The 46,117-nt window shown below is 55.6% G+C and carries 39 protein-coding genes and 2 tRNA genes; 29 read left to right on the plus strand and 12 right to left on the minus strand.

Annotated features, from left to right (window positions below; genetic code table 11):
* Positions 1-250 precede the first annotated feature (250 nt).
* From M1136_10805 to prfA, 3 genes are read right to left on the minus strand one after another with little or no spacing between them, the layout of a single operon-like run.
* A complete protein-coding gene (locus M1136_10805; protein MCL5076116.1) occupies positions 251-901 on the minus strand; it encodes an L-threonylcarbamoyladenylate synthase in 651 nt (216 codons plus the stop codon).
* Positions 898-1,797, minus strand: coding sequence for a peptide chain release factor N(5)-glutamine methyltransferase (gene prmC / locus M1136_10810; protein ID MCL5076117.1), 900 nt, complete (start codon positions 1,795-1,797; stop codon positions 898-900). The genes M1136_10805 and prmC overlap by 4 nt, the downstream gene beginning before the upstream one ends.
* Entirely contained in the window at positions 1,798-2,880 is a 1,083-nt protein-coding gene (prfA, locus tag M1136_10815) for a peptide chain release factor 1 (GenBank protein ID MCL5076118.1), read from the minus strand.
* A gap of 103 nt (positions 2,881-2,983) precedes the next feature.
* Between prfA and M1136_10820 the strand changes: the two genes are divergently transcribed.
* The 4 genes from M1136_10820 to M1136_10835 all read left to right on the plus strand — a co-directional run bounded on the left by M1136_10820 (position 2,984) and on the right by M1136_10835 (position 7,036).
* Positions 2,984-4,051 carry an MBL fold metallo-hydrolase gene (locus M1136_10820; protein ID MCL5076119.1) on the plus strand — a complete coding sequence of 356 codons (1,068 nt, stop codon included), beginning with the start codon at positions 2,984-2,986 and terminating at the stop codon, positions 4,049-4,051.
* Positions 4,014-4,247 (plus strand): DUF3006 domain-containing protein, encoded by a 234-nt coding sequence (locus M1136_10825; GenBank protein MCL5076120.1) that lies wholly within the window; start codon positions 4,014-4,016, stop codon positions 4,245-4,247. Before M1136_10820 ends, M1136_10825 begins: the two co-directional genes overlap by 38 nt.
* A 17-nt stretch (positions 4,248-4,264) precedes the next feature.
* Complete coding sequence (locus M1136_10830; GenBank protein MCL5076121.1) at positions 4,265-5,077, plus strand: BtpA/SgcQ family protein; 813 nt, start codon at positions 4,265-4,267, stop codon at positions 5,075-5,077.
* Between the two features lie 96 nt (positions 5,078-5,173).
* On the plus strand, positions 5,174-7,036 hold the full coding sequence (locus M1136_10835; GenBank protein MCL5076122.1) for a peptidoglycan binding domain-containing protein: 1,863 nt from the start codon (positions 5,174-5,176) through the stop codon (positions 7,034-7,036).
* Between the two features lie 21 nt (positions 7,037-7,057).
* On the opposite strand, the gene M1136_10840 is transcribed toward M1136_10835, so the two are convergent.
* Positions 7,058-7,453 carry a hypothetical protein gene (locus M1136_10840; protein ID MCL5076123.1) on the minus strand — a complete coding sequence of 132 codons (396 nt, stop codon included), beginning with the start codon at positions 7,451-7,453 and terminating at the stop codon, positions 7,058-7,060.
* Positions 7,454-7,519: 66 nt separating this feature from the next.
* A tRNA-Arg gene (locus M1136_10845) sits at positions 7,520-7,595 on the minus strand.
* Positions 7,596-7,787: 192 nt separating this feature from the next.
* On the opposite strand from M1136_10845, the gene M1136_10850 reads away from it, so the two are divergent.
* The 24 genes from M1136_10850 (at position 7,788) to M1136_10965 (ending at position 35,373) form a co-directional block, all read left to right on the plus strand.
* A complete protein-coding gene (locus tag M1136_10850; protein MCL5076124.1) occupies positions 7,788-9,026 on the plus strand; it encodes a GAF domain-containing sensor histidine kinase in 1,239 nt (412 codons plus the stop codon).
* Positions 9,027-9,132: 106 nt separating this feature from the next.
* A complete protein-coding gene (locus M1136_10855; GenBank protein MCL5076125.1) occupies positions 9,133-9,774 on the plus strand; it encodes a response regulator transcription factor in 642 nt (213 codons plus the stop codon).
* Positions 9,775-9,925: 151 nt separating this feature from the next.
* Positions 9,926-10,090, plus strand: coding sequence for a hypothetical protein (locus M1136_10860; protein ID MCL5076126.1), 165 nt, complete (start codon positions 9,926-9,928; stop codon positions 10,088-10,090).
* A gap of 60 nt (positions 10,091-10,150) precedes the next feature.
* Complete coding sequence (locus tag M1136_10865) at positions 10,151-10,819, plus strand: corrinoid protein (GenBank protein ID MCL5076127.1); 669 nt, start codon at positions 10,151-10,153, stop codon at positions 10,817-10,819.
* 9 nt (positions 10,820-10,828) lie between these two features.
* On the plus strand, positions 10,829-12,208 hold the full coding sequence (locus tag M1136_10870; protein MCL5076128.1) for a monomethylamine:corrinoid methyltransferase: 1,380 nt from the start codon (positions 10,829-10,831) through the stop codon (positions 12,206-12,208).
* Between the two features lie 131 nt (positions 12,209-12,339).
* Positions 12,340-13,413 (plus strand): ABC transporter substrate-binding protein, encoded by a 1,074-nt coding sequence (locus tag M1136_10875; GenBank protein MCL5076129.1) that lies wholly within the window; start codon positions 12,340-12,342, stop codon positions 13,411-13,413.
* A gap of 130 nt (positions 13,414-13,543) precedes the next feature.
* Positions 13,544-14,617: a BMP family protein gene (locus tag M1136_10880; GenBank protein MCL5076130.1), complete on the plus strand. Its 1,074-nt coding sequence runs from the start codon at positions 13,544-13,546 to the stop codon at positions 14,615-14,617.
* 166 nt (positions 14,618-14,783) lie between these two features.
* Positions 14,784-16,328 carry an ABC transporter ATP-binding protein gene (locus M1136_10885; GenBank protein MCL5076131.1) on the plus strand — a complete coding sequence of 515 codons (1,545 nt, stop codon included), beginning with the start codon at positions 14,784-14,786 and terminating at the stop codon, positions 16,326-16,328.
* Positions 16,322-17,377, plus strand: coding sequence for an ABC transporter permease (locus M1136_10890; GenBank protein ID MCL5076132.1), 1,056 nt, complete (start codon positions 16,322-16,324; stop codon positions 17,375-17,377). The genes M1136_10885 and M1136_10890 overlap by 7 nt, the downstream gene beginning before the upstream one ends.
* Positions 17,378-17,379: 2 nt before the next feature.
* Positions 17,380-18,330, plus strand: a complete 951-nt coding sequence (locus M1136_10895; GenBank protein MCL5076133.1) for an ABC transporter permease — start codon at positions 17,380-17,382, stop codon at positions 18,328-18,330.
* Positions 18,331-18,464: 134 nt separating this feature from the next.
* Positions 18,465-19,841, plus strand: coding sequence for a monomethylamine:corrinoid methyltransferase (locus M1136_10900; GenBank protein ID MCL5076134.1), 1,377 nt, complete (start codon positions 18,465-18,467; stop codon positions 19,839-19,841).
* 65 nt (positions 19,842-19,906) lie between these two features.
* Positions 19,907-20,773 carry a xanthine dehydrogenase family protein subunit M gene (locus tag M1136_10905; protein ID MCL5076135.1) on the plus strand — a complete coding sequence of 289 codons (867 nt, stop codon included), beginning with the start codon at positions 19,907-19,909 and terminating at the stop codon, positions 20,771-20,773.
* Between the two features lie 52 nt (positions 20,774-20,825).
* Complete coding sequence (locus tag M1136_10910) at positions 20,826-21,311, plus strand: (2Fe-2S)-binding protein (protein ID MCL5076136.1); 486 nt, start codon at positions 20,826-20,828, stop codon at positions 21,309-21,311.
* 1 nt (position 21,312) lies between these two features.
* Complete coding sequence (locus M1136_10915; protein ID MCL5076137.1) at positions 21,313-23,598, plus strand: xanthine dehydrogenase family protein molybdopterin-binding subunit; 2,286 nt, start codon at positions 21,313-21,315, stop codon at positions 23,596-23,598.
* A gap of 236 nt (positions 23,599-23,834) precedes the next feature.
* Entirely contained in the window at positions 23,835-24,392 is a 558-nt protein-coding gene (locus M1136_10920; protein ID MCL5076138.1) for an MASE1 domain-containing protein, read from the plus strand.
* Between the two features lie 95 nt (positions 24,393-24,487).
* Positions 24,488-25,294: an energy-coupling factor transporter transmembrane protein EcfT gene (locus M1136_10925; protein ID MCL5076139.1), complete on the plus strand. Its 807-nt coding sequence runs from the start codon at positions 24,488-24,490 to the stop codon at positions 25,292-25,294.
* A gap of 3 nt (positions 25,295-25,297) precedes the next feature.
* Positions 25,298-26,956: an energy-coupling factor ABC transporter ATP-binding protein gene (locus tag M1136_10930; protein MCL5076140.1), complete on the plus strand. Its 1,659-nt coding sequence runs from the start codon at positions 25,298-25,300 to the stop codon at positions 26,954-26,956.
* Between the two features lie 25 nt (positions 26,957-26,981).
* Positions 26,982-28,403 (plus strand): amidohydrolase, encoded by a 1,422-nt coding sequence (locus M1136_10935; protein ID MCL5076141.1) that lies wholly within the window; start codon positions 26,982-26,984, stop codon positions 28,401-28,403.
* A 117-nt stretch (positions 28,404-28,520) separates the two neighbouring features.
* A complete protein-coding gene (locus M1136_10940) occupies positions 28,521-29,330 on the plus strand; it encodes a xanthine dehydrogenase family protein subunit M (protein MCL5076142.1) in 810 nt (269 codons plus the stop codon).
* 57 nt (positions 29,331-29,387) lie between these two features.
* Positions 29,388-29,801, plus strand: coding sequence for a (2Fe-2S)-binding protein (locus M1136_10945; GenBank protein MCL5076143.1), 414 nt, complete (start codon positions 29,388-29,390; stop codon positions 29,799-29,801).
* Positions 29,798-32,152, plus strand: coding sequence for a molybdopterin-dependent oxidoreductase (locus M1136_10950; protein MCL5076144.1), 2,355 nt, complete (start codon positions 29,798-29,800; stop codon positions 32,150-32,152). The genes M1136_10945 and M1136_10950 overlap by 4 nt, the downstream gene beginning before the upstream one ends.
* Before the next feature lie 278 nt (positions 32,153-32,430).
* Positions 32,431-33,846 (plus strand): hypothetical protein, encoded by a 1,416-nt coding sequence (locus M1136_10955; protein MCL5076145.1) that lies wholly within the window; start codon positions 32,431-32,433, stop codon positions 33,844-33,846.
* Positions 33,847-34,146: 300 nt separating this feature from the next.
* A tRNA-Thr gene (locus M1136_10960) sits at positions 34,147-34,218 on the plus strand.
* A 180-nt stretch (positions 34,219-34,398) separates the two neighbouring features.
* A complete protein-coding gene (locus M1136_10965; protein ID MCL5076146.1) occupies positions 34,399-35,373 on the plus strand; it encodes a GGDEF domain-containing protein in 975 nt (324 codons plus the stop codon).
* Positions 35,374-35,470: 97 nt separating this feature from the next.
* Here the strand turns inward: M1136_10965 and M1136_10970 are convergent, their stop codons facing one another.
* From M1136_10970 to uvrB, 4 genes are all read right to left on the minus strand, one after another.
* Positions 35,471-36,241, minus strand: coding sequence for a bifunctional metallophosphatase/5'-nucleotidase (locus M1136_10970; GenBank protein ID MCL5076147.1), 771 nt, complete (start codon positions 36,239-36,241; stop codon positions 35,471-35,473).
* Positions 36,242-36,391, minus strand: coding sequence for a hypothetical protein (locus M1136_10975; protein MCL5076148.1), 150 nt, complete (start codon positions 36,389-36,391; stop codon positions 36,242-36,244).
* Positions 36,392-36,585: 194 nt separating this feature from the next.
* Positions 36,586-39,477, minus strand: coding sequence for an excinuclease ABC subunit UvrA (gene uvrA / locus M1136_10980; GenBank protein ID MCL5076149.1), 2,892 nt, complete (start codon positions 39,475-39,477; stop codon positions 36,586-36,588).
* A 6-nt stretch (positions 39,478-39,483) separates the two neighbouring features.
* Positions 39,484-41,454 (minus strand): excinuclease ABC subunit UvrB, encoded by a 1,971-nt coding sequence (gene uvrB, locus M1136_10985; GenBank protein ID MCL5076150.1) that lies wholly within the window; start codon positions 41,452-41,454, stop codon positions 39,484-39,486.
* 104 nt (positions 41,455-41,558) lie between these two features.
* On the opposite strand from uvrB, the gene ltaE reads away from it, so the two are divergent.
* On the plus strand, positions 41,559-42,584 hold the full coding sequence (ltaE, locus tag M1136_10990; GenBank protein MCL5076151.1) for a low-specificity L-threonine aldolase: 1,026 nt from the start codon (positions 41,559-41,561) through the stop codon (positions 42,582-42,584).
* A 160-nt stretch (positions 42,585-42,744) separates the two neighbouring features.
* Here the strand turns inward: ltaE and M1136_10995 are convergent, their stop codons facing one another.
* From M1136_10995 to M1136_11005, 3 genes are all read right to left on the minus strand, one after another.
* Positions 42,745-44,343: an exonuclease gene (locus M1136_10995; protein ID MCL5076152.1), complete on the minus strand. Its 1,599-nt coding sequence runs from the start codon at positions 44,341-44,343 to the stop codon at positions 42,745-42,747.
* 155 nt (positions 44,344-44,498) lie between these two features.
* Complete coding sequence (locus tag M1136_11000) at positions 44,499-45,206, minus strand: hypothetical protein (GenBank protein ID MCL5076153.1); 708 nt, start codon at positions 45,204-45,206, stop codon at positions 44,499-44,501.
* A gap of 52 nt (positions 45,207-45,258) precedes the next feature.
* The coding region (locus M1136_11005) for an RHS repeat-associated core domain-containing protein (GenBank protein MCL5076154.1) at positions 45,259-46,117 on the minus strand (859 nt) is incomplete at its 5' end.

Genomic DNA, 46,117 nt, shown 5'->3' on the forward strand with positions numbered 1-46,117 from the left:
CACTCAAAAAGGATGAGAAGCCAGTTTCGCTGCCGAAGGCAACTAAGGCCAGTCCTTGGCGGCCTGCAGCTAATCATCCTTGGCGTAGGCAGGTAATGGTGACAAAATCACTGAACAATTAGGGTGAAATTTTCACTGGACAACAACAGGGTTTTCGAACGAAATGAAAAAAGGTCTACGATTTCGCGTTCTGTGAGGCTATGGTAGTGAAGAACAGGGATTGAGTCTTGTGGGCCACTCTTTATATGCCCTACAGAAGCCTGATCTTTCGTCCGACAGCCTCCTCGAGGGCAGCGATAGGTATAGTACCCTGACGGAGAACAATGGGTGGTTCCCGGGTTAGATCCAGGATAGTTGAGGGTGTCCCTTGGGGGCAAGTGCCACCATCCAGGATGAGGGGAATCCTTCTGACCAGTTGGCTGTAAGTCTGGGCTGCTGTAGTCGGGCTGGCCATACCGGAGCGATTGGCGCTGGTCGCGGCTAGTGGTGCCTGGAGGGCGGTGATGAGACGCAAAGCGACCTGGTGGTCTGGAACGCGCACTGCTACCGTTGGTCCTGGTGAAACGGCAGTTGGTACGTTTGGTCTTTTGAGCAGGATAAGAGTCAGACCACCCGGCCAGAAACGCCCGGCTAAGCGCCAGGCGGATTGCGGTACATCTTGAGCCACCAAAGTTATCTCTTCAGCCTTGGCCAGGAGTAGTGGGATAGGTTTGCTCTTCTCCCTCCCCTTAACCCTGTAAATCTGTTCGATGGCCTTGTCCTGATAGCCGTGTGCCCCTAGTCCGTAGACGGTATCCGTGGGGAAGGCGACCAGTCCCCCTGCCTGCAAGATCTCCACTGCCTCCCTTAAGGCTATGGGGTCGTCAACCTTTAGAACCTTTGTGGTTATGTTTCTGCTCATGTCCGCACGCTAACGATCCGCTCTATGCCGGAGTAGTCCTTGCTTACGGCGATGGTTGCCTTAGGGAAATGACTTTCAGCTAGGCGGATAGTAGCTGAGGCTTGCCCTGCCCCAATCTCCACGAAGACCATGCCTCCCGCCTTCAGGTAGAGCGGGGCGACGGCAAAAAGGCGACGGTAATGCTCAAGTCCATCTGGTCCACCGTTCAGGGTGGTGGGTGGTTCAAACGCCCGAATTTCTGTGGGCAGGTTGGACAATTCATCACTTCTGATATAGGGGAGGTTGGCCACGATGATGTTCACTGGCTCTGGCAAAGGGGCAAGGAGATCGCCGATTAGGAGAGTTACCCGATCAGCCACGTCGTGCTGGTAGCAATTGCGCCTGGCCACGGCGATAGCTTCTGCGGAATGGTCGATGGCGTAGATGCGGGACGAGGATAAACGGACGGCCAGGCTGACGGCTATCGCCCCGCTACCTGTCCCAACGTCAGCGATGAGGAGAGGCGTATGGGCGTATTCCTCCCCTGCCACGGTTTCCAACACCTGTTCCACGAGGTGCTCTGTTTCGGGACGGGGGATAAGGACGGAGCGATCAACGTAGAAGGTCAGTCCATAGAACTCCTTTTCCCCGGTGATGTAGGCGATGGGCTCGTGTCTCAGGCGACGGTCTATCAGCTGGACAGATGCCTGCTGCTCAAGGGGAGTCAACAGCCGATTCGGCTGACAATATAATTGGGTTCGGCTCAGATGTAAGGCGTGTCTCAACAGGACCTCAGCCTCCAGATAATTATCTGAGGAGACGCCGGCCAGTAAATGGGCGGCCCAGCGCACCATCTGCCCGATCGTAGGTGGGGGCTGGGCCCCTTCGGGGAGGATATTGTGGACTGTTGAGGGCATTCAGTCGGTCAACCCCTTCTCTTTCAGCTGTTCGGCTCGATCTGTAGCGATCAGGGTGTCGATCAAATCATCGAGCTCGCCCTCAAGAATGTTCGGCAGACGGTGTAATGTCAGACCGATGCGATGATCGGTCAAGCGATCCTGAGGGAAATTATAGGTGCGGATCTTCTCGGCGCGATCTCCGCTACCCACTTGCAAACGCCGCGCCTGGCTCACCTGCTCCATCTTTTTGCGTTGCTCTAAGTCGTAGAGACGTGCCCGCAGCACGGCTAGAGCCTTCAGTTTATTCTTTAACTGAGAACGTTCATCCTGGCAGGTGACGACCATCCCTGTAGGCAGGTGAGTGATACGGACAGCCGTATTCACCTTGTTGACATTTTGCCCCCCAGCACCCCCAGAACAGAACGTATCGATGTGGAGCTCATCCGGATCGATCTGGACATCGACCTCCTCTGCCTCAGGCAGCACGGCTATGGTGGCAGTAGAGGTATGGATACGGCCGCCAGCCTCGGTAACCGGGATGCGCTGTACCCGATGCACGCCGCTCTCGTATTTGAGGCGTGAGTAGGCCCCCTTGCCCTTGATCTCGCAGATAATCTCTTTGAAGCCGCCCAGACCGGTGGGATTAGCACTGACTATTTCTACATCCCAGCCCTGCCGTTCAGCATAGCGGCTGTACATCCGGAAGAGATCGGCCGCGAAGAGGGCGGCCTCCTCTCCTCCGGCCCCAGCCCGAATCTCCATAATGATGTCCTTCTCGTCGTTAGGGTCCTTTGGCAGCAGGAGGGTCTTGAGCTCTTCAAGCAGTTGCATCTGGCGGTTTTTGAGGGTAGACAGCTCCTCCTTGGCCAACTCGATCAATTCCTCATCCAAACCATCATCCAGCATCCCCCTTGTTTCCTCGAGGCTCTTCGTTGTCACCTTATACTCGCGGTACTTGCTGACCAGTTCCTCGAGGGCTGCCTTCTCCCGACCATGCTTTTGCAGCTGGATGGGTTGGGAGATGACCTCAGGCTGGCTCATTAACGTGGTCAATTCGTCGTATTTCTTTTCCAATTCGGCCAGTTGTTCGATTACTGCCATCTTCCTACTCGCTTCAAAGGTGAATGGTAATCTATTAACATTATAACAAAAATTTGGGTTTCGCACCTTCCCTAAACAGCTGCGCATGGTGTAAACTAGCCTTATGCAGAGACGAAGTGGGCCATTGGCCAAGATCCAGACGGCGATAATCCTTCTTGTTCTCCTGTTCGTTATCCTTCTTCTGCCCCTTGGTTGTGGCTCGGGATGGTCTCCGACATCGCCCCCGCCCGCCGGGACGGGCCTACCGCAGGGACAGCTCAGCATAACTGTCCTCGATGTGGGACAGGGTGATGCTATCTTTGTAAAGTCCCCTTCTGGTCGGACGATGCTGGTCGACGCCGGTGATAGTCGCGCCATCGCCGAGCGCGTGATTCTGCCCTACCTGGCTCAACATGGTATCGGGAGGTTGGACTACGTCGTCTTGACCCATCCTCATCAGGACCATGTGGGAGGCATGCCTACTGTTCTTGAACGAATGATGGTGGGAACGGCGGTCTTCACAGGGCAGGTGAGCATCAACCAGGCCTATCAAGAATTTCTGAGGCTCGTTCGCGATAAGAAGATCACGGCCCTACGGGCGCGTCAGGGGAAAACACTGGAGCTGGGCCCGGAAGTAAAGGCTGTCATTCTCAATCCACCTGAAAAGCTATTTGAGGGGGAGAATAACAATTCGGTTGTCTTGCATTTGACTTATGAAGGGATCAGTATCCTCTTGATGGGCGATGCGGAGAAAGAGGCAGAGGAGAAAATGCTCGCCGAGGGCCTGCTTTCGCCTTGCACTATCTTGAAAGTGGCCCATCACGGTAGTTATAATGCCTCCAGCGAATCGTTCCTGGCTGCCACGCGGCCGCGTTATGCCCTCATCTCGGTGGGGAAGGATAATAAATACGGGCATCCTCACCGTCAAGCGATAGCTAGACTACAGCGCTATGGGGCGTCAATCTACCGCACCGACCAACAGGGCACGCTTACGGTCATTACTGATGGCGCACATGTTACCATTGAGCCAGGGAAAGGGGGGTCGCGGATGATCAAGGATACCTCGGCCCACTTCCCAGGACAGGCAGGCCGTAAGGAACGGCCAAAATCGGCCTCAAATGAGGGTGAGAGAGAGAAAGGGTCTGGGACGGCGCATGAGCAAATCTATTGGCGGACTGCGGGGGGTAATTGACCGCTTTGAGGAGGGGAAATGGGCTGTCATCGTTCTTGACGATGAGCAGCAATTGATTTGGCCAGTCAGCCAGCTGCCGCCGGGGGCCAAGGAGGGCTCAGCTATCGTTCTCCGGATAACCGTTGATGATGAGGATACGAAGCGTCGTCGAGGCAGGACGGAAGAGCTTCTGAAGGATATCTTTACTGAGTCTTGAGAGAGGAGGCCGATCTTATGGACTACATAGCCAGTTTCCGAGAGATGTTTGGTGCGGAAAAGCCTATCATCGGCATGGTACATTTAGAGCCTCTGCCCGGTTCACCCAGATATGCTGGAAGCCTGGATAAGGTGTTGGAGAGAGCACTAGAGGAGGCCAGAACCTTGGAAGAGGGTGGGGTGAACAGTGTGCTTATTGAAAACTTCAATGACAATCCCTTCTATCCCGAGACGACGGAGCCAGAGACAGTCGCCTCCATGACCCTCATCGCTCACGAGATCAGAAAGACTATCTCTCTCCCGATAGGGATAAACGTGCTCAGGAATTCCTGGAAATCGGCCATGGCTATCGCTTCGGTGATTGGGGGAGGGTTCGTCCGCTTGAATGTCTTTACCGATGCCCTGGTTACTGATCAAGGCGTCATCAGCGGGGCAGCCCACCTGGCGACCAGATATAGAAACTTCTTGGGTGCCCAGGGAGTCAAGATATTTGCTGACCTCTACTCCAAGCACGGTGCTCCTCTTGCCCCCAGGCCCCTCGATGTTGTAGCCAGGGATATGGCTTATCGCGGGATGGCCGAGGCCATCATCGTGTCTGGACAGGAGACCCCAGATCCCCCACGTCGGGAAGATATCCAGATGGTCAGGAGAGCAGTCCCTGATCGGCCAATCATCCTTGGCAGTGGGATGACCATCGCCAATGTTGATTTAATGCGTTATGCCGATGGGGCTATCTTCGGCTATGGAGCGAAAAGAGGGGGAGATATGAGTAATCTGGTGGATTTGGAGCTCACCAGGCAATTTGTGCGTGCCGTGAAAGAGCTGACCTAGTTCCTGTCCAAAAAGTGTGGACAATCGTGGCTTTTGGGAACTCTTTAGATTATAATTGCGACACATCTTTGTCATCTCTGCTGAGAGTCAGTGCCAATGAATGAGACGAACCACTCCTCCTCTGGGAAGAACCTTGTTTCAGGTCTAAGTTACGGACCGTTCTCCGTGGTTAGACTGGTGGTGGCCACCATTGCCATCTTTGCCATGGCCACTATCCTTATGTATCAATGGACTTATGCTAATCATATTTTCCTGGGGGTTAAGGCCGCTGGACTTGACCTTGGCGGTTACACACGGGAGGAGGCACAAGCTGCCCTCATCGCCCATTTTGACCGCTACGCCCGCATTCCCATCACCCTTTCCTACGGAGCAAAGCGATGGGAGACGACTCCTGCCGAGCTGGGCTTTCGCTTCGATGTGGAGCGCACCGTGCAGGATGCTTATAGCGTAGGACGCAGTGGTGATCCACTCAGCCGGCTACTCGCTCAGTTGGATGCTCTGCGCTTCGGGCGCACAGTTATTCAACCGGCTATTTCCTTCAACAAGATGGCCCAGAAGGCTTATTTAGCCAGCCTGGCCGAACAAATCGATCAGCCGACCATCAACGCTTCACTCACTATCCAGCCGGACCTCTCTGTAAAGGTGACGCCGGCGCAGGCTGGACGGAAGCTGAACATCGATAAGATGGCCAAGATTATAGAGGAATCACTCCTGTCACTTTCCCCGCAGAACATAGAACTGGTGGTGGAGGAGAACCCCCCCAGCCTAGTTGAAAGCGACCTCGCAGAGGCGAAAGGTCTGGCTGAGAAGATCCTGTCCACCCCTCTTCAGCTGCGCTTCCGTAACCAGACCTGGACCATCGAGCGAAAAGAGGTGGCTTCGTGGCTCCTTTTCAGGGAGAGGAAAGAGGACGGCCAAGTGAAAGGGTTAACGGTAGAGTTGGATGAGATTCGACTTCGGAAACTGGCCGAGAACCTGGCTAAGGAGATCAATCGGGAGCCAGTGGATGCCCGCCTGGCCTTCAACAAAGGCCGCCTAAGCGTCATCCGCGAGGGGGCTGATGGATTGAGGCTCGATGTGGCGGCGACGGTGAAGGAGATAAAAGCTCAGGCCCCCAGCGACAATCATACGCTCGAGTTGCCCGTAACGGTCATCAGGCCCAAGATCGCTTCGGAGGATAAGGATAGGCTGGGGATTAAAGAATTGATCCTGGAGACGAGTACCGAGTATGGCTTTCCGGGTGCTCTCGCGGAGCGCAACTACAACATCGAGTTGGCCGCCTCGAGGTTAAATGGCATCGTCCTCGCCCCTGGCGATGTCTTCTCATTTAACAAAGAGGTCGGTGAGGTAAGCAAGAGGACGGGTTATAAAGTTGGCTACGCCATTACCCAGCAGGATGGCAATGCCATAACGGTTCCCTCCGAGGGTGGGGGCATATGCCAGGTGGCGACGACGCTCTTTCATACTGTCTTTTGGGCGGGTTACCCGGTCGTCGAGCGCAGTTGGCACTTCTACTGGATACCGCGTTATGGGTGGCCACCCCATGGCTTGAAGGGACTCGATGCCACCATTGATCAGACCTATGATAAGAATGGCAATCTCGTCTATGCCCTGGATTTTAAGTTTAAGAACAATACGGGGAATTACGTCCTGGTCCAGTCTTGGACTGATGGCAAGAACTTGGCCTTTGCCTTGTATGGTGTTAAGCCCAACTGGGAGGTTAGAGTAGAGGAACCGAAGATCGAGAATGTGGTGAAGGCCGACACCAATCTAATCGAACAGCCAGACCCAACGCTGCCGGAAGGCAAGAAAATCTATGTCGAACATGCGGAGGACGGCTTCAAGGCGACTATCGTGCGTACTGTGTTGCAGGGTGGCCGGGTCGTTGATAAACACACCTTTGTCAGCGAGTACAGACCTTCGCGGAATGTGGTGCTGGTGGGAACAAAGAAGCCGTGAAGGATCACTTCTTAGCCAGCGCTAATCCCCCTTTTGGCAGAGGATGACCCGCTTACTGCGGTCGGTGTGATAGGTATAGAGCTTGCTGGCTGTAGTGAGGGTAATTTTGTATCCTGGTGTGATCACCTGGGCATACACCTTCCCCGGCTCAGGGCAGCCGAGGGCTGTGCTTGGCCAATCGATCTCCTCCACAGTAGCCACCATTACCTGACTGACTGAGAGCCCCAATCTTTTGGATAGATCCTCCTTAGCCAGTTGCACCAGGGCTTCTGCTCCCGGGGGGATGCTGGCATCTTTGGGTGTTGGCTCTTCAGATTGACCCGCTCCTTGTCCTCCGGATGCGGGGGTTGCGCTGCAACCAAGGAGCAGTAAGGTTAGACCAAGCAGGGCTATCATTAAGCCACGCACCTCCATCATCACCTTTCCTGGATAGATTCACTTTATAGACGCTTGCTGCCCTTGAAATGTTCCTTGAAAATAAAATGGTACCCCCTGGGCGACTCGAACGCCCGCACCTGGCTCCGGAGGCCAGCGCTCTATCCACCTGAGCTAAGGGGGCCCCTGCCCACTAAAAATATAACATAAGATAGAACAGAACGCAAACGTGCGGGTGGCAGTTACGTTAGCCCATCGCCTTGCCAGGGTGGATAGGGCCTGCTATATTATATTACAGATTCAGCACACGTTCAGCCTGGTGTGCAGTACGGAAGTTGGATAGTCTTTAACCTATGTGTTAAGGTGGGAGAGGGCAATGATCGTAGACTCGCAAGAGAGTGCTGAGCAGCACAAGAGGCTGAGAGAGATCGATTCCCTCCTTCAAGCAACGCAGGCCGTTACCTCCTCTCTTAATCTGCAGGAGATCCTTCCTGTAATCGCTGAGAAGGCGGCCGAGGCGGTAGGCGCCGGGACGAGCCGTGTCTATCTCCTGAATGAAAGTGCTGGTCGGCTCGAAGCCGCTGCGGCCTGGGGTGCGGAGACGCACTGGCCTCATTATGAATTCTCCCTCGGCGAGGGAACCATCGGCTGGGTAGCCCAGCACGCCGAACCGTTGCTCATCTCCAACACCACACATGATCCCCATTTCGAGGTCAAGTCCTCTCTCTCCCATCTCATCGTCAACACCCTGACCGTCCCTATGCAAACGAGGGGAAAGGTGGTCGGTGTGCTTCAGGTGGCCAATAAGGATGCAAGCGGTAGTTTCTCAGCTGAGGAGCAACGCATCCTGATGGCCTTTGCTAATCAGGCGGCTATCGCCGTAGAGAATGCGCGACTCTTCGAGGAGCTGTCCCGTAACAAAGAGGAGCTGAAACGTAAAGCGGTTCAGCTGCGGCGGCTTCTGGCCAAAACGGTCTCTGTTCAAGAGGAGGAGCGCAGACGTATAGCCCTTGACTTACATGACGGCGTTACACAGCTGATCCTTGGCGCCCTCTATGAGACGCAAGCGGCGGAGCAGAGCCTTTTCTCCGGTCCAGAGGTGGCCAGGCAAAGGCTGGCCAGTGCCCGCGCTTTGTTGGATCAATCCCTGGCCGAGATGCGACAGGTTGTATTCGATTTGCGTCCCCCCTCCCTGGATGAGCTGGGACTCGTGCCCGTTCTACAAAAGTATATGCAAGGTTTTGTTGAGGCTAGCGGCCCTCACTATTGTTTTGAGGTTCGTGGTGCCCCTCACCGTCTTGCGGTCCCGGCCGAGGTCGCCATATATCGTATCATACAGGAAGCTCTCCACAATGCTCGCAAACATGCCGATGCGACCATTGTCCGTCTTATCCTCGAATTCGAACCAGAGATGCTACGCATTACGATAGAAGATGACGGTAAAGGCTTTGCCCAAAATAGGGAGATGACCACGTGCAGCGAGCACCTGGGTCTGGCGGGAATGAAAGAACGGGCGGGGAGCATTGGGGCCGTAGTGGGGATTGATTCAGAGGTCGGCCGCGGCACTAAGATAGTGATCACTATCCCCACTGAACGAGCTTGTGCTGGGTCTTAAATCCCAGACCTCCTAGTGCCGTTACAATCTGGCTTGGTTGTCTCTAGAGACAGAACTAGCCCTGCTTAGGTCCTTTTCCTAAGGCTCGCGGAGGAAGCTGATAAAGATGGAAACAATCCGTATCTTAGTGGTAGATGATCACCCGGTCATCCGCCAGGGCTTACGGAGCATGTTGGCTGGCTATAGTGATATGGAGGTGGTTGGTGAAGCAGAGAATGGGCCGCAGGCGGTGCGCTCCGCCTGCGCCACACAACCAGACGTCATCCTGCTTGATATTCGCCTACCCGGCAGCAATGGTGTTCAGGTAGCCCAGCAACTTCGTCGTTTATGTCCGGAGGCGAAGGTTCTTATCCTAACCACCTATGATGAAGAAGAGTATCTGTTGGGCGCCTTGCGGGCTGGAGCTCACGGCTATATGTTGAAGAATACGCGCCCTGAGGAGTTAGCCGCGGCCATTCGTGCTATTAATGCCGGTGAGCGCCTGGTCAGTCCTGGTCTGATCAATGGAGTATTGCAGCGCTTTGAGTCCTTGGCCAAGGAAGCGGCTAAGCACGAGGCCGGCTTGACGGATGCAGAGATAGAGATATTACAGTGTATGGCCGCTGGTGCTACCAACAAAGAGATCGCCGAAAGACAGTACTGGAGTGAAGCCACCGTCAAACGCAAGACTATCGACATCTACCGCAAATTGGGCGTGGCCGATCGTGCTCAGGCGGTGGCTGAGGCGATACGGCGAGGACTTATCTAGCCTACGTTTCTCCCTCCTCTATAACTTCCTCTTAATTGAGTCCATTAGGGTCAGGAATTGATACTTTTAGACCTTGACCTTGCCTCTGAGAATAAAGATATTAATAGACGTCAATACCTGACGATCGGCGTCGACGTGGTCATGGGGCGAGATGGACAAGTCCACTGAGGAAGAACTTAAGCCCGCCTACAAGATTCTCCGCCTGGAGCAGCAGCTGGAAGCCTATGAAAGGCTGCATAGGGAGGAGATTGAAGCTATCAGAGAGGATCTGCGCGAACTGCGGAAGATGATCCTGCAATCTGATTCGGGTAAATAGCCCTTAAAGCCGTTTGTGATGTGCCTTGTGTTCAGGATATGTATATTTTAAGGAGGAGAGATGGTCATTTCAGCTAACGCGATCCTGGCTTCCCTTGCCCAGGCTATCATGGATGGAGACGAACAACGCGGGAGGGATCTCGCCCAGCAGGCTTTAGGGGCGGGGTTAAGCCCTAGCAACATCTTTGAGGAGTGCATAACCCCTACCTTGCAACAGATTGGGGACAAATTTAAGCGACTAGAGATCTTTCTGCCGGAGATGATGCTCTCGGCTGATGTGGTGAAGGGGATCACGCGGGTATTGGAGCCGGTCATCTTTAAAGAGAAGGGTTCAGTGCCCTCGCAAGGGAAGGTAGTTATTGGAACGGCGCAGGGTGATGTGCACGATATAGGTAAGAATATGGTGGCCACGATGCTGGAGGTCAGTGGTTTTAAGGTTTACAACCTGGGAGTGGACGTATCAACGGCTGCCTTCTTAAGCAAGGCGCGGGAAGTGAGGGCTGACATCATTGCTATTTCCTCGTTGCTCACTACCTCCACCCCCTTTATGAAGGATGTAATCTCCTTCCTGGAGGGGGCTAGGGAAAGGAATGAGTACCGAGTGGTCGTGGGTGGCGGTCCGGTGACGCGGGAGTGGGCTCAGCGGATCGGGGCTGACGGCTATGGCAAAGATGCCGCTGAGGCGGTGAGCGTGTGTCGTGAATTAGTGGGAAGCAAGAAGCGAGGGTAAGGGCCAAAGATGAGAAACTACACGAGATTATTGGATATTCTCGATCGTGTTGAGAATGGACCGATCATCGACGAGACCGAATTCGACCGCAAACTGTTGCCGGCTAAGTTAAAGGAACTGCAACGGGAGCTCGACATTCGCTACGACCGGCAGAGCAGTATCCTTCTGGATGATGCCCTGGCCGATCGCCTCTTCGAGGCCGGTCTGCGCCTGGCCACTGATGTTGGTGTCCTCTGTACCAGCACTGGTCGACGTATCACCTTCACCCGCCAGGAGATCCTGGATGCCCTGGAATTTGCTCCGCAGGAGCTCATCATTGGCCGGGGGTTGGATCGGTGTACGGTGCGCAAGAGGCAGGTAGAGGATAGGGTTCCCCCCGGTGTGGTCGGTGGTCCCATCGGGCAAACGTTACCAGAAGAGCTCTTTCTGCCCATAATGCAGAGCTACGCTCAGGAGCCTATTGTCGATACCATCATCAATGGGACGCTGCTCACAGTCTATAACCGAGAACCCAAGACCCATTCCCCATGGGAGGTGCTGGTTGCCTGGCATGAGGCAGAGCTCTCCAAGACGGCGGTAAACCGAGCCGGTCGTCCTGGGCTGGCCATTGGCTGCGTCGAGACTTCTCCCAGTGAAATAGGAGAGATATCAGCCAGCTCCTATGGTGGCTTCAGTCCCTACGATTGGCATCAGGTCGCTATGGTTAGTGAGTTGAAGACCAACTATGCCCTTTTGGCCAAGATAGCCCATTTGGTGCGGACAGGTTGTATAATTCACACCTTTTACAATCCTATCTTTGGCGGCTACGCCGGTGGTGCCGAGGGGGTGGCCATCACGGCCGTAGCCGGGATCATGCTGATGCAGATGGTCTACATGACTACCACTCATTCGATCTGTCCCACCCATCCCTTCTTCGAGTCAGATACCGCCCCCGAGATAGTTTGGGCCATCAGCGCGGCGCAGCAGGCCATCAACCGTAATACCCATCTGCTAACCGATGTCCTCGTTTCACCAGTCGGTGGTCCTTGCACCAAGGTTCTTCTTTACGAGACGGCCGTGATCACGGCTGCGATCACCGTATCTGGGACAAGTCGCGTTTTCGCTGTCAGATCGACGGCTGGCAAATATCAGGGGTATTCCAGCGGGCTAGAGGCTAGATTCAGTGGCGAAGTCGGGCAGTCTGTGGCCGGCATGAGCAGACGGGAGGCTGATGAAATAGTGAAGCGACTCATCCCGAAATATGTGGACTACCTGGATAAGGAGCCGAAAGGGAAGCGCTTCGATGAGGCCTACGATATGCACACGCTCCGGCCAACTCCAGAGTGGCAAAGTATCTATGAGGAGGTGAAAGAAGAGCTAAGAAAGATAGGAATCCCCTTCAAAAAATAGGCATATACCCTTTCTTCGGCTTGCTAGGGATACCCATCGTGTGGGAGTAATAGCCGGGAAGGTGGCATGGCTCCCTCCCCGGCTATTACCCAAGAGTTAAAGAACGCATTTCAGTGTATGGAGGTGTTCAGATGGGTTCAGGTCTACCTCGATCCTTGCTTGTCCTAGTGGCTTTGATGTTTGTGTTCGCTTTTACTGCGGCTTGTCAGCCAGCCGCGCCCGCTCCGACCCCGACCTCTCTCGCCGCAGCGGTGCCCCCGTCCCCTTCCCCAACGCCAGCGAAGGCACAGCAGCTACTTTTTGCCCTTGACTGGGTCGTGTATGGGCGGCATGCAGGTTATTTCGTAGCCCTCGACAAGGGCTTTTACACCGATGCTAACCTGGCTGTCAACATCGTGCGGGGCTACGGTTCGGTTGATGCCATAAAGCGTCTATCGGCCGGGAAGGCCCAGTTCGCCTTTGGCGACATCGGCTCCCTCGTCGTAGCACGAGCTAATGAGGGGGTCAAGGTGAAGGCTCTGGCCGTCGTCTACGGCAAGGCTGCACACACGCTCTTCTTCTACGAAGACACCGGGATCAAATCACCCAAGGACCTGGAGGGAAGGACGATCACTGGCGGAGCTGGGGATGCCATAATGGCCATTTTCCCCGCCTTTGCCAAGGTGAACGGTATAGATGCTAACAAAGTTCAATGGAAATTGGTCGACCCGGCCACGAAGACGCCCCTCTTTCTGGCCAGACAGGCGGAGATCATCACTGAATACCTGCCCGCTAAGCCCATTTTAGAGAAGCTGTCAGCCCCTAAGGGGCTCAAGGTAAAAAGTATGCCCTACTACGACTACGGCCTTCCCTTCTATGGCAATGGCCTCATGGCCACGGAGTCTTTCATAAAGCAAAATCCTGATGTGACCAGGAGGTTCGTCCAGGCCACGATGAAGGGACTGGCCTACGCCTTTGATCATCCTGATGAGGCCATTGATATCCTGCGGAAGTATCATCCAGAGGTAGATCCGGAGACGGGAAAAGCCGAGATCGCCATCGTGAAGGAGCTGGCGATGACCGATGAAGCTAAGAAGAGTGGGCTCGGTTACATGTCCCCAGCGATGATGAAGGCGACGCGCGATATCATGACTAGCGCTTTCGGACTGAAGACGGAGGTGCCGCTGGATGATCTCTATACCGACGAATTTCTGAGCAAGAAGTGATAGCCTCCGGGCCAGTGGGGCTCACTCTTGAATGGGGGTGAGAGCAAAAGTATTGGTGAGACGAATTGCGAGGGTCGCCACCTCAGTTACAGGCGAGACAAATACGGTTGACAAGAAAGGAGGAACAAATATGACTTTCCCCTTGAGGCACAAGAAGGTCTTTGTTGGTCTGGTGACTATCTTGATGTTGGGGCTGGTCCTTTCGGCCTGCACACCGGCGGCTACACCGACGCCGACCAAAGCAGCTGCCCCCGGCTCCAATATCAAAACGGCTGTAACACCGAATCCAGCGCCGGTTAAGAAGCCGATCAAGGTGGCCCTGATTCTGACAGGACCGACGACTGACCTTTCCTGGAATGGACAGGCCTACGAAGCCTTGAAGGAGCTTAAGCAGAAGCTGGGTGTAGAGATCGCCTACTCGGAGAGCATCAGTGATGCCGACGTTGAGCGGGTCCTACGCGAATACGCTAATAGTGGATATAACCTCATTATTGCGCACAGCTTTGGCTATGGCGATGCCACCTTCAAGGTAGCCAAGGACTATCCTAAGACAGCGTTCGCTTGGGCTGGTGGGATCAATAAGACGGCGCCCAACGTAGCCGACTATGATCAACCCTTCTATCAGGCTTATTATCTGGTGGGGATCCTGGCTGGCTATATGAGCAAGACGGGCAAGATTGGGGCTATCAGCGGTTTCGATATCCCAGTATGCCACGCCGAGGCGAAGGCCTTCGAGGCTGGGGCGAAGAGCGTCAATCCCAAGGCGCAGCTCTTTGACAACTATGTGGGTGAGTGGGTAGATCCCAGTAAGCCACGGGAGGTGGCCCTGGGTATGATCGAGAACGGAGTAGATTTCTTCATCGGCTGTGGTGAGGGCCCAATCATCGGGGCCATAAAGGCTGCGCAGCAGAAGGGGGCTCTAGCTGTTGGCTATGTGGGTGACCAATATTCCATCGCTCCTAACACAGTCGTTACCAGCATGATCTGGGATCTGTACACCCTCTTCGCCCAGATGACCAAGGATGTGGAGGAGGGGAACTTCAAGGGCGAATACTATAGCTATGGTGTCGCCCAGGGTGCTCTTAAACTGGCGCCGTTCCGCAACTTTGAGGACAAGGTTCCGGAGGCGGCGAAGAAGAAGATCGAAGAGGTGCGGCAACAGATCGTCAGCGGAAAGTTCGAGGTACCCTATATCCCGAAGTAGAGGCACTGACCTGCTCGGATAGGGGCTCAGCGATGGGGGGGCGACCTTCCACCCCCCCATCGCCTGATCAGATTGCTACCAATATGGGTGTTTGGCCAGGGGAGGCGGGATTTCAGCGGTCGAGAAGCATTTCCGAATGCCCTTCTGATAGGAATGAGGAGATAGGTTGTCTACAATCGTCCGGATGACAGGGATCACCGAAGCGTTTCCTGGTGTGCTGGCGAACGATCATATCGATTTCACAGTAGAAGCGGGCGAGGTACATGCTCTCCTCGGCGAAAATGGGGCCGGCAAAACTACCTTGATGAACATCCTCTATGGGCTTTATCAACCAGATGAGGGCGAGATATATATTAATGGACAGCGGGTCGTTCTGCATTCACCCAAAGATGCTATTAATCTGGGTATGGGCATGGTGCATCAACACTTCATGCTCATCCCTCCCTTCAGCGTAGCTGAGAATATCGTCCTTGCTCTCAAATCCTCACGTGAACCGTTCCTTGATGATTCAAGTCTGGTGGCGAAGAGGATCAGCGATTTGGCCACCAAATATTGTTTGTCTGTAGACCCAGAGGCCAGGATCTGGCAACTATCTGTCGGACAACAACAGCGCGTTGAGATCCTTAAGTCCCTCTATCGTGGCGCCCGCCTGCTCATTCTTGATGAGCCTACCGCTGTTTTGACACCCCAAGAGGTAAAAGAGCTGCTCCAGGTATTGCGTTCTTTGGTCGCACAGGGTAACTCTGTCATCTTTATCACCCATAAATTGGATGAGGTGATGCAGGTGAGTGACCGCGTCACTGTCCTGCGTGATGGAAAGGTCGTAGGGACGCTAAAGACGGCGGATGCCAGTAAGCGAGGGCTGGCGCGCATGATGGTCGGACGGGAGATGCTCTCTCGCTTGGCCAAGAAACCATTGGAGGCCGGGCCTCTAGTTCTGGAGGTGAAGGACCTCCTCGTTTTGAATGATAAGAGATTACCTGCTGTGAAGGATGTCAGTTTGACCGTGCGTCGGGGAGAAATTCTGGGTATCGCTGGGGTGGATGGCAACGGGCAGCGGGAGCTTTCGCAAGCAATCACCGGCCTGCGAGAGGTGGCCAGCGGAAGAATCTATTTCCATGGACAGGACATAACTGGTGGCTCCCCGCAGCACTTTATCGCTCTGGGAGGAGCGCATATCCCTGAGGATCGCTATGAGATGGGTTTGATTATGGATTTCGATTTGGCTGAGAATGCCATCCTTGGCGTTCTAGATAAGCCCCCTTTTGCTAAAGGGCTATTCCTTGATCAAAGTGCTATTGAGGAGCATGCCCAGAATCTGATCGTTCAATATGATGTGCGCACACCAAGCATCTCCGTACTGGCCAGAAACCTTTCTGGTGGAAACGCCCAGAAGCTTCTCCTGGCCCGTGAGCTCTCACGTTCCCCCTCCTTAATCGTGGCTGTCCAGCCCACCCGTGGGCTGGACGTAGGAGCTACGGAATACGTTCAACAACAGCTGGTAGAGCATCGTAACCGCGGGGCAGCGGTGCTCCTCATCTCCACGGAGCTCGATGAGATATTGATGCTATCTGATCGAGTGGCTGTTATGTACGAAGGGGGAATTATGGGCGTCATCTCTTCTGACCACATAGATATTGAGGAGATTGGATTGATGATGGCTGGGGCCAGAAGAGTCTCGACTCCTCCGCAGGAAGGGGAACGATGCTGAAGGCGACTCAGTCGAGAGCCGCTCATTTACCGGGCGTCTCATTGCTTAGGGGGCTTTTCTCCCCGCTTATCGCCATCATTCTAGCCCTGGGCATGGGGGCGTTACTGATCCTGGGGTCAGGGGTGAATCCACTAGCAGCTTACAGGGCTCTCTTTCTGGCTGCTTTTGGTGGCCCACTGAGCCTGAGCGAGGTATTAGTTAGAACGATACCGCTGCTCTTGATCGGACTTGGCCTGACCATCGCTTTCCGTTGTCGAGTGTGGAATATCGGTGCGGAGGGACAACTGTATATAGGCGCCCTGGCTGCTACTTGGCTAGCGCTCACCTTCAGCGATATTCCGGGGCTTCTGCTTCTTTTCTTGATGTTTGTGATCAGCTTCCTGGCGGGCGCCTTTTGGGGGGCGATTCCCGGCGCGTTGAAAGCTAAGTTTGGAGTGAGCGAAATCATTACCTCACTGATGTTAAATTATGTTGCCTTTTTCTTTGTCAGTTATCTAGTCCGCGTACCCCTAAAAAATCCCCAGTACTACCTGCCGGAGACGGCTCATATCCCTGAAGCCACCCAGCTACCGATTTTGATTCCCAAGAGCTCCCTACATCTGGGCATCGTTGTTCCCTTGCTTTGTGTGCCCCTGGTCTACATCCTGCTCTGGAAAACGGTGCTCGGATACAAGATTCGAGCGGTAGGCATTAGTCCCCAGGCCGCTCGCTATGCGGGAATCAACGTAGCCAGGTACATCATCTTAGCGATGGTCCTGAGTGGGGGACTGGCTGGGTTGGCCGGAATGATTGAGGTGGCTGGTGTGCAATATCGCCTGACGGCCTATATCTCATCGCAATATGGCTTCACAGCTATCGTCGTGGCCCTTTTGGGACGTCTCCATCCTGTTGGTGTTCTCTTCGCCGCTTTCCTTTTCGCGGCGTTGATTGTGGGAGCAGACGCCATGCAGCGCGTGGTTGGGCTCTCTGTGAACCTGGTGTATGTTATAGAGGGATTGGTGGTCATCTTCGTTTTGGGGTCTGAGGCCCTCCGTCGGCGAAGGAGATAGATATGGATTGGTCAAAGCTACTCACAGAGGCTTTTCTGATAGGGCTGAGCGCCTCGACTATCCGTCTGGCTACGCCGGTGCTGGTCGTTGTTCTGGGGGAGATCTTCGCTGAGTTATCAGGTGTCCTCAACCTGGGTCTTGAAGGAATGATGCTCATGGGGGCGATCGGTGGCTTCGTTACCACTTATATTACGGGTAATCCTTGGCTGGGGCTGTTGATTGGCACATTGGCCGGTGGATTGATGGGATTGCTGATGGCCTTTCTGACCGTCACCCTGCGCGTCGATCAGGTGATCAGCGGGATCGCCCTGGTAATTCTTGGACAAGGGGTGAGCGGGTTCGTCTTTCGCCGCATATTCGGTGCCTTCAAGGTCCCGCCAGGCATCCAGGGTTTTGAGGTCATCCACGTTCCTATTCTGGATAGGATCCCTATCCTGGGGCCGGTTCTGCTGGAGCATACCATTCTTGTTTACCTGGTCTTTGCCTTGGTCCCCCTGACCTGGATCGCTCTTAACCGTACCACCATCGGACTTAAGTTAAGGGCAGTAGGGGAGCATCCGAGAGCGGCCGATACTGTAGGAATCAACGTCTACCTGGTGCGTTACTCGGCAGTCATCTTTGGAGGGGTTATGGCTGGATTAGGAGGGGCTATCCTTACGGTGGGGCAGCTTCATTTCTTTGTGGAGAACGTCACTGCCGGGCGTGGTTGGATTGCTATCGCCTTAGTCATCTTCGCCAAATGGGATCCGTTTCGGGCCCTGGGGGGAGCGCTGCTCTTCGGCTTCGCCGATGCCCTGCAGATGCGCTTACAGGCCCTTGGCTTCGCCATCCTTCCCTATGAGTTTCTCATAATGGTGCCCTATCTGCTAACTATCCTGGTGTTATTAGGAGCGGTGGGCAGGACGGTGCCACCGGCAGCTCTAACTGTCCCTTACGAAAAAGAGCAGGGTTAAGATGAATCAAGCGGCGGTGAAGTATCTTCAATCGAACAGAAGGAAAATGAGGCTCCATTAGCGGTACTATCTCTGAAACAGGGATAAGGGGAACTTTACCTAAAAATCATAACAATTTTAGGAGGAGACTAGACGTGAGGAATAATGTGAGGTTGCTCGATGTGCTTGACCGAGCGGAGACAGGGCCGGTGATGGACGAAAAGGAGTTCGACCTCAAGATGGTCGCTGGCAAGGTGCCAAGGCTACAGCGGGAGTTCAACATCCATTGGGACCGCGTCACCCTGGTCAACACTGATAATGAGCTCGCTGATCGCGCTTTTGAGGCTGGACTGAAGATGGCCGCTGACGTTGGGCTTTACTGCACTGATACGGGCAGACGGATTGTGTTTACGCGCGAGGAGCTATTGCGCTATGCCCGCCATGCCCCAATCGAAGTGCCCATCGGTGAGCACCTTGACCGCCACATCGTGCGGAAACGGGTGCCTGAGGATAAGCATCCACCCACAATCATCGGGGGGCCATTGGGACAAACCTTACCTGAAGACCTCTTTGTGCCCATCATGCATAGCCATGCCCTGGAGCCTATCGTGGACACTGTAATCAATGGAACACTTGAGACCTGTTATGGTCGGGACCCCCGCACCCACTCCCCTTGGGAAGTGATGGTCGCCTGGCGAGAGCTTGAGCTCTGTAAACTAGCGGTCAGCATGGCTGGTCGGCCAGGGATCGCCATCGGTTGTGTAGAGAATGCCCCCAGTGAGATTGGGGAGATCTCGGCCTCTTCTTATAGTGGGTTCAGCCAGTATGATTGGCATCAGGTGGCCGTCGTTAGCGAGCTCAAGACCAACTATGCCCTCCTCTCCAAGATTGCCCATCTGGTGAGAACACAATGCGTTATTCACGGCTTCTATAATGCCATCTATGGGGGTCTCCCCGGTGGCGCGGAGGGTGCAGCTATCAGCACGGTAGCGGGCATGCTCTTGATTCAAGCGGCCTATATGGCCACCTCCCATGCGATGTGTCCAACCCATCCGTTCAATCTCAACGACACTGGCCCGGAGACGCTCTGGGCGATGAGCCTAGCGACCCAAGCCCTGGCCGGCCATACAAATCTGATGATCGATGTTTTGACCTCCCCCGTCGGCGGACCAGGCACGAAGACGCTGCTCTATGAGTGTGCGGCGGTGGCTGCTATGGGCACCTGCTCTGGAGCGGCGCGACTGATGGGTGTGAGGGCGACCTGTGGCAAGTATAGAGGACATTCTAGCGGCCTGGAATCCCGCTTTAATGGTGAGGTGGGGCATGCCATAGCTGGTATGAGTAGAGAGCAGGTCAATGAGATCGTCAAACGTACTGTTCCTAAATATATCAATGACCTACCCCAAGAGCCCAAGGGTAAGGTCTTCCCTGAAGTGTATGATATGCGAACGATGCGACCAAACAGCGAGTGGCAGGGGCTCTATGAGGAGGTCAAGGAGGAGATGGTCGCGCTCGGAATCCCGCTCGTTTAGATCGTACTTGCCGATCGGGAGGAGTGAACGTCTGGGGTTTTATAGCAATTCGGCGGAGGAGGACGGTGCGCTTCGAATGCCTGGAGCCCCATAGCCTCGAGGAAGCCTTATCGCTGCTTGCTGAGTATGGAGGAAAAGCGAAGCCCCTCGCTGGCGGGACCGATCTGCTGGTCGATCTCAAGCTCGGTCGCCTGACTATTCCCTACATCGTCAACCTTAAGCGCATTCCAGGGCTCGGTCGAATCGAGCCTGCAGCTGGTGGGTTAGGCATAGGTGCCCTCGCCACCGTTGGTGCAGTGGAGATCTTGCCCCTTATCCAGAGGCGCTGGGCTATGCTCGCTCAGGCGGCACACTGCTTGGGCTCGCCGCAAGTGCGGAACATTGCTACAGTGGCGGGTAACCTTTGCCGCGCCGCACCGTCAGCGGACATGGCTCCTGTCCTCCTCGCCCTGGATGCCAGCGTTGAGATAGCCAGCCTGTCTGGGAGAAGAGTGGTTCCCTTGGAGAAATTCTTCCGTGGCCCAGGGGCGACGATCCTAGAGCCCCAGGAGCTACTTACGGCCATTTATGTGAGTGATCTTCCACCCGGAACAGCGGGCGTCTATCTGAAGCTTGGACCGCGGCGGGCGATGGATCTGGCCATCGTGGGAGTGGCTGCTCTCCTGAGAGTACAGGAGGGGGTCTGTCGGGGGGTGAGAATAGCCCTGGGGGCTGTTGCTCCCACGCCGCTGTGGGCGCGACGGGCTGAGGAGGTGGTTGAGGGTCGGTCGCTCGATGATGATGTCCTGGAGATGGCTGGTGAAGTGGCGGCGGAGGAATCCCGTCCCATAAGCGACATTCGTGCCTCTGCCACTTACCGCCGAGCGATGGTTAAGGTCTTAGTGAAACGGGCGCTCAGCCAAGCCTGGGAATCGGCTCAAATGAAGCTCTAAGTAGAACGGTTGATTATATAGGCTGTTTTGCCCCTTTTCAGGAGATAACACCGTGGCAAAGCAACAAATACGGCTCAAAGTAAATGGTGAAACCTACGAAATCCTCGTCGAACCGTATATCACCCTCCTGGAAGCCCTTCGGGAGGAGCTCAGACTGACCGGAACGAAGAAAGGCTGTGATCTCGGTGACTGTGGGACCTGCACCGTTCTGCTTGAAGGTAAAGCTGTAAACTCCTGTTTGGTGCTGGCCATAGATGCCCGAGATAAGGAGGTCACGACGGTGGAGGGGTTGGCCCAGGGGGGAAAGATGCATCCGCTCCAGGAGGCCTTTATCGAGCACGGCGCGATTCAATGCGGCTATTGTACCCCAGGCATGCTTCTTTCAGCCAAGGCCTTGCTGGATATGAATGAGCATCCAAGTGAGGAAGAGGTACGCGCGGCCATTGCGGGTAACCTCTGCCGCTGTACAGGCTATGTCCGGATCGTTGAGGCTATCCTGGCTGCCGCTGAATCCTTAGCCAGAAGGGGGAACGGATAGGATGGAAGGAGCTGTAATCGGCCAGAGTGTGCCTCGTCTTGACTCACCTGCCAAGGCCATAGGAAAGGCAGACTTTACGGCTGATCTGAGGTTCCAGGGGATGCTGCAGGCCAAGATCCTGGGCAGCAAGCATGCCCACGCTAGAATAAGCCATATTGACACCACTTTGGCGGAGAGGCTGCCTGGTGTGCAGGCCGTGATTACGGCGAAGGATGCCCCTGCCGTCCGCTATGGGGTCTATCTGAAAGATGAGGTCCTGCTTGCTCGGGAGAAGGTGTGCTATCTAGAAGAGCCCGTGGCGGCTGTGGCGGCTGTTGATGAGGATTGTGCCAGCGAGGCCCTGGCACTGATCAGGGTCGAATATGAGCCTCTGCCGGCTGTCTTCGATCCCCTTGAGGCGATGCAGCCTGATGCCGCCCTTATCCACCAGGATTCATCTTCGTATAAGGCCGTATTTCCCTCAGTGAGATATGGCAATGTCTGTATGTACACCCGCATCGAACATGGTAACGTGGAGGAAGGCCTTGCTGCTGCTGATCTCATCGTCGAGGATACCTTCTGCACCCAACCGGTCCATCAGTGCTACCTGGAACCCCACGCTGTAGTAGCCCTGTTCGACGCCTCAGGCAAGTTAACGGTTTGGTCAAGTACTCAACAGGTATTCGTCTCTCAGGCCACCCTAGCGGAGGTGTTGCAGATACCGATGACTAAGGTTCGGGTCATCAACACCTACCTGGGAGGGGGCTTCGGAGGGAAGTTAAATCCCTGGTTAGAGGGTATCGCGGCCTTGCTTGCTCGAAAGTCTGCTAGGCCGGTGAAGCTGGTATTCAATCGGCTGGAGGAGTTTATGGCTACCCAGCCGCGCGCTCCTTTTATCATAGAGTTGAAAACGGGCGTCAAGCGTGATGGACGGATTGTCGTCAGGGTGGCAAAGATAATCGGTGATGCCGGCGCCTACGCCGATCATGCGCTGGGGGAGACGGCCCAGGCCGCGGTGCGGGTGCAAGGCCCTTACAAGATTCCGCATATGCGGGCGGAGGGCTTCTGTGTCTATACAAACAAGGTTAACTTCGGCTGTTACCGTGGCTATGGTGTTCCCCAGGCCGTCTTCGCCGCAGAATCACAGATGGATATCATCGCTGAACGGTTGGGACTGGATCCGTTGGCATTTCGGGCTATCAATCTGGCTGAGGATGGCGACCTCCTTCCTTCTGGGGAACGCCTGCGCTGCGTCTCAATCAAAGAGACGATGCAGACAGCCGCCGAACGGGCCGATTGGATGGAGAAGAGGGTCAACAAAGTGGCTGGTCGGGGCATTGGGATCGGCAACGCCTACACCAACACGGGTATGCTAGCCTCCAGCGTCTTCCTTAGAAGCAATGAAGACGGAACTTTTCAGATATTCAGCGGCGTTGTGGACATCGGTACTGGGGCAAATACCATCCTCTGCCAAATTGCGGCCGAGGAGTTAGGGGTTCCTCTCGAGGATGTGAGCATCGTCTCTGGCGACACAGATATGGCGCCCTATGATCTTGGTTCCATCGCAACCCGTGTAACCTACGATACAGGTAATGCCGTCAGGTTGGCCGCTATGGACGTCAAGCGCCAGCTCTTCGAGATAGCCGCTAAGCGTTTGGAGGCCAACATCGAGGATCTGGAGATTGGGCACAGGCACATCTACGTCAAGGGATCCCCAGATAAAGGAGTGACCGTTGCTGAAATCTGTCAACATGGCCTCTATGTTGAGGGTGGTCCGATCGTCGGCAGGGGTAAATTTCTGGGGGTGCCCTCTTTTAAGACACAACCCGGCGAGGGTTATCCTCTGGACCCTTATCCCTCGTTCATTTTTGGGACGCATATTGCTGAAGTGGAGGTGGATAAGGATACTGGGCAGGTGAAAGTGTTGCGCATCGTCGCCGTGCACGACCTTGGCCGGGCCATAAACCCCCTTGCGGCGATGGCCCAGATCGAGGGTGGTATTGGGCAGGGGCTTGGCTATGTCCTGACTGAGCGGATGATCTTCAATGAGGAAGGCAGGGTCTTAAACCCTACCCTGTTGGACTATAAAGTACCCACAGCTTTGGATATGCCCCAGATGGAGGTAGTCATCTTAGAGTATCCGGACGAGCTGGCTCCTTTTGGGGCGAAGGGGATCGGCGAGTTGCCCCAAATATGCGCACCAGCGGCTGTCGCCAACGCTGTGGCCGATGCCATCGGCGTTCGTATCAGGGAACTCCCGCTAACAGCAGAAAAGATCTTGGAAGCCCTGCGACAAGATAGCGTTTAAGTCTTCTTGTAAGAGTGAGCTGAATTCGTTCGTCATATAATATATAGCCTTAGAACCCATCCTATTAGGTGGTGGAAACTCGGCCTTCTAGCTCACCTGTGCGGTCGATCAGGTTTTGAAGGGGATCCAACGGGCTTGTCGGAAGACATTCCAGAGAGGAGGTGTAAAATGCGTTTAGAGGTTAGCGAGCTAGGAGGGTGAGTGAACTAAATTTTTCAGCGGAATAGGAGGTTGGCATGAAACCGATTCATATCGCTATCATTGCCATCGCGGCGGGGATCAATGGTGTTCTTGACGCTTTCGGGGTAGTTAGTGCCCAGATCGTGCCTGGCGTGGCCGCCTTCTATCCAGCAGTCGCCTTCCAGATCGCCTTTGGGGCATGGTTTGGGATCTGGGGTGTACTTGGTTGCTGGTTGGGTGCCTTCTTCGGAGGGGTAATCAGTGGTATGCCGGTGTTACCGGCGCTGGTGATGAAGTTTGGCGCTGGACTGCAGGCCCTGGTGGTAGCCCTGGCCTTTCGAGCCTTTAACGTCAACCCGGCGTTGCCCACGAAGAAGGATTGGGTATACTACATTATCTTCGGCGTCGTTGTGGCCCACCTTTTTGGCGCAACGTGGGGGGTGGGTTCGCTGGCGGCCTTTGGCATCATACCTTGGGGTGTCTTCTGGGTGGCCTGGGTGCCTTGGGTCATCGGCAACATGATCGTCGTGGCGATCATTACTACCCCGCTGTTCCTGGGCGTGTCTCGAGTGGTGCTGCGGAGTGCAGCCTACATGAAGGGAATGGTAGCGTAGATTTGGCGGGTCTCCTCCTGCCCTGGTGGGCAGGAAGAGACCCCACTCATTGAGTGGGTGCAAATTAGAAAAAAGGAGAATCAGAAAGTTCATTGATGGCTAGCTCTGTAAAGACTCTATTCCATTACTCCGCTGGGCAGACGGTGATTCACCGTCTAAATCCTGTCTCCAAGCTGCTTCTTTTGCTTTGCTTTAGCATTAGTGCTTATCTCATCGTTAATCCACTTTATAACGTGCCCTTTTTGCTGTCCTCTTTCTTGCTGTTATATCTGGGTAAGGTTCCCAAACGAGTGCTTCAGACGTTCATTATCGCTACTTTCTGGATGTGTATGCTGGCGACCCTCACCTTCACTATCTTCGGCGAGGCCCGCTATGGCCCCTCATTGTCCTTGCTGTTTTTTACGGTATACACATCTAATGTGCTCCTTGGTCTCTCCATAAGCGTCAGGTTGGGGGTGATGGCTCTCCTGAGCGCCTTATTCTTCGCTACAACAAATCAGAGGGACCTGGTGATGGGGCTACGGGCTCTCAAGTTGCCTTACCCTGTTGTTTTTGCTGTGGCTCTTGGCTTTCGCAGCCTGGCCATGTTTGCTACCGACTTTGCTACTATCCGGGAAGCCCAGCTATCGCGAGCTCTGGACCCGACAAAGGGTAATGCTATCGAGAAGGCCAGAAAAAATCTAGCTTTCGGTATTCCTCTGGTGGTCCTGGCCATTAAGCGCATGGAGACGATCGCCAGTGCCATGGAGTGCCGAGCCTTTGGCGCTGGACTACCACGTACTGACTATCACCGCATTAAATATACATTGACTGATGTACTGGTTATCGCCTCTCTATTGAGCGTCACCATCGCCGTGGCTGTGCTCAGATATGGTTTCGGAATGTTTGGCCTGGGAGTTTGAAAGGTGATCGAAGTTAAAGATCTTTGGTGGAAGTATGCAACTGGTGACTGGGCCCTATCAGGGATCGACTTAAAGGTGGAAAAAGGGGAGGTGTTGGCCATCACTGGGGCATCGGGGGCGGGCAAGACGACCCTGTGCCTCTGTCTCAATGGGCTAATTCCGCACTCTTTCCAAGGAGAATTTCGCGGAGAGGTAAGGGTGGCTGGGCTGAACACTAAGGATATCTCTCCGGGCAAGCTATCCACTCAGGTGGGCTTCGTCTTCCAGGATCCAGAGAGTCAGTTTCTGACTATGTCTGTGGAGGATGAGATCGTCTGGGGTATCGAAAATCTCGGACTGGCTCGCTCTGAGATAGAGCGGAGGATAGATTGGGTGACCGAGATCACTCGCCTGGAGGGGCTGCTTACCAGACCTCCCTACGAGCTATCCGGTGGACAGAAACAACGCGTGGCCATCGCCTCCGCCCTGGCTATGAAGCCTGAAGTACTGATTATGGACGAACCTACCAGCGAGCTCGATCCTATAGGAAGGCAAGAGGTCTTCGCTGTAATTGCTGAGCTGGAGCGCCAGGGGATGACCATTGTGTTGGTTGAGCATCATATGGAAGAGGTGGTGAAGGTAGCCGATCGACTCATCCTGATTGAGAGGGGAAGGATCGTCCGCTGTGCCGCTCCGCGTCCCTTCTTCGCCGATCTCGACTTCATCAAAAGTCGGGGGGTTATGCCCCCTCAGGTAACCGAGGTCTGTCAACACCTCACCCCTGGTCGGATTGCTCTTACTATCGAGGAGGCCCTCCCCGAGCTAGCAGAGATACAGCTCAAATTGCCTGGAAACGACCATTCCCTGAAGGGCTTTGGGGGTCCAGCTGTTGCTGTGGAAGAGGTCCGCTTCGCTTATCCCGATGGATTTGCATCCCTGAGGGGAATCGACTTGACGATAAGAGAGGGAGAATTTCTGGCTATCATTGGACAAAATGGTTCGGGAAAGACAACGCTGGTTAAACACTTTAACGGCCTGCTAAAGCCTACTAAAGGGGACATTCTGGTGATGAGCCAGAACACAGGCAAGAGAAGCACGGCCGAGCTAGCAAAGATCGTCGGCTATGTCTTCCAGAATCCGGACCATCAGATATGTAATGAAACGGTGTACAAGGAGGTTTGCTTCGGGCCACAGAACCTGGGCTTGTCGAAGGCAGAGATAGAGGGCCGCATCGACAAGTCCCTGGCTGAGGTCGGGCTGGTGAACAAGAAGGAGGAGCATCCCTTCTTCCTGAGTAAGGCTGAGCGACAAAGGCTGGCCGTAGCCTCTGTTCTGGCGATGGAACCCCCAATTTTGATCATCGATGAGCCCACCACCGGTCAGGATGCGCGGCAGAGCCGGGAGATCATGGAGCTCGTGCGGCATCTGAGAGATACGGGCAGAACCATCGTGGTCATCACCCACGATATGAAGCTAGTGGCGGAGTATTGTCAACGTACTGTGGTTATGGCCAACGGGCGCATCCTCCTGGATGGTGCTACCCGTCAAGTCTTCTCAGCGATCGATACCCTGAAACAGGCCTACATCGAACCCCCTCAGGTGACCCTTCTCGGCCAAGCCCTGGGTTTCCCGGGCATCCTAACCGTAGAGGAGTTCCTGAGCCTGGCGGAAGCCCAATCCTGAATCAAAGAAAAGAAAGGAGTAATCCTTGGAAGAGGTCGATCTGCTCATCGTTGGTGGAACGATCATCACCATGGACCCTCAGCGACGTGTTCTCAGGGAAGGGGCTATAGCCGTCGCTGGCAGCCGCATCATAGCTGTGGGCGAGGCTGATGAGCATGGGCAGGCCGTATTGATAGGTGAACAGGAGTATAGTGCTCCCAAGGTGATTCGCTGCGTTGGTAAGGCAGTTATCCCAGGCTTGGTCAATGCCCACACCCATATGTTTCAGGATTTAGGGCGGGGTCTTGGTGATGACCTGGACCTCTGGCCGTGGCTGAGTAAGTTTATGTGGCCCTTCGCTGCGGCGGTTACCTCGGATGACGCTTACGTAGCTGCCTTGCTTGCCTGCGTCGAGATGATCAAAAGCGGTACCACCTGTGTTTTGGATAACCATTATCAGCCCACTGATACGGATACGATCCTGCGCATCGGCGATGCTATGCAAACGGTGGGGATAAGGGGAGTGATCGCTCGTGGGATCAAGGGGAGACAGTCTGCCGTATCTAAAAAGATGAGGCTATCGGAGGCACTCTTCGTTTATTCTGCTGAGGAGGAGCTGGCCATAACCGAGGAATGTATCCGGGTGGTGAATTTCAGGAAGGGCAATATGGTACAGGTATGGCCAGCTCCTCTGAATATCATTTACGTGGACCAACCGCTTGTTGTCGCTTCCTATCAGCTAGCTGAGAAGTACGATGTGGGCTGTCATACGCACTGTTCTGAGGCTAAAATTGACCCGGATATTTATCTGGAGGAGTATGGACAAAGGCCCATCGAATGGCTCTATGAGGTAGGTCTCCTCTCACCGAGGATGAGCATCGCTCACGGCATCTGGCTCTCCGACCGAGAGATCGAATTGGTTGGTAAGACTCACGCCTGCATTGTGTATAACGCCGTCTGCAACGCTTACATGGCCTCTGGGGTGGCCCGCATACCGGAGCTGGTGCGAGCGGGGGCCACCGTCGCCCTCGGCAGCGATGGACCAGCCAGCAACAATAACGAGGATATGTTAGAGGTGCTTAAAACAGCTGTCCTGCTGCAGAAGGTCAGCCGTCTTGATCCCTTGGCCATCTCCGCTGAGCAGGTCTTTGAATTTGCTACCCTGGGCGGAGCACGGGCCCTTGGGCTGGAGGCGGAGATAGGCTCATTGGAACCCGGCAAGAGGGCCGATATTGTTATTGTGGATTTAGAGCAGCCTCATATTTCTCCTGTCCATCGTCCCCTCTCTTCCATCGTCTACTGTGCTAACGGCAATGATGTGCTTACGACCATTATCGATGGTGAGATAGTGATGGAGGATAGGGTGGTGAAGACAGTATCCGAGGCAGATATTGTGCGCGAGGCCCAAAGGAGAGCCGACAGTATTGTTGCTAGAGCCGGGCTAACTCACCTGCGGGCTCGTCCCTGAAACTATTATGCCCCCTTCTCCCGTCCGCCGAAGGCGGACGGGAGAAGGGGTTAGGGGGATAAGGGTATCATTTTTGACGTCTTCGTCGCCAGGAGCATCACTGAGCTACAATCTTTAATTGACAGGGAGACGCGTCCCATCGCCGGTGGCACCGACCTGATACCAGCTATGCAGCAGGGGCGTGTTTATCTCCTCCGACTGATCGATATCAGCCGCCTCAAGGAGTTGCGCTATATTCGCCAGGAGGATGGTCGTATTCGTATCGGTCCACTGACGACTCATGCTGATCTGGAACGATCATCCCTGCTCTGGCGTTGTGGTCGGGCCCTGGTTGAGGCGGCCAGCGAGGTGGCCTGTCAGCAGGTGCGCAATCGGGGCACGCTCGGTGGGAATATCGGCACTGCCTCACCGGCTGCTGACACGGTGCCTGCCCTGGTCGCTTTAGGGGCGGAGGTTACGTTGTGCGGTCGGGATGGGTCCAGGACGCTGGCTATGGAAGACGTGATGCAGGGACCGGGGAAAACGGCCCTGCGGGACGACGAGTTCATCGCTGAGATCTCCTTCCCTGCCCCACCTCCTGGCTGCGGATTATCCTTTCTAAAAGTGGGACGGCGTAACGCTATGGCCATCTCAGTGGTAAATGTAGCGGTGGGGCTGACCCTGCGAGACGGCCTCATCGCTGATGTGCGGGTAGCCGTCGGGGCCGTTGCCCCGACGGTGGTGCGCGCCTTCGCTGTAGAGGATGTGCTTCTGTGGCAGGAACCGAGCGCTCCCTTGTTGGCCACAGCCAGCGAAGCTGTTGCCACGGAGATCAGTCCTATTTCTGATGTGCGTGCATCAGCCGCTTATCGTCGCTTGGTAACTCCGCTGATGGTGCGCCGGGCACTGGAGCTGTCCTGGGAGCGAGCGCAAAGGTCCTCCCACTAGAGAAGGACGATGAGCGAGCATGTGATTCGTTTCCGATTGAATGGACAGGACGTAACAATGGCGGTGACTGGTGATACGACACTTCTCTCTTTATTACGGGAGCAACTCAACCTTACCGGTACGAAAGATGGTTGCGCCGAAGGCGACTGCGGGGCATGCACGGTCATCCTAGATGGGGAGGCCGTCAAGTCCTGCCTCGTCTTAGCTGTTCAGGTGGATGGCAGTGAGGTGACAACCGTCGAGGGTTTGGCCAGGGATGGGGTCCTGCATCGGTTGCAGCAATCGTTCATCGAGGAGGGAGCCATTCAGTGTGGTTATTGTACCCCGGGCATGCTCCTTGCAGCCAAAGCACTTCTGGATCGAGTCGCTTCCCCTACAGAAGAGGAGATTCGGCGGACCATCGCCGGTAACCTTTGTCGTTGCACCGGCTATCTAAGGATTATCCGTGCCATCCAGGCGGCAGCACAGTGACCCGCATAGCGTTTGTAGAGGAGAATAAAGTGGACACGGCCATCATTGGTCAAAGGGTATGTAGGCTGGAGGGGCGTGATAAGGCCACCGGTGCGGCCGAATATCCGGCTGATCTCAAGATGGAAGGCCTGCTTTACGGTCGGGCACTGCGTAGTGCCTATCCTCATGCGCGGATCGTCGCTATTGATACGTCTAAGGCCAAAGACTTGCCTGGTGTACATGCCGTGCTCACTGCGGCCGACATCAGCGGTCCCAACGAGTACGGACTAATCATTCGCGACCAAAGCGTTTTGGCCCGCGAGAAGGTGCGCTACCTGGGTGATGCTGTGGCTGTAGTCGCCGCCACCAGTCCCACCATAGCCGAGAGGGCGATTGGTCTGATTGATGTTCACTACGAGGAGCTGCCAGCCGTCTTCGATCCCCTGGAGGCCATGAAACCTGAGGCTCCGCAGATTCATGATAAGGGTAACATTCTCCATCAGGTTCACCTCCAGCGAGGCGATGTGGCGACTGGCTTCGCCCAGGCGGATCTGATCGTCGAATCCACCTATCGTACCCCCTTCGCTGAACACGCCTATCTCCAACCGGAGGCTGGCTTAGCCACTATTGACGAGACAGGCAAGGTTACTGTCTATGTGGCTACGCAGTGGACGCATGAAGATCGTCGTCAAATTACCCACGCTCTCGGGCTGTCCCTCGAGCAGGTAAGGGTTGTCCAGATGACTGTGGGGGGTGCCTTTGGAGGGCGCGAAGACATATCAGTGCAGATACTCCTGGCCCTATTGGCTCTTAAGACTGGGCGACCGGTAAAGATGGTCTACAGTCGCGCTGAGTCGATCCTGGCTCACACGAAGCGCCATCCGTTCCATATGCGCTATAAGACAGGTGCGACTAAGGATGGCCGGTTGATGGCGATGGAGATAGAGTTGATCGCTGATGTGGGAGCGTACGCCTCTACCAGTCCGATAGTGTTAACCACGGCCGTCACCCTGGCTACCGGGCCCTATTGTGTGGAGAACGTCAAGGTTGATGGCTATGCCGTTTACACGAATAATCCTGTTACGGCTGCTATGCGTGGCTTTGGGTCCAATCAACCGGCCTTTGCCTCCGAGCAGCAGATGAGTAAGTTAGCGGAGAAGTTAGGCATGGATCCCGTGGAGCTCCGTCATAAGAATCTCTACACCGATGGGGCGATCATGCACACTGGTCAAGTTCTGCAAGGTGGTGTGGGGGCCCGGGAGACGCTGGAAAAGGCTGTAGCGCTGGCCAAAGAACAGGGGCTGTGGGACCCCCCTCGATCTCAGCGAAGGGCTCTTTCTGCGGACATCCCGGAGCATGGGGGATCTGCGCCGCCAAAGCGGCGGGGCGTTGGACTAGCCTGTGGTTTCAAGAATGTAGGTTACAATCTGGGTTTCCGAGACAAGGCCGGCGCGGTAATCGAGCTCTATTCTGACGGGGCAGTGGTCAAGGTGGGCACGGCTGAGGTGGGGCAAGGCTCCACGACCATCCTGGCGCAGATTGCAGCCACGGAGCTGGGATTGCCTCTTGAACGGATTCAGAGGGTGGTGGGTGATACCGATATCACGCCGGATTCGGGCAGCTCCTCTGCCTCGCGTCAGACCTTCCTCTCTGGAGGGGCGGTTCGTCAGGCGGCGGTGGAGGTCAGGCAGCAGCTACTGCAGAGGGCGGCGGGGATGCTGGAGGCGGCTGTAGACGATTTGGAGATAAGCGCAGGGCTTGTCTATATTCGGGGTTCCCCAGCCCAATCGCTGTCCTTCTCTGATGTGGTGGCCAGGGTTCCTTCGCCGGAGGAGGGTGGCGAACCGATGCTGAAAGCTGAGGTGGTCTGGGAGGCTCCTCCTACAACCCCCCTCGATCCTACCGGGGTGAGCAGCACGCCCAACTTCACCTACGGCTATGGGGCACAGATCGTGGAGGTGGAGGTGGAGGTGGATACGGGGCGAGTAAATCTCCAGCGTGTGGTCGCTGCTCATGATGTAGGCAAGGCCATCAATCCGACCAATGTAGAGGGACAGATCGAGGGCGGGGTGGTAATGAGTCAGGGATATGCTCTGCTAGAGGAGTTTGTCCTAGAGAACGGTGTAACCAGGACCAACAGCCTGGCTACTTATCTTATCCCCACGGCGATGGACGCGCCACGGGAGATCTTGCCCGTCATCGTCGAATATCCTGACCCATACGGGCCATATGGGGTGAAGGGGGTTGGGGAGATGACCATGCTCCCGACGCCGGCGGCCATCACCGCGGCCATACACGATGCCATCGGTGTCTGGATCGATGAGTTACCGGTTACCCCCGAGAGAGTATTGAAGACACTGGGTCGGCTTTAGGAGATTCATTATAGATGTCGAACAAGGGGGGTTCCCAGGGGACGCCGCCCACCATCCCTGGAGGGTTTTAGGGCTCCGCCCTAGCCTCTCTTCCCCCTCTCCCGCAGAATGGGGAGTGCGGAGGGGCAAAGCCCTTCTGCTGGGGTTTGGGGTATCCCCAACATTCTATTCCCCCTTCTCCTGTCCGCCTTCGGCGGACGGGAGAAGGGGGCAAGGGGGATGAGGGCTCCCTTATCAAAAATTGACTGGAATGGCCTCGAAGGAGTATCATTGCGGCGATGGCGTCGCTTCTCATAGACTGTTGGAGGGAGTTATTGCGCCTGCGTCACTTATTCCTTGTGGCCATCATCGCTGCCTATCTTGTCCTCGCCCTGCTCTATGCCCTGAAGATCCCCAAATGGAATGCCCCCGATGAGCCGGCTCATTATAACTACATCCGCTACCTCGCTGAACACGGTGCCTTCCCTGTTCTTCAGGTGGGGGATTACGACTTCGCCTACCTGGAGAAACTGAAGGCAGCTAAATTCCCGGAGGCAATGCCTGTTGATACCATCCGCTACGAGTCCCACCAGCCTCCGCTCTATTACCTATTGGCTACCCCGCTCTTTCTGACCACGCGTCAGTTGCCCCTCGATCAACAGGTTATCGTCCTGCGCCTACTCTCGGCCCTGTTTGGGGCGCTTCTCCTGATCACTGCTTACCATATCGTTTCTCGCCTGTTCCCGGCCGATGAGTTACTCCAGGTGGCCGTGCCTGGTTTTATCGCCTTCATCCCTATGTACATCGCCACGACGGCGGCGATCGATAATGATACTCTGAGCAATCTTATTCTTTCCCTTATTATCCTCGTTTCGATAATCGCTCTCCAACGAGCGAAATGGACGACCACGGTTGGACTGGAACAAAACGATGAGGGGGAAAGGGGCCAAGCCAATCCATCACCCCTTCGGTTCTGGCTTAGTCTCGGTCTTCTCATTGGTCTGGGGTTGCTCACCAAACTGACCAGTTACATCGCTCTGCCTCTTGTAGCCTTCGCTGTCTGTTCGGTTGAATGGCCGTGGCGACCGCTGGGGCGACCGCTGGGACGCATCGTTCAGCGACTGGCTATCGTTTACGGTGCGGCTGCGGTTATTTCCGGTTGGTGGTTTGTACGGAATGCCCTGGTATATGGAGGACTTGACCTGTTTGGACTGCGACGCCACGATCTAGTGGTCGTTGGCCAGCCTCTGACGGGGCGGTTTGACCTGGCAGCGGCGAAATATTTTCTGATCGTTTTCTTCCGCAGCTTCTGGGCCCAGTTTGGCTGGATGGGTATCCTCGTTGATGAACGTATCTATCTCCTGCTGGCGGTGCTGAGCCTTCTGGCTGGGATTGGGCTCCTCCTGTTTGTGCTAAAGATCGTCCAGGTACCGCACTTGCTCACCTCGTTTCAGAAGGTGTCACTTGGACTGCTTCTCCTCAGTTTTATCCTCACCTTTGGCGGCGTGTTGCAGTACAACCTGACCTATATTCAGGCGCAGGGGCGGTATCTGTTCCCAGCCATCGTGGCTATTGGCACCTTCTTCGTGCTGGGGTTGCGCGAACTGCTGGCTGAGGAGCATCGCCCGCTCCTCTTCGGAATTCTCCTTCTCGGTCTCCTTGGACTAGATCTGCTTTGTCTCCTTCGCTTTATCGTTCCGGCCTTCGCCTCTTAGCTGTGAGATTGTTGGACTTTCATAACACCCCCAAACCCTCTTAAGGGGGTTCAAGGTGGCCCTGCGGGCTTTTTTGTGATCTGGGGCACATCCCCAGGCCCCTGCCAAAGGGGCTACGCCCCCTTGGAAACCCCGTTCAAGGTGGCCCTGCGGGCTATTTTGTTCTATTAGGGCGATACCTCCTGAAACCCCCAGCAGGAGGGCTTCGCCTCTCCGCACTCCCCATCATGAAAGAGGCTTTTTTATCTCCAAAATTTGACCCGATTCAGGACTTTGGCTATAATTATTATTGGTTTCTGGGCCGACGTAGCTCAGTGGCAGAGCAATTGTTTCGTAAACAATCGGTCGTCGGTTCGAATCCGACCGTCGGCTCCCAGATACGTTTTGTTCCGCCTTCGGATCGAAGGCGACTATCCTTTGCACATTCTCCCCATCATTTTGAACTACCCATGCTACATAGACACAGCGACCAGGTGAGAGCGGCGATAAGTTGAGGAGCTGTGCTGGACCGCTAACGCCGGCGACGCGTATCCCTCTAAAGAGGTGATCATCGTGGCAGGTGGGGAAAGAGAATCGCTGAAACAGAAAACGAATCTCTGGGCCAGGTTCCGCATCACCCCTGTAGTCAAGGGCAGTATACAGCAGGAAATCGTCGCGCTGGTTGCCTTCACCCTTCTGCTGCTCATCGGTTGGCTGGATTACAGCAGACAGTCACCTGTAACCTTCTGGATACTCTATCTTGTCCCGATTATAGGTGTGAGTATTTATGGACGATTGCTGCTCGCCGTCTCCTTCACCGTTTTTGCTGCTATCGTCTCCCTGCTGGCTGACCTGCTCTCTACCCCTGATCCGAGCCTATACATTTATGATTATTGGGAAGCATTCATCCGTTTACTGATCTGGGGCGTCGCTGCCATCGCCATATGCCGCTTAGCTCAAAGCAACAAGGCGCTGCGTGAATACCAGGAGGCGTTAGAGCAGGAACATCAGAAGGTACATGAATTGGCGCGTACGGATGAGCTAACTGGTCTATTTAACCTTCGCTATCTAAACGAGCGCATCAATGAGGAGATCGGACGGTCATGCCGCTTTGCTCATCCCTTAGCGGTCTTGATGATCGACGTGGACAACCTCAAGGGTGTTAACGATACCTATGGTCATGCTGAGGGTGATCGTCTCCTGAGGGAGATAGCACGGACCTTACGCGCTGCTGTGCGCAGTGTTGATGTCGTGGCCAGGGTCGGCGGCGACGAATTCGTGATAATCCTCCCGGAGACAGGGGCGCAGGGGGCCCGGGCTGTTGCTGAGCGCATCCTCGGGCTGGTTAGGGATAGGGTGAAGTTGTTCGATACTATTGTGCCCACCGTCAGCATCGGCCTGGCCTCCTATGAGCGGGTGATTCAGAGCGGAGAGGGCTTGATTAAAGCGGCTGATGAGGCCCTGTACCAGGCCAAGAGGGCCGGTAGAGGGCAATTTCGCGAGGTGAGTATGGTTCAAGAGGTGGGCACAGAAGGCTGTTACGGCTGAGCAGAGGAGCTCGCCAAATTACTCCAGACCGAGTCCTAGGTTGTGCACTATACAGTGCTCCTTCGATATTACTGGGGTTGAAGATCGCTGGGGTGACCTATTCCTTGCGATATGGCTCCAGGAGTTTGACCATCTCCGGGTCATCGGGGAAGGCCTCGGCTGTCAAGGTGAGCATCTTCCCCTCGTAGTTTGTGACCTTGCCCGCCCCATCTATGTGCAGATGGAGCACGCTCAATTGCTCCCCAAATCTACCATCCTGCACCAGGAGCGTTTCAGCGCCCTCCACCTTAGCTGGAGGCTGCGGTAAGCCCAGCATGGCCGAGCCGACGATCACGGTGATCCCGGGAACCTCCTTGGCTATCTTCTTATCGAGCTCTGGCCCCAGGTGGGAGAGAAGAATGATGATATTGGTTTCCCGCTTCACCTCGGCCACATATTCCTTAGCCATGGCCAGGATATCCAGGCTGCTCACCCCGCGGGCCTCGGGGGCGGTGGGAGATGGCCTGGTCAGGTCGGTCAACCCGATGATGGCCACCTTGCGTCCGCCTATCCTCATGATCTTGTAAGGTTGAGCGACCAGTTCGTTGGTACCGGTCTTAACGACGTTGGCCGAGAGGAAGGGGAAGGCGGCTTCCTTGGCCCGAGCCTGCACGACCTCGGGCCCGAGCTGGAAATCTTGATCCCCCAGTGTCATGGCATCGTACTTAAGTAGATTCATGGCCGCGACGATGACCCTGCCCTGGGTGCGGTTAGCGATGGGTTGTCCGAGTAGGGTGTTGCCAGCATCGAGGAGCAATACGTTACCACCCTGCGCCCGTTCTTGTCTTATCGCGGTGGCCCGCCGGGCCAGACCTCCCTTAGTGACCACTCAGCCGCACGGATCGATATATCCATTGGTATCGCTGCTGTGGATGATGGTTAGCTCGATCGGCTGAGGTGGAGTAACACCACTACAACCGCTCAAAGTGGGGATGAGCAAGGATGGCAGGATAGCGGCGATCAGCCAGATGCTTTTCATAGCGAACTCCAAAGCTGATAAATTTCTTGGTAGCCTCTGAAAGAGACGAACCTTCCCGGGGGCTATGCAGGGATTTCCCTGTTGGGCTGTCCTCAGTCAGCAGTATATCACCTCGCCCAGAGCTGTCAAGGTTGCAGGGGAGAAGGGCTGAGTGTGAGCTATGGCACCTTTACGCTCGGGGTAGGAATCCCCTGTCAGGCGGTTTTGGTGATCAGTTCCCGCTCTGGCAGAAGGCGACGGAGGAACTGCCCGGTGTACGAATGGGGCATCGCGGCGACCTCTTCCGGCGTCCCCTCCGCAATGACCCAGCCGCCAGCCTCACCGCCCTCCGGTCCCAGGTCGATGATCCAATCGGCGGTCTTAATCACATCGAGGTTATGCTCGATGACAAGCACACTATTACCGGCATCGACGAGACGCTCTAAGACTTGAAGGAGCTTCTCTACGTCGGCGAAATGAAGGCCGGTCGTCGGCTCATCCAAGATATACAAGGTGCGGCCTGTGGCACGCCGGGAGAGTTCTGTAGACAATTTCACACGCTGCGCCTCGCCACCGGAGAGGGTGGTGGCTGGCTGACCCAGTCTGATGTAACCTAGTCCCACATTGCTCAGGGTGGCCAGCTTGTTCTGGATGACAGGGATGTGCTCAAAAGACTTCAAGGCCTCATCCACCGTCATCTCTAACACATCAGCGATCGATTTGCCCTTATAGCGAATCTCCAAGGCCTCTCGGTTGTAACGCTTACCCTTACAAACCTCACAGGGCACATAGACATCGGGCAGGAACTGCATCTCTATTTGGATGATTCCCTCTCCCTGGCAGGCCTCGCAGCGGCCCCCTTTTACGTTGAAGGAGAACCGCCCCGGTTGATAACCGCGCATCCTCGCCTCTGGCACAGCGGCAAAGAGTTCGCGGATGGGCGTAAATACCCCCGTATAGGTGGCTGGATTCGAGCGTGGCGTGCGTCCGATGGGGGATTGATCGATGTTGACCACCTTATCCAGGTTCTCCAGTCCAATAACACCATCGTGATCGCCAGGCTTATCCCTGGCACGATAGAGTATTTGAGCCAGGCGTTTGTACAGGATATCATCGACGAGGGTACTTTTGCCGGAACCGGAGACGCCAGTGACACAGACGAACTTGCCCAAGGGGATATGGACGTCAACGTTCTTCAGGTTATGTTCTCTTGCCCCCTTGATGATCAGTTTTTTGCCGTTGCCGCTGCGACGTCGTGGAGGCACGGCTATCTTCCGTTCGCCACGCAGATATTGACCGGTGATGGAACGTGGGCAGTTCATTATGTCCTGGAGTGTACCAGCGGCTACGACCTCGCCACCGTGTTCGCCGGCGCCGGGTCCAATATCGATGATGTAGTCAGACGAGCGGATCGTTTCCTCATCGTGTTCGATCACCAGTACTGTATTCCCAATATCGCGCAGGCGCTTCAATGTATTGATGAGGCGTCGGTTATCGCGTTGGTGAAGCCCGATGCTGGGCTCATCCAGGATGTAGAGTACGCCCATCAAACTGCTGCCGATCTGTGTGGCTAAACGAATACGCTGGGCCTCTCCACCGGAAAGCGTCCCAGCCGCCCGGTCGATGGTGAGGTACTCCAGCCCGACGTCCAGTAGGAAGCCGAGGCGAGCGCGAATCTCCTTGATGACCTGCTTGGCGATGAGGCGCTCTCGTTCACTCAGTTGGGGCTCGAGGGTCTCAAACCAGCGCATCGCCTCGGTCACCGATAGGCGCGTGACGTCCACAATCGATTTGCCGGCGATGGTCACAGCGAGGCTCTCGGGCTTCAAGCGGGCGCCATTGCAGGCTGGACAGGGGCGCCCAGACATATAGCGCTCGATCTCGCTGCGGATATAGTCGGAATCCGTCTCCCGATAACGGCGTTCAAGGTTGGGGATGACCCCTTCAAAGGTCGTCTCGTACTCGTGCATCCGGCCATACCTGTTCTCGTGTCTGAGTCTGATAGTTGTTCCTCTGGAGCCATACAGTAAAATGTTCAGCTGCTCCTGGCTGAGGTTCTTCGCCGGAACGTGCATCGAGAAGCCGTAATGTCGGGCAACTGCCCCCAGCATGTGGGCGAAGTAAGTGTTGTTGGCGCTAGCTCTGCTCCAGGGTTGAATAGCTCCCTCCGCTAGCGTCAGTTCCTTGTTAGGAATGACCAGTTCGGGATCGATCTCCATAGTTATGCCCAGGCCGGTGCAGGTCCGACAAGCACCGTGTGGGCTATTGAAGGAGAAGGTGCGTGGGGCGATCTCGCCCAGGCTAATCCCGCAATGGACACAGGCGAAATGCTCCGAGAAGAGCAGTTCTGGCCCATCGATGATGGAGATAAGTACGACGCCGCCTCCCAGTTTAAGGGCTGTCTCCACTGAATCGGCCAGGCGGCCGGTATCAGGATTGACCCCTCGCCCGTTCTCATCCTCGGCGGTCTTCCTGATAACGAGACGGTCCACAACCACATCGATGGTATGTTTCTTATTCTTATCCATCTCGATCTCCTCACTGATGTCGTAGATGCGGCCATCTATTCGCACGCGCACGTAGCCGCTCTTGCGGACATCCTCGAGGACCTGCTGGTGTTCACCTTTGCGGTCACGGACAAGGGGGGCCATGATCATAATGCGGCTGCCCTCTGACAGTCCAAGGATGGTATCAACGATCTGTTGCACCGTCTGTTGGCTGATCTCACGCCCGCACTTGGGGCAGTGGGGATGTCCGACACGGGCAAATAACAGGCGTAGATAATCATAGGTCTCGGTCACCGTGCCCACCGTTGAGCGAGGGTTATGACTGACACCCTTTTGGTCGATGGAGATGGCCGGAGATAGCCCCTCGATATAGTCAACGTCGGGCTTCTCCATCTGTCCCAAGAACTGGCGGGCGTAGGCTGATAACGATTCCACATAGCGTCGCTGTCCCTCAGCGTAGATGGTGTCAAAGGCCAGGCTTGATTTCCCCGAGCCGGAGAGCCCTGTGATGACGACGAATTTATCGCGAGGGATAACGACGTCGATATTCTTCAGATTATGCTCTCGTGCCCCGTGAACGATGATCTTATCTTGAGGCATAGTCCCCTATACCAGACTCTTTCGTAGCTCGATGATTTGATCCCGTAAGAGTGCTGCCCGCTCAAATTCGAGGTCTCTGGCGGCACTCTTCATTTGCGCTTCGAGGTCTTTGATCAAGCGTGCCAGCTCGTCTCGTGGGATCTCTCCGCCGGTGGCATACGTGGCGCGGCTCTCGGCCACGGCCTTGACGCGGTCGGTGATGTCCCTGATTGCCTTCCTGATGCCGACTGGTGTGATGCCGTGTCGCTCGTTGTACTCCATCTGGACCTTGCGGCGGCGGTAGGTTTCCTCGATCGCTCGCCGCATGGAATCGGTCACTACATCAGCGTACATAATTACATGTCCATCAATGTGGCGGGCCGCTCGTCCAATGGTTTGGATCAGGGCACTCTCCGAACGCAGGTAACCCTCCTTATCAGCGTCGAGGATGGCTATCAGAGAGACCTCTGGGAGGTCCAACCCTTCGCGCAGCAGGTTGATGCCAACGACGACATCATAGACGCCTAACCGCAGGTCGCGCAGGATCTCCACCCGTTCCAGGGTCTCGATCTCAGAGTGGAGATAGTGTACCTTTATGCCCATCTCCCGCAGATACTCGGCCAGGGCCTCGGCCATCCGTTTGGTCAGCGTTGTGATCAGGGCCCTCTCGCCTCGATTCACCCGCTTGTTGATTTCGCTGAGAAGGTCGTCGATCTGTCCCTGGGTTGGCTTGACCTCGATGCTGGGGTCAATCACGCCGGTGGGACGAATCAGCTGCTCGACCACTTGCTGGCTGTGTTCCAGTTCATAAGGTCCTGGCGTAGCCGATACATAGATCACCTGGTTGATATGCCGCTCAAACTCAGGGAAGGTCAGGGGGCGGTTATCCAAAGCGGAGGGCAAGCGAAAGCCATACTCAACGAGAACCTCTTTTCGCGAGCGGTCGCCGTGATACATCCCTCGCACCTGGGGGAGCGACATGTGTGATTCATCGATGAACATAAGGAAGTCATCGGGGAAATAATCCAGTAACGTCCATGGACGGCTGCCTGGGGGGCGTCGAGCAAGGTGACGGGAGTAGTTCTCAATACCAGCGCAGATGCCCGTTTCCCGTAGCATCTCCAGGTCGAACTCAGTCCGTTGCTTGAGACGAGCTGCTTCCAGGAGCTTACCCTGGCTTTCCAGCCATTGTACCCGTTCGGCGAGCTCCTGCTCAATATCGGTCATGGCGGCCAGCAGCTTCTCTCGCGGGGTTACGAAGTGCTTGGCCGGATAGATGACCACCTGTGTTCGCTCGGCCAAAATCTCGCCAGTGAGTGGGTCGATCTCCACGATGCGCTCGATCTCATCCCCCCAAAACTCGACACGAACGGCCAGCTCCTCGTAGGCTGGGCGGATCTCCAGGGTATCGCCGCGCACGCGGAACTTGCCCCGGGTGAAGTTGATATCATTGCGCTCATAATGGATATCGGTGAGGAAGCGCAGGATTTTGTCCCGATTGCGCCTCTCGCCTTTGGTCAGGGTTATGGTGGTCAAGTTATACTCTTCTGGTGGTCCGAGGCTGTAGATGCAGGAGACGGAGGCAACGATAACCACATCGCGGCGGGTGAAGAGGGCCCGTGTTGCGGCGTGTCGTAGGCGATCAATCTCGTCATTCATTGACGAGTCCTTCTCAATATAGGTATCGGTGCGTGGGATGTAGGCCTCTGGTTGATAGTAGTCATAGTAGGAGACAAAGTATTCGGCGGCATTTTCGGGCAGAAATTCCTTAAACTCGGTGTAGAGTTGGGCGGCCAAAGTCTTATTGTGGGCCAGGACCAGGGTCGGGCGTTGCACTTGGGCAATGACATTGGCCATAGTGAAGGTTTTGCCTGAGCCTGTCACCCCCAGGAGAGTTTGGTCCTTGTAGCCACGTCTTAGTCCGTCCACCAGATTGGCGATGGCTTCCGGTTGATCACCGGTGGGCTTAAAATCAGAAACGATTTTGAGCTCTGGCACAGTTGCCCCCAGCGCTTTTTGCGATTAAAATGGCTAATTGGGCTTCTTTTTATTATACCCCAATAACCCATTTTTGTGTAGTATCAGGGGGTGCGAAAAACGAGATGATCGACCTGCGGAGTGATACAGTTACCCTACCCACAGCGGCCATGCGTGAGGCGATGTATCGGGCCGAACTGGGGGATGATGTCTTTGGTGAGGATCCTACCGTTAATCGCTTAGAGGAGATGGCCGCTGCTATGATGGGCAAGGAGCGAGCCCTCCTGGTGACCAGTGGGACGATGGGCAATCTGGTGGGAGTGCTCTCACATTGCCAACGTGGCGATGAGATCATCGTCGGCGACCAATCCCATGTCCTTCATTATGAGGTAGGGGGCTGCGCGGCCCTAGGTGGACTTTTGTTGCGTGCTCTACCCAATGTCAACGGTGGACTCGATGCGGCGATGGTGGAAGCGGCCATCCGTGGACTGGACATCCACGCTCCCCGTACAGCTCTGCTCTGTCTGGAGAATACGCATAATCGTTGTGGGGGAGCTGTCCTCACTGTAGGACAAACGCGAGAGCTCTGCGGCGTGGCCAAGCGGCACGGCCTAATGGTCCATTTGGATGGCGCCCGCATCTTCAATGCGGCAGTCTACCTGGGTGTACCGACCGAGAATCTTGTGGCTGAGGTAGATTCAGTTACCTTCTGTCTCTCTAAGGGGCTGGCCGCTCCTGTGGGCTCCCTCCTCTGTGGAACCGAGGAGTACATCCAACGCGCTCGCAAATACCGCAAGATGGTCGGTGGAGGTATGCGTCAGGCTGGGATTATCGCTGCGGCCGGCATCGTGGCCCTGGAACAGATGATCGACCGTCTGGCTGAGGATCATCAAAATGCCCGACTGTTGGCCGAGGGCTTGGCCGAGATAGAAGGGATTTCGCTCGATCCGACCACCGTCCAAACGAACATCATCGCCTTCCACATAACCGAGAGGATTACGGTAGCCGACCTTCTGACCCGCCTGGCTGCTGAGGGGGTGAGGGGTGTGCCCTTTGGTCCCCAAAGGGTCAGATTTGTCACCCATTATGGAATCACTGTAAAGCACGTTCAACAGGCCATCATGGCTGTGCGGCGGGTCTTAAAGGCGTGACGCATCACCGCTTGGGCAGCAGAGCCCAGTGGACCTATACAGCCCCTTATTTATAGCTGACGTGGAAGCCAGGCTCTTTGATACTACTTTGTGGACTGGGCAACTGCGTCTGCTGTTCGGCCGTGTGGGTCACGCTCACAGGGGTAGATGAGACCTGGGTCTAGGAACCCAGCGAAATAGGCACTCCATATTTAGGAACGACTATGGAGATGCCGGCTCCCCTAACCTTTTGCTGAAAGTACTTTATGCCACGTTCTTCGGTGTGGATAGGTATCAGAATAACCGGCCTGATCTCGTTGATTAGCTCCACCAGGCTCTGTCCGTCAGCGTGGCCAGAGGCATGCAGACCTCGCTCCCCCTGTGGTACCTCCCAGTGAAGCTCTTCCAAAGGCAGACCTGCATGGCGCATGCTGAAGTATTCTACCCAGGCCCGCAGACGTCGGAAGTCCATCTGGATCTCCTCGTCGAAGGCTTCGTGAGAAGAGTACAGGTATAGGCTTCCGCGGTGAGGTCGCAACGTTGGCAGGTCATTAATGTCGTAGAAACTGAAGCAGAGGATATATTGATCCTGCTGTGCGTGTATCTGGGCGGGGGTAACCAGCCGGTGCTGGCACTCCTGCCGAATGTTCTTCTCCCACCGTTCGATGGTGAGCTTGGGCTCTTCGTAAACATGGATATTACTAGCCTCGCTGACCGAAGGAATAGCAGGGTCTATCAGGTGAGCTGTTTTTAAGAGGTAGGCATCCTTAGGCAGCACTACGAGAGCCCGTCCTGTCTCCCGAGCGATCTGTGCAAAGATCCGCAGCCTTTCGATGTTCCGCGGACCAAAGTCAGCCGCAACCAAACCTCGGGCCTGATGCACCTCGTCAAGGGCACGTTCTAACACGTCTTGCTCAGTATAGTTCGGGTCTCCCTCCCGCTCCAGGTCTGCTCGAGTGCCTTCACACAGGAGAGCCAGTGGCTTGAGTGCCCTCAACTCCTCAGCAAAGTGATGACTCAATTGCCCTTTTGTGCCGTGAAGCCGGATATCTCCGCTGTAGGCTACCCAGCCAGCGGAGGTCCTTACGGCGAAGGCCGAGGCTCCTGGGATGGAGTGGTCGACCGAAAAGCAGCGCACCTCCAGCCCAGCGATATCCGTGGCGGGCTGGAGGTCGATAGAGGTCAAGGCTCTGCTACCTGGTGTCTCCACCCAGAAGGCGTGGGCTTCGGGTGAGAGGCTGGAGTGCTCGAACACTCGAAAAAGCCGCTGCTGAGCGGGTATCCTTCTTTCAGCCTGGATGAGGGCCCCGATTCGTTGCTTGGGGATTGTGTAGACTACCTCGCTCTCGAAATCGCTGCGTCCGCTGTCCTGGATGGCTTTAGCGATAAAGGCTGTCATAGCGCTAGTGTACACAGGCACGTCCTCACGTACAAAAGAGAGATAGCCCGTGTGGTCCAGATGAGCGTGGGAAAGCAACACGCCGTGGATTTGGACATCTTGTAGGTCCCGAAACCCGGCTGATCCTTGAATGTTATCCCAGAGATCTGGCACTGCCTGCTCCAGGTCCGCGCGGTAGAGACCACGCAAGGGTGGCAGCAGTCCCATGGTCAATGGGTCCAGCAGGCCAAACCCTGGGCGTGGCTTCAGGTACTCTTCGTAGAAGCGGCCTCGTTCGTGGAAGGGAATCCCGAAATCGAAGAATATTCTGACCTCCCCATCTTCCAGGAGGAACTGGTTGCCCCCAATCTGGCCGACGCCGCCATAGCAAGTCAGTTTCATGCTAAGATCTCACGCTGCACCACTGACAATGCCTGCCCAAAGTAGTCAGTCACGATGTAGTATACCACGCCATTGTGCACCAGGGCCATAAGCCCCTCCAGGGCATAATAGTACTTGGTTACCACCTCAGAACGATGCTATTGGGCTGACCACATCTAGTCCAGGAACCTGAACGTGCGCACCATCCGCTCGAAGGCCTCCAGGTAGTGGTCGTAGTCCTCCCCAGCCGCACCGTACTCCAACTCGTAGACATGGGTGCCATGAAGGGCCAGAATGATGCTCCCCCTTACCGTCACCTTCGGACCTCCGTGAAGGCCGCCGGGGACGACATGAGAATACTCGAAGGTCCTGGCTATATGCCCATCAAGGGGAACCGTACCCTCACGATACAGCTGCTCATACTCGAAGTCCTTGGATAGCTCGATATCCTCCTTGATGAAGCTCCTCTCCCTCTCTATGTACCACTCCAGGGAGGCATAGCTGTCACCCTGGTTCCCCAGGGCATACGCCGTCACCCAAAGACCGGCGCTCCGGGTATCGCTGGGATTCCTCGGCCCGAAGGCGCACATCACCCAGTACTTGGTCATCCCCTTGCCCGGGATATCGGCTTCCCTCGCCGCTGTATTTATCTCCCAGTTGCGAGGGTATTCAAAGGAGAAGGACGGCCAACCCCGAGGGGACTGGAAGAGGGTATATCCCTGAATGCCACGGATTTCAAAGAGGGATCTCCCCACACCAGTGTAGCGCGCATAGAGTTTGATCCAGTCCAAGGAGATGTAGATAAGCAATCCAGTAAGGCCCATCGCCAGGATGAGCGTGAGAAGGCAAAAGCGCCATCTCCACAGCCATCCATCTTTCCTCACAGTATGCCCCCTAACCCCCGCTGGAGGATGCAAGGATGCTCAGCCAGGCACACTACCATCTCAGCCACCACATCGTACGCTGGATCGCCTCGATCAATGCCCCCTCGCCTCTGTCCACCCGTTTCGCCCACCAGTCCTGATCATGGAAGTCGCGTTTCTTCAACTCACCCCACACAGCCCGCCCAACCTTGAAGGCACCCATCTCCTCAGCGATCGAATCTGGTGGGATAAACCAGATGGCCCGCCCGCTCTGGACATCAACGTGCACCGCCTCGTGCGCCAGCAGGGCGGCCAGGGCTTCGACGGGCGTACCACCTGCCCACCCCGCGTACAGTGGGTCGATCTCGATGTCGGTGCCACCCCTTGTCCAGGCTGAGGCGTTGCCAAAGGGGTCACCAAACCGTATGGTGGTGCCTCGTTGATGAAGCAAAGCGGCCTGGCCAGAGCCCATCTTGGAGCGGATCAGCATAGACAGTGCTGCGGAGATGAACAGCCTCTCGGGAAGAGAGCCCTTGGCCCCGCCGAATATCCCCTCAGAGGGGCTCCAGCCATAGCCCCTGGCCATCCCATAGGCCTTCCAATCCTCCTCCGTCCAGGCACCCCCAGGTCCAGAGCCGGGATTGCGCAGGGAGAACTCCCGATCTCGCCGGTCCTCCTCAGTGGGATAGCGCCCGTGGATGAGACGAAACTCCTCCGCCCAAGGGTCAGGATCCCACGGGTAGTGGCCGGTTGGGTCGGAATACTTGACAGGGTTGTTATATCCGTAACTATAGCGGTTCAGGCTCTGCGGGTTCTTGTAGTCGGGCACGATCGTATCCGCACTGAGGAAGCGCCCCAGGCTGGGGTCATAGGCCCTTGAGCCGTACCAGTAGAAACTGCTCAGCTCGTCCCAGGTCTGAGCGGTATAGGCC

Source organism: Chloroflexota bacterium (genome assembly GCA_023475225.1).
Taxonomy (GTDB): Bacteria; Chloroflexota; UBA6077; order FW602-bin22; family JAMCVK01; genus JAMCVK01.

Coding starts and splice junctions, on each gene's coding strand:
- M1136_10805 (MCL5076116.1), bottom strand. CDS start 901: ATGAGCAGAAACATAACCACAAAGGTTCTAAAGGTTGACGACCCCATA.
- prmC (MCL5076117.1), bottom strand. CDS start 1,797: ATGCCCTCAACAGTCCACAATATCCTCCCCGAAGGGGCCCAGCCCCCA.
- prfA (MCL5076118.1), bottom strand. CDS start 2,880: ATGGCAGTAATCGAACAACTGGCCGAATTGGAAAAGAAATACGACGAA.
- M1136_10820 (MCL5076119.1), top strand. CDS start 2,984: ATGCAGAGACGAAGTGGGCCATTGGCCAAGATCCAGACGGCGATAATC.
- M1136_10825 (MCL5076120.1), top strand. CDS start 4,014: ATGAGCAAATCTATTGGCGGACTGCGGGGGGTAATTGACCGCTTTGAG.
- M1136_10830 (MCL5076121.1), top strand. CDS start 4,265: ATGGACTACATAGCCAGTTTCCGAGAGATGTTTGGTGCGGAAAAGCCT.
- M1136_10835 (MCL5076122.1), top strand. CDS start 5,174: ATGAATGAGACGAACCACTCCTCCTCTGGGAAGAACCTTGTTTCAGGT.
- M1136_10840 (MCL5076123.1), bottom strand. CDS start 7,453: ATGATGGAGGTGCGTGGCTTAATGATAGCCCTGCTTGGTCTAACCTTA.
- M1136_10850 (MCL5076124.1), top strand. CDS start 7,788: ATGATCGTAGACTCGCAAGAGAGTGCTGAGCAGCACAAGAGGCTGAGA.
- M1136_10855 (MCL5076125.1), top strand. CDS start 9,133: ATGGAAACAATCCGTATCTTAGTGGTAGATGATCACCCGGTCATCCGC.
- M1136_10860 (MCL5076126.1), top strand. CDS start 9,926: ATGGACAAGTCCACTGAGGAAGAACTTAAGCCCGCCTACAAGATTCTC.
- M1136_10865 (MCL5076127.1), top strand. CDS start 10,151: ATGGTCATTTCAGCTAACGCGATCCTGGCTTCCCTTGCCCAGGCTATC.
- M1136_10870 (MCL5076128.1), top strand. CDS start 10,829: ATGAGAAACTACACGAGATTATTGGATATTCTCGATCGTGTTGAGAAT.
- M1136_10875 (MCL5076129.1), top strand. CDS start 12,340: ATGGGTTCAGGTCTACCTCGATCCTTGCTTGTCCTAGTGGCTTTGATG.
- M1136_10880 (MCL5076130.1), top strand. CDS start 13,544: ATGACTTTCCCCTTGAGGCACAAGAAGGTCTTTGTTGGTCTGGTGACT.
- M1136_10890 (MCL5076132.1), top strand. CDS start 16,322: ATGCTGAAGGCGACTCAGTCGAGAGCCGCTCATTTACCGGGCGTCTCA.
- M1136_10895 (MCL5076133.1), top strand. CDS start 17,380: ATGGATTGGTCAAAGCTACTCACAGAGGCTTTTCTGATAGGGCTGAGC.
- M1136_10915 (MCL5076137.1), top strand. CDS start 21,313: ATGGAAGGAGCTGTAATCGGCCAGAGTGTGCCTCGTCTTGACTCACCT.
- M1136_10920 (MCL5076138.1), top strand. CDS start 23,835: ATGAAACCGATTCATATCGCTATCATTGCCATCGCGGCGGGGATCAAT.
- M1136_10925 (MCL5076139.1), top strand. CDS start 24,488: ATGGCTAGCTCTGTAAAGACTCTATTCCATTACTCCGCTGGGCAGACG.
- M1136_10945 (MCL5076143.1), top strand. CDS start 29,388: ATGGCGGTGACTGGTGATACGACACTTCTCTCTTTATTACGGGAGCAA.
- M1136_10955 (MCL5076145.1), top strand. CDS start 32,431: ATGGCGTCGCTTCTCATAGACTGTTGGAGGGAGTTATTGCGCCTGCGT.
- M1136_10975 (MCL5076148.1), bottom strand. CDS start 36,391: ATGAAAAGCATCTGGCTGATCGCCGCTATCCTGCCATCCTTGCTCATC.
- uvrA (MCL5076149.1), bottom strand. CDS start 39,477: ATGCCTCAAGATAAGATCATCGTTCACGGGGCACGAGAGCATAATCTG.
- ltaE (MCL5076151.1), top strand. CDS start 41,559: ATGATCGACCTGCGGAGTGATACAGTTACCCTACCCACAGCGGCCATG.
- M1136_10995 (MCL5076152.1), bottom strand. CDS start 44,343: ATGAAACTGACTTGCTATGGCGGCGTCGGCCAGATTGGGGGCAACCAG.